The sequence below is a fragment of the uncultured Pseudomonas sp. genome (assembly GCF_913774235.1).
Lineage (GTDB): Bacteria > Pseudomonadota > Gammaproteobacteria > Pseudomonadales > Pseudomonadaceae > Chryseomonas.
In genome coordinates, this window is the sequence record NZ_CAJYDW010000005.1 from 509,844 (window position 1) to 566,220 (window position 56,377).

A 56,377-nucleotide genomic window follows, 5' to 3' on the forward strand; every position below is an offset into this window, starting at 1 on the left:
GCGGGCCGGCGACCAGGTACTGTGGCGGATCGATTCGCGACGGGCGGTGCTGTTCGATCCTGCGAGCGGTCGTCGACTTTCTTGAAGGGCGCTCGTGGCTGAAACGTTACAGCAATGGTAAGGTCCGCCCGCCGCCGCGCCTGACGTCGGGTCGCGGCCCTACCATAGGCCAGGAGTGTACCTCCGGCCGCCGTGACAGACAGGAGAACAAGAATGGCACTACCCCGCGTCGTGGTCTTTGGCGAAGCCCTCACCGACATCGTCCAGGGTAATCCTGGCGAATGGCGGGGTTATCCGGGCGGTGCCCCCTGGAACGTGGCCCGTGGCCTGTCCCGGCTGGGCGTGGAAAGCGCCTTCGGCGGCGCCATCAGCCAGGACGGCCTGGGTGACGAGATCGCCTGGCAGTCGGAAACCGCCGGTCTCGATACCCGCTTCCTGCAGCGCGTCGCCGCCGATCCCCTGGTGGCCATCGTGCCGTCGAGTCGTCCGCCGCGCTATTTCTTCGCCGGCGAAGCCGATCTCCAGTTCGATCCGGCGCTGCTCCCGGAAGGCTGGCTGGACGCCGCCGAGGTCTGCCATTTCAGCTGCATCAGCCTGGCCCGCTATCCGCTGGCCGACACCCTGCTGGACCTGGCGCGCAAGGCCAAGGCCGCCGGCAAGCGGCTGAGCTACGATCCCAACTGGCGCAACCTGATGGACGAGCGCTATCGCCAGCAGACCTTCCCCGAGCTGGTGCGCCTGGCCGACGACATCAAGCTGTCCGACGAAGACATCCGCCAGATCTATCCGGGCCTGGACGAGCGCGCTGCGCTGGACGAACTGCGCGCCCTCAATCCCCATGCCCGCATCCTCTTCACCCGCGGCGAACACGGCCTGGTGCTCTATACGCCGGAAGGCGAGTGGCAGCAGGCCGCCATCGCCGTGGACGTGGCCGACACCGTGGGGGCCGGCGACGCCTGCATGGCCGGCTGGTTGGCCTCCGGCCTGCTGGGCCTGACCGATCTGCAGCAGCGCCTGAGATTCGCCGCGGCCAGTGCCTCGGTGTCCTGCCGTCATGCCGGCGCCTATGCGCCGACCCGTGCCGACGTCGAAGCCCTGCTGCAGGTGAGCCCCCACTAGAACGCGTTCCCACAACAACAATAGCCGCCAAGGAAACCCGATGGACTTCCCCGATTTTCGTCGTCGCGACACCCTGCTGGAGCACGTCCGCCAGACCCTGGCGTTCTACCATCCCCGCTGTGTCGATCCGCAAGGCGGCTTCTATCACTTCTTCAAGGACGACGGGACGATCTACGACCGCCAGACCCGCCATCTGGTCTCCAGCACCCGCTTCGTCTTCGATTTCGCCATGGCCTACCGGCACTTTGGCGATCCGGCCTTTCTGGAAGCGACCCGCCACGGCCTGAGATACCTGCGCGAGCGGCATCGCCAGGCCAATGGCGGCTATGCCTGGCTGCTCGACGGCGACAGCGTGGTAGATGGCACCAACCATTGCTACGGCCTGGCCTTCGTGGTGCTGGCCTATGCCCACGGCCTGCAGGCGGGCATCCAGGAAGCCCGCGGCTGGCTGAGCGAAGCCTGGGAATCCCTGGAAACCCATTTCTGGCGCGAAGCCGATGGCCTCTATGTCGACGAGATCAGCGCCGACTGGCAGGCCGTGGCGCCGTACCGTGGCCAGAACGCCAACATGCACGCCTGCGAAGCCCTGCTGGCCGCCTTCGAAGCAAGCGGCGAGGTGCGCTACCTGGATCGCGCCGAGACCCTGGCGCGCAACATGACCCAGCGCCAGGCGGCGCTGACCCTAGGGCAGGGCGGGGTAGCCGACGAGGTCCCTGGTGGTCTGATCTGGGAGCACTACCACAGCGACTGGTCCATCGACTGGGACTACAACCGCGACGATCCGGCCAACCTGTTCCGGCCCTGGGGGTTCCAGCCGGGGCACCAGATCGAATGGGCCAAGCTGCTGCTGATCCTCGAGCGTCATCGTCCCCAGCCCTGGCTGCTGCCGCGGGCCAAGGCGCTGTTCGACATCTCCTGGCGCCTGAGCTGGGATGGCGAGCACGGCGGTCTCTACTACGGCTTCGCCCCGGATGGCTCGCCCTGTGATCCGGACAAGTATTTCTGGGTGCAGGCCGAGGCCCTGGCCGCCGCGGCACTGCTCGCGGAGCGCAGTGGCGAGGCACGCTACTGGGAACACTATGAGGCGCTCTGGCGCTATAGCTGGACGCATTTCATCGATCACGAGCACGGCGCGTGGTGGCGCCTGCTCGACCGTCGGAACCTCAAGTACTCCGACGATAAGAGTCCGGCCGGCAAGGTCGACTACCACACCATGGGTGCCTGTTACGAAGTCCTCAACGTCCTGCCGTAAGTATTAGAGACGCGGGTTTCGGGCCCTGGGTGTCATCACTTCAATAAAAAGGGATCTCAGTAATGAACAAGCAAAACCACAAGAATCGTCCGGGGCGTGCGCTGCCCCTGGTGTCGCTGCTGGCGCTGGCGGTCGCCGCGGGTGCCCAGGCGGCGCCCCAGGCCAACCCCGGTGGCAACTTCAGCGGCGTCAACAACACCGAGGCTGCCTTCCAGCCGCTGGGCAACACCATGACCGGCGACTGGGGCGGTGTGCGCAAGGACCTGCGCGACAAGGGCTGGGACATCAAGCTCGAATACGTCGGTGAGGGCGCCACCAACCTGCGCGGCGGCTATGACGACGACCGCACCGGCCGTTGGAGCTCCCAGTACATGTTCGGCCTGTGGGGCGACATGAACAAGATCGCCGGTTGGGAGAACTCGGTGTTCAAGGTCGCCATCACCTCCCGTGACGGCCGCAACCTCACCGACGACCGCATCACCGATCCGCGCGTCGGTGGCTACTCCTCGGTGCAGGAAGTCTACGGCCGTGGCCAGACCTGGCGTCTGACCCAGCTGTGGCTGTCCAAGGGCTTCTTCGACGGCCGCCTGGACATCAAGGCCGGTCGCTTCGGCGAGGGCGAGGACTTCAACTCCTTCGAGTGCGACTTCCAGAACCTGGCGTTCTGCGGCTCCCAGGTCGGCAACTGGGAAGGCGTCTGGTACAACTGGCCGGTCAGCCAGTGGGCCCTGCGCGTCAAGTACGCCCTGACCCCCGAGTTGTTCGTCCAGGTCGGTGCCTACGAACAGAACCCCTCGCTGCTGGAGACCGGCAACGGCTTCAAGCTCAATGGCAGCGGCACCAAGGGTGCGGTCCTGCCGGTGGAGATGGTCTGGTCGCCCAAGGTCAATGGCCTGCCGGGCGAATACCGCGTCGGCTACTACTACAGCACCGCCAAGGCCGACGACGTCTACGAAGACGTCAACGGCAACTCCGCCGCCCTTACCGGGCTGGACTACAAGGAGCACTCCAGCAAGCACGGCTACTGGGTCGTGGCGCGCCAGCAGATCACCGCGCACAACGATGACCCGAGCCGCGGCCTGTCGGTCTTCGCCAACTTCACCGCCCATGCCAAGGACGTCAACAAGGTCAGCAACTACGTCCAGGCCGGCCTGGTGTACAAGGGCCCCTTCGACGGTCGTCCCAAGGATGACATCGGCTTCGGCGTCGCCCGCATCAGCACCAACAGCGACTTCCGCGACAACCAGCGCGCCCTCAACCAGGCCGCCGGTGCCACGGATTACGACGATCCGGCCTACACCCCGTTGCAGCACAATGAGTACGACGCCGAGATCTACTATGGCGTCCACGTGACCAACTGGCTGACCCTGCGGCCCAACCTGCAGTACATCAAGAATCCGGGTGGTGTGCGTGAGGTCGACAATGCCGTGGTAGGTGGCCTGAAGGTTCAAGCGGTTTTCTAAATCGCCCCCATAGCCCTCCCTCCAGCCGGATGGCGCTGGCCAAGGCCCTGCAGTGGTTATACTGCAGGGCCTTTTTCATTTCCGAGGTTGCCGTGGGTAAGGTCGAAAGTCCCTGCATCAGCCAGTGCAAGATCAAAGACGAAGTCTGCCAGGGATGTGGCCGCAAACGCTCAGAGATCAAGGGATGGAAAGAACTGAAGGACCGCGAGCGCAAGGAAGTCATCGACAAGTCGAAGAAGCGCTTGAAGAAGCTCAAGAAAGGATAGTTTCCCTAATCGCGGCCCTGGGCCGCTCCTACAGGTACAGAGCTAACCCGTAGGAGCGTCCCACGGCCGCGACCACAGATGCCTGAGACGCTTGGCCAAACAACAGGCATCCCCCGAACCCGCTACTCCTGCTCCACCTCATCCAACAGCCCCATGAACGCCTGCGCCGCATTCGAATGGGTGCGCTCGGTATGCAGGATGTACCCCAGCCGTCGTTCCAGCTGAATCCCCGGCAACGGCAGGCGGTGCACCTGATCGTCCAGCAGCGTGCGCGGCAGCACGCTCCAGGCCAGGCCGATGGATACCAGCATCTTGATGGTCTCCAGGTAGTTGGTGCTCATGGCGATATTGGGCGTTAGCCCCTGGGCATCGAACAGCCCATGGACGATCAGCCGGGTAAAGGTATTGCCGCCGGGAAATACCGCCGGATGCCGCGCCACGTCGGCCAGGGTGACCTGTTCCTGATTGGCCAGCGCATGCTCCGGGGCCGCCACGAAATCCAGCGGATCGCTCCACACCGGCACCGCCTTGATCGGCGCCGCGGTCTGGGGCGCCAGGGTGATGATGGCCAGCTCCACCCGCCCATGCAGGATCTCGTCGTAGGCGGCTTCCGAATCCAGGAAGCGGATATCCAGTGCCACCTCCGGATACTCCCGAGTGAAACGCCTCAGGATCGGCGGTAGCCGATGCAGACCGATATGATGACTGGTCGCCAGTGTCAGGCGGCCGCCGATGGCACCATTGAGATTGGTCAGGGCACGGCGAGTGTCATCGATCACGCCTAGAATCTGATAGGCGCGGGGGAGCAGGGCGCGTCCGGCTTCCGTCAGGCTGACCTCGCGGCCGATGCGATCGAACAGGCGCAGGTCCAGTTGCTGCTCCAGGGCGGCGATGCGCTTGCTCACCGCTGGCTGAGTCAGGTGCAGGCGCTCGCCGGCGTCGGAGAAGCCGCCCGTTTCGGCCACGGCGACGAAAGCATTCAGATTGGCGAGGTCCACGACTTCGAATTCCTGTTGGTTATGCGCTTCATGAAAAAGATGAATTTGTTTCATGCGAGCCTAGCGCGGTATCTTTGACCCCACAAGCACCAAGGGCATGCCAAAGGCCCGTGCCGCTCCACGCCTGATGAGGAATCGATCCATGGCTGGCAAGACGCTCTACGACAAACTCTGGGATATGCACCTGGTCAAGCAGCGCGACGATGGTTCCGCACTGCTCTACATCGACCGCCACATCATCCACGAAGTGACCTCGCCCCAGGCCTTCGAAGGCCTGCGTCTGGCCGGCCGCAAGCCCTGGCGCCTGGACGCCAACCTCGCGACCCTCGACCACAACGTGCCCACCACCCCGGATCGCAAGGAAGGCCTCGACTCCATCAAGGACGAGACCTCGCGCATCCAGGTCAAGACCCTGGACGAGAACTGCGACGACTTCGGCATCACCCAGTTCAAGATGAACGACGTGCGCCAGGGCATCGTCCATGTGATCGGCCCGGAGCAGGGCGCTGTCCTGCCCGGCATGACCGTGGTCTGCGGTGACTCCCACACCTCCACCAACGGCGCCTTCGCCGCCCTGGCCCATGGCATCGGCACCTCCGAGGTCGAGCACGTGCTCGCTACCCAGTGCCTGGTGGCCAAGAAGATGAAGAACATGCTGGTGAAGGTGGAGGGCGAGCTGCCCTTCGGCGTCACCGCCAAGGACATCGTCCTCGCCATCATCGGCAAGATCGGCACCGCCGGCGGCAATGGCCATGCCATCGAATTCGCCGGCAGCGCCATCCGTGCCCTGTCGATGGAAGGCCGCATGACCATCTGCAACATGTCCATCGAGGCCGGTGCCCGGGTTGGCATGGTCGCCGTGGACCAAACCACCATCGATTACGTCGAAGGTCGTCCCTTCGCCCCTACTGGTGCCGTCTGGGAAGCCGCCGTGGCGCAATGGCGTGGCCTGGTGTCCGACGCCGATGCCCACTTCGATACCGTGGTCGAACTCGACGCTACCCAGATCAAGCCGCAGGTCAGCTGGGGCACCTCGCCCGAGATGGTCCTGGCCGTCGACCAGCAGGTGCCGGACCCGACCCGCGAAGCCGATCCGGTCAAGCGCGGTTCCATCGAGCGCGCCCTGAAATACATGGGCCTCAAGGCCAACCAGCCGATCACCGACATCGTCCTGGATCGTGTCTTCATCGGCTCCTGCACCAACTCCCGTATCGAAGACCTGCGTGCCGCTGCCGCCGTGGCCAAGGGCCGCAAGGTTGCCGCGACCCTCAAGCAGGCGCTGGTGGTGCCGGGCTCCGGCCTGGTCAAGGCCCAAGCCGAGCGGGAAGGGCTGGACAAGGTATTCATCGAAGCCGGTTTCGAGTGGCGTGAACCGGGCTGCTCCATGTGCCTGGCGATGAACGCCGACCGCCTGGAGAGTGGCGAGCATTGCGCCTCCACCTCCAACCGCAACTTCGAAGGCCGTCAGGGCGCCGGTGGCCGTACCCACCTGGTGAGCCCGGCCATGGCCGCCGCTGCCGCCATCGCCGGTCGTTTCGTCGACGTCCGTGACTTCGCCAACGCCTGAGGAGCCTGACCATGCAAGCCTTCACCCAGCACACCGGTTTGGTCGCGCCCCTGGATCGCGCCAACGTCGACACCGACCAGATCATTCCCAAGCAATTCCTCAAGTCGATCAAGCGCACCGGCTTCGGCCCCAACCTGTTCGACGAGTGGCGCTACCTGGATGTCGGTCAGCCCGGCCAGGACAACAGCAAGCGGCCGCTCAACCCCGAGTTCGTGCTCAACCAGCCGCGCTATGCCGGCGCCAGCATCCTGCTGGCCCGCGAGAACTTCGGCTGCGGCTCCAGCCGCGAGCACGCGCCCTGGGCCCTGGATGGCTACGGCTTCCGCTCGGTGATCGCGCCCAGCTTCGCCGACATCTTCTTCAACAACAGCTTCAAGAACGGCCTGCTGCCCATCATCCTCAGCGATGACGATGTGGATGAGCTGTTCCGCCAGGTCGAGGCCAATGAGGGCTACCAACTGGTGGTCGACCTCGAGAGCCAGACCGTGCGCCGTCCCGACGGCGTGGCGCTGCCCTTCGAGATCGATGCCTTCCGCAAGCACTGCCTGCTCAATGGCCTGGACGACATCGGCCTGACCCTGCAGGATGCCGACGCCATCGCCAGCTTCGAGGCCCGCTATCGCCAGAGCAGTCCCTGGATGTTTCCCAGCGCCTGAACCCAACCGTCGATCCCTGCGGATCGGCGCTCTCCCGGAGGCTCCATGAGCGGTGAACACGAGCAACACGTACAGCAGCAATTCGGCGCCACCGCCGAGGCCTATCTGACCAGTGCCGTCCACGCCCAGGGCGCTGAGCTCCTCGAACTGCGCGACGCGGTCGCCCGGCGCGAGAACGCCAAGGTCCTCGACCTCGGCTGCGGTGGCGGTCACGTCAGCTACAATGTGGCACCCGTGGCCGGGCAGGTGGTCGCCCTGGACCTGGCCGAAGAGATGCTCTCGGTGGTCAAACGCAGCGCCGCCGAGCAGGGGCTGGACAACATCAGCGTCCAGCCCGGCATGGCCGAGCACCTGCCGTTCGGCGATGCCAGCTTCGACTTCGTCTTCAGCCGTTACTCCGCCCACCACTGGCGCGACATCGGCGCGGCCCTGCGCGAAGTGCGCCGGGTGCTGCGACACGGGGGCGAAATGGCCATCATCGACGTGGTTTCGCCGGCCAACCCGCGCCTGGACACCTACCTGCAGACCGTGGAGATCCTGCGTGACATCAGTCACGTCCGGGATTACTCCCTGGCCGAATGGCACCGCCTGCTGGATACCGCCCGCCTCGGCGTGACCCGCTGCGTACGCCAGCGGCTGCATCTGAACTTCGCCAGCTGGACCGAGCGCATGCGCACGCCCGAGCCGCAGTGCCAGGCCATCCGTAGCCTGCAGAAGAAGATCGGCCAGGAAGTGCGCCAGTATTTCGAAATCGACCACGACGGCTCCTTCACCGTCGACGTCATGGTTCTCTGGGCCCAGCCCATCTGATTTGGAACAGGAAAAGACAATGAGCAAGCAGATCCTCATCCTGCCGGGCGATGGCATCGGTCCGGAGATCATGGCCGAAGCGGTCAAGGTGCTGGAGAAGGTCAATTACGACTACGACCTGGGCTTCGAGCTGGTCCATGACGACCTGGGCGGCGCCGCCATCGACCGTTATGGCGTGCCCCTGGCCGACGAGACCCTGGAACGTGCCCGTGCGGCCGATGCCGTGCTGCTGGGTGCCGTGGGCGGTCCCAAATGGGACAAGCTCGAGCGCGACATACGTCCCGAGCGCGGCCTGCTGAAGATTCGCTCCGCCCTGGGCCTGTTCGGCAACCTGCGCCCGGCCATCCTCTATCCGCAACTGGCCGAGGCCTCCACCCTCAAGCCCGAGGTGGTGTCCGGGCTGGACATCCTCATCGTCCGCGAACTGACCGGCGGCATCTACTTCGGCTCGCCGCGCGAGACCCGGGTACTGGAGAATGGCGAGCGCCAGGCCTTCGATACCCTGCCGTACAGCGAAGGCGAGATCCGCCGCATCGCCCGTGTCGGTTTCGACATGGCCCGCCTGCGTGGCAAGAAGCTGTGCTCGGTGGACAAGGCCAACGTGCTCGAATCCAGCCGCCTGTGGCGCGAAGTGGTGGAGGAGGTGGCCAAGGACTATCCGGACGTCGAACTCAGCCACATGTACGTCGACAACGCCGCCATGCAACTGGTCCGCGCGCCCAAGCAATTCGATGTCATCGTCACCGACAACATGTTCGGCGACATCCTTTCCGACGAAGCCTCCATGCTCACCGGCTCCATCGGCATGCTGCCCTCGGCCTCCCTGGATGCCCACAACAAGGGCATGTACGAACCCTGCCACGGCTCGGCGCCGGACATCGCCGGCCAGGGCGTGGCCAATCCGCTGGCGACCATCCTCTCGGTAGCCATGATGCTCAGATACACCTTCGGCGCCGCCGAAGCTGCAGAAGCCATCGAGACCGCCGTGGGCAAGGTGCTCGACCAGGGGCTGCGGACCGGCGACATCTGGTCGGAAGGTAAGCAGCGGGTGGGTACCCGCGAAATGGGCGAGGCAGTGGTCGCCGCCCTCGTAAGGCGTTAATCTGATCGGCCGCCAGGGGCGGCGGCCGTCCTCAAGACAATAAAGGTGCAGTAGCGATGAAGCGTGTAGGTCTGATCGGTTGGCGTGGCATGGTGGGCTCCGTGCTCATGCAGCGCATGCTCGAAGAACGGGATTTCGACTTGATCGAGCCCGTGTTCTTCACCACCTCCAACGTCGGCGGTGAAGGTCCCGCCATCGGCAAGGGCGTGGCGCCGCTCAAGGATGCCTACAGCATCGACGAGCTCAAGACCCTCGACGTCATCCTCACCTGCCAGGGCGGCGACTACACCAGCGAGGTGTTCCCCAAGCTGCGCCAGGCCGGCTGGAAAGGCTACTGGATCGACGCGGCGTCCAGCCTGCGCATGCAGGATGACGCCGTCATCGTGCTGGACCCGGTCAACCGTCGCGTCATCGACCAGGCCCTGGCCGATGGCCGCAAGGACTTCATCGGCGGCAACTGCACCGTCAGCCTGATGCTGATGGCCCTGGGCGGGCTGTTCGAAGCCGGTCTGGTGGACTGGATGAGCGCCATGACCTACCAGGCCGCCTCCGGCGCTGGTGCCCAGAACATGCGCGAGCTGATCCGCCAGATGGGCGCGACCCACGCCGCCGTGGCCGACAGCCTGGCCGATCCGGCCAGCGCCATCCTCGACATCGACCGCCAGGTCGCCGAGACCCTGCGCAGCGAGGCCTTCCCCACCGAACAGTTCGGCGTCCCCCTGGCCGGCAGCCTGATCCCCTGGATCGACAAGGAATTGCCTAACGGCCAGAGCCGCGAAGAGTGGAAGGCCCAGGCCGAGACCAACAAGATCCTCGGTCGCTTCAAGAATCCCATCCCGGTGGATGGCATCTGCGTGCGTATCGGTGCCATGCGCTGCCACAGTCAGGCGCTGACCATCAAACTGAACAAGGACGTGCCGCTGTCCGACCTCCACGGCCTGATCAGTCAGCACAATCCCTGGGTCAAGCTGGTGCCGAACAACCGCGACGTCAGCATGCGCGAACTCACGCCGGCGGCCGTCACCGGCACCCTGAGCGTGCCGGTCGGGCGGCTGCGTAAGCTCAACATGGGCTCCCAGTACCTGGGCGCCTTCACCGTCGGCGACCAGCTGCTGTGGGGCGCCGCCGAGCCGCTGCGGCGCATGCTGCGGATCCTGCTCGAGCAGTGAACCGTCGGCATAACGTTTGCCAGTAGAGGAGGGCCGCCAGTAAAGTGCGGCCCTCTTTCGTTTTGGACCGCCTATCATGACTGCCAGAGATATCGCCCTCGTGGGCGCGACCAGCGCCTACGGCGAAGCCATTCGCGAGCTGCTGGACGAGCGTGACGTGCCCCTCGGGCGCCTGCACCTGCTCGCCAGTGGTGAATCGGCGGGGCAGAATCTGCCCTTCCGAGGCAGCAACCTGAGAGTCACGGGGCTCGAAGGTTTCGACTTCGCTCAGGTCGGCATCGTCATTCTCGCCGCACCGGCCGCCGTGGTGGAAAGCCTGCGGCCGCAATTGGCCGCCGCCGGTTGCGCCGCACTGGATCTCAGCGGCGCCTCCGCCGCGCTTTCCGTACTGCCGCGCATCAACGGCGAGCGCCTCGATAACCTGCCCGCCGCGCCCTGGCTCGGGGTGCCGCTGGCCGCTGCCCAGGCCGCGGCCAGCGTGGCGGCGGTGCTGGCGCGGCTCAATACCCTGGCCGATGCCTCCCTGACCGCCTGCCTCGCCGCCTCCGGTGCCGGGCGCGGTGGGGTCGAGGAGCTGGCGCGCCAGGCGACCGAGTTGCTCAACGGGCGCCCGGTCGAGTCCCGGCTGTTCGAAGGCCAGCTGGCGTTCAATCTGCTCGGTCGTACCGGTGCTCCTGCAGCGGATGGCTATACTGCCCAGGAACATCGTCTGCTGGACGAATGTCAGCAGGTACTGGGCGGCAGCTTGCCGGTACTGGACGTCACGGCGCTGCAGGCACCGGTGTTCTTCGGCGACAGCCTGGCGCTGAGCCTGAGGGGCAAGGAGCCCTGGTCGCTGGAACAGGTGCTGGAGGCCCTGGGTGACGAGCCCGGGCTGGCGCTCGATGAAGAGGTCGATTGTCCTTCCGCGGTGGGCGATGCCCTGGGCCGGGAAGAGGTACTGGTGGGGCGGGTACGGCTGCATCCGCGGGATGCGCGGAGGCTGGAATGCTGGTTGGTGGCGGACAACGTCAGATTGTCGGCGCTGACCGCCGTTCAGCTGGCCGAATTGTTGCTTAAACAGTCGGCCTAAAAGATACTCCGTGAAACGTTTCGCCCTGGTCGCCCGAGCGACGGGGCGTTGACGCAGCACGCAGCGATGGACACAGGCGCCGCTGTCAGGGCGCGGTCGATAGCTTCTAAAAAGGGACGGTCATGGTTCGAGTTCAGAAACTGGTGCGGGCAATTGCAGCGGCGAGCGCCTTGATGTCCGGCGCGGCCCAGGCACTCAGCCTGGGGGAGATCCACCTCAATTCCGCTCTCAACCAGCCTTTCGATGCCACCATCGATCTGTCGGACCTGCGTGATCTCGGCACCGCCGAGTTGCGGCCCAGCCTTGCCTCGCCCGAAGAGTTCGGCAAGGCCGGCGTGGATCGCGCCTTCTTCCTGAACGATCTGAAGTTCGCGCCGGAAACGCGTAATGGCCGCACGGTCATCCGCGTCACCTCGGCACGTCCGGTGCGCGAGCCCTATCTGAATTTCCTGCTCGAGGTGAATTGGCCCAGCGGCCGTATCCTCCGCGAGTACACCGTGCTGCTCGATCCGCCGCTCTATACCCCGCAGGCGGCCGCGGCACCCTTCGCCCCCCAGGTCCAGGCGACCCCGCGGCCCCGAGCGACCGCACCGGATGCCCCGCGCCCGGCGGCACCGGCGGCGCCGGTGCCCAGTGCCTCCCAGGCGCCCGGTACCTACACCACCGAAGCCCGCGATACTCTGTGGGAAGTCGCTGCGCGCAATCGGCCCTCGGGCAGCGTCAGCGTCGACCAGACCATGCTGGCGATCCAGGACCTCAACCCGGACGCCTTCATCGACCGCAACATCAACCTGATGAAGAGCGGCCAGGTGTTGCGGCTGCCGGATCAGACCCAGGTCAAGACGCGCTCCCAGCGTGAAGCCGTAGCCGAGATCGCCCGCCAGACCCGTGCCTGGAAGCAGGGTGGCGACAGCGCCGCGTCCGGTACGCCGCGCCGCCAGGTGGACGCCTCCAGCCAACCGGGTGCCACCGAGGCACCCGCTGCCGCGGCTCCCAGGGACAACCTCAAGCTGCTTTCCGGCCAGCCGGCGAACAAGCCGGGCGATGCCGCCAGCGGCAAGGGTGGCAAGGGCAGCGATCAGGCCCTGGCCGATCGCCTCGCCGTGACCCAGGAAAGCCTGGACACCACGCGCCGCGAGAACGACGAACTCAAGAGCCGTCTGGGTGATCTGCAGTCTCAGCTCGACAAGCTGCAGAAGATCATGCAGCTCAAGGATGCCCAACTCGCCCGCATGCAGGCCAGCATGGCCAATCCCCAAGCTGCGGGCCAGCCCGCGCCGAGCACGCCCGAAACTCCAGCTGCGGCGACGCCGCCGGTGAGCGCCACGCCGCCAGCGGCCCAGGCGCCCAGCGCGGCCGCGCCGTCCGCGGAGACGTCGCCCGCCCAGCCCGCCACACCGCCCGCCAGCGAGGCCGGCACCGGCACCGCGCCGCCGGCCGCCAGCGAGCCCAAGGTCATCCCCGTCACGCCGAGCACGCCGGCCACCCAGCCCACCGAGGCGACCAACAGCTTCCTCGACGACATCCTCAGCAATCCGCTGTGGCTCGGCATCATCGGTGGCAGTGCCCTGCTGGCCCTGCTGGTGCTGCTGATGGTCAATTCGCGGCGCAATGCCGTGAAGGAAGCCGAGCGCGCCCGTGAGGCCGAGGCGGCACGTACCGATACCGCCTTCGATCCGGACCCGGAACTCGGCGATCACCACGGCCTGGCCGGTCTGGAGCTGAGCCAGAGTCCTCAGGACGCCAGTCGTGACGCCGATGCCCAGGACGATGCCCTGGGCCAGGCGGACATCTACATGGCCTACGGGCGCTTCAGCCAGGCGGCCGAGGTGCTCAAGAAAGCCAGCGACCAGGAACCCCACCGCGCCGACCTGCGCCTCAAGCTCATGGAAGTCTATGCCGAGATGGGCGACAAGGACGGCTTCCAGCGCGAGGAGAGCGAACTCAAGGAAATCGGTGGCGCCCAATCGGCGGTCGATCACCTGAAGTCGCGCTATCCGGCCATGGCTACCGTGGCCGTGGGCGCTGCCGCCGTGGGCGCTGCCGCCGTGGGGGCCGCGGCCCTGGCCGCCGCCCACGAATTGAGCGAGGAATCCGCGCGCAACCAGGGGTTCTCGGCCACCGAGGACAGCCAGGACTTCGACCTATCCCTGGACGACTTCGGCAAGGACGAAGCTCGTCCGACCGAAGAGCCGCTGTTCGGCGAAGCCTTCGCCGAGGCCCAGGCCAATGGTCGGGATGCCCGCGACGATTTCGACTTCGACCTCAACTTCGATCCGGCACCCGCCGGTTCGCCTGCCAGTCCGGCGGCCAAGGATGATGACTTCGCCTTGGATTTCAGCGAATTCGAACGCCAGGGCGACCTGGCGCGGGACGAAACCAGTGAGCCATCCGCGGCGGATTCGGCCTTCGATGAGCCGCTGAGTCCCCGCGAGCCGGCCGCGGACACCGAGTTGCCGGCCAACTTCGACCTGTCCGACTTCGACGAGCAGCCGGCACCCAAGCGCGAGAGCGACGAGGAGTTCGCCGCGCGTCTGCAGGAAGCTTCCCGCCAGTTCGACGCCGAGACCACCAAGGGTGCCGCCGCCAGTGACGGCCTGGACGATTTCGACTTCCTTTCCGGTGAGGACGAGACCGCCACCAAGCTGGACCTGGCGCGCGCCTACATCGACATGGGCGATCCCGAAGGAGCCCGCGACATCCTCGACGAGGTGCTGGCCGAGGGTAATTCCGGGCAACAGCAGGAAGCCCGGGAGATCCTCGCCCAGCTCAGCTGAGGCCCACCAGGCTTGGCAGAGGAGGGGAGGCGGCTATAAGCTGCCTCCCCTTTTTTTCGTCTGGCCGCCGCTGTGGATTTTCTCGACCCCACCCTGACCGCTCCCCCACAACGCATCGCCCTGGGCGTCGAATACAAGGGCGCCCGTTATCGCGGCTGGCAACGCCAGCAGCCGGGGGTGCGCTCGGTGCAGGAAACCCTGGAGGCGGCGCTGTCCAAGGTTGCGGCGGCGCCCATCAGCGTCAGCTGCGCCGGGCGCACCGATGCCGGCGTCCACGCCAGCGGCCAGGTGGTGCACTTCGATTCTCCGGTCGAGCGGCCGCTCAAGGCTTGGGTGCTGGGCACCAACGCCAATCTGCCACCGGACATCAGCGTGACCTGGGTACAGCCGGTCAGCGATGCCTTCCACGCGCGTTTCAGCGCCATGGCCCGGCGCTATCGCTACGTCATCTACAACGACCCCATCCGACCCGCACACCTGGCGGAAGAAGTGACCTGGAACCATCGGCCCCTGGATATCCAGCGGATGCGCGCGGCGGCCCAGGTGCTGATCGGCACCCACGACTTCACCTCCTTTCGCGCCAAGGAATGCCAGGCCAAGTCGCCGATCAAGACGGTGCATCACCTGCGGCTGTGGCAGAACGACCGCTTGCTGGTGCTGGATATTCGCGCCAATGCCTTCCTCCATCACATGGTGCGTAACATCGTCGGGGTGCTGATGGCGGTCGGCTGTGGTGATCGGCCAGTGGAATGGGTCGCCGAGGTGCTGGCGGCGCGGGAGCGGCGCCAGGGTGGGGTCACGGCCCATCCCTTCGGTCTCTACCTGGTGCGGGTGGAGTACCCCGACGACCTGCAGGTGCCGGAGCGCCCCCTGGGCCCGCTGTTCCTAGGTCGGGTGCCCGAGCTGGAAGGCCCCTAAGGCTGACGCTGGGCGGGCGGTCTGCTAACATCCATCGATTTGGGACGAGGTCATTCCAGTTTGGCTAACGTTCGAGTGAAGATCTGCGGGATCACCCGGGTCGAGGATGCCCTGGCCGCCGCGGCGGCCGGTGCCGACGCCATCGGTCTGGTGTTCTACGCCCGCAGTCCGCGGGCGGTCAGCGCGGCCCATGCCCGGCAGATCGTGGCGGCCTTGCCGCCCTTCGTGACCAGCGTGGGGCTCTTCGTCGATGCTTCGCCCTGCGAGATCGAGGAAACGCTGGATGCCGTGCCCCTCGATCTCCTGCAGTTCCACGGTGACGAGACGCCAGCCCAATGTGCCCGCTATCGTCGCCCTTACATCAAGGCACTGCGCATGCGCGAGGACATCGACCTCGCCGCCATCGCCCAGGATTACGCTGGCGCCCGCGGGCTGCTGCTCGACACCTATGTGGCGGGCGTGCCCGGTGGTACCGGCCAGGCCTTCGACTGGACGCGGGTGCCGCGGGACCTGGCGTTGCCGTTGATCGTGGCGGGCGGCCTGGAGACCGACAACGTCGCCACGGCCATCGCGGCGAGCCGGCCCTACGGGGTGGATGTGAGTGGCGGAGTTGAACAGGCCAAGGGCATCAAGGACGCGGCCGAGATCGCGCGATTCATCGCCGCCGTGCGGAGTGCCCCGACCCCCTGATGTGACCCTCGCGGGACGGTGGCCGTCCACACCTGCGACATATTCGACAGGTCCGCCCCGGCAGGCCTGAAGTCCGACTCCGGCGGAGTCGGCAGTGAGACGTGGCAATGGCTCGCACCAAAGCGGGCATTGCCGAACCCTATATACGGATGCTCAAGGAAGGCGTGGCCTAGGTCGCGCTGGGAGCCCATGCAAGTGGAGAGAGATGCATGAGCAATTGGCTGGTCGACAAACTGATTCCTTCCATCATGCGGTCCGAGGTGAAGCGCAGTTCGGTACCGGAAGGTCTTTGGCACAAGTGTCCGGCCTGCGAAGCGGTCCTCTATCGTCCGGAGCTGGAAAAGAACCTGGACGTGTGCCTGAAGTGCGGTCACCACATGCGCATCAACGCGCGTCGCCGGCTGGACATCTTCCTCGATGCCGAAGGGCGTGAAGAGCTGGGTGCCGAGCTGGAGCCGGTGGATCGCCTGAAATTCCGCGACAGCAAGAAGTACAAGGACCGCTTTACCGCAGCACAGAAGGAGACCGGCGAGAAAGATGCGCTGATCTCCATGCGTGGCACCCTCAAGGGCATGCCGGTGGCGGTCTGCGCCTTCGAGTTCTCCTTCATGGGCGGCTCCATGGGCGCCGTGGTGGGGGAGCGTTTCGTCCGGGCCGCCAACGTGGCCCTGGAAGAGCGCTGCCCGTTGATCTGCTTCTCCGCCTCCGGCGGGGCGCGGATGCAGGAAGCCCTGATCTCCCTGATGCAGATGGCCAAGACCTCCGCGGTGCTGGCGCGTCTGCGCGAAGAAGGCATCCCCTTCATCTCCGTGCTGACCGATCCGGTCTATGGTGGCGTCTCCGCGAGTCTCGCCATGCTGGGTGACGTCATCGTCGCCGAGCCCAAGGCGCTGATCGGCTTCGCTGGCCCGCGCGTGATCGAGCAGACCGTGCGCGAGAAGCTGCCGGAAGGCTTCCAGCGCAGTGAATTCCTGCTGGACCACGGCGCCGTCGACATCATCGTGCCGCGCAAGGAGCTGCGCGATCGCCTGGCCCGCCTGCTGGCGACCTTCCAGCACCAGCCGGCGCCGGCGGCCTGATGCCTTCGCGCAGCCTCGCGCAGTGGCTGGCCTATCTCGAGCAGCTGCATCCGTCGGCGATCGACATGGGCCTGGACCGGGTGCGCGAGGTCGCGCAGCGGCTGGGCCTGACCCGGCCGGCGCCTCGGGTGGTGACCGTGACCGGCACCAACGGCAAGGGCTCCACCTGCGCCTTTCTCGCCAGCCTGCTGCGCGCCAGCGGACAGCGGGTCGGCGTCTACGCCTCGCCGCACCTGGTGCGTTACAACGAGCGGGTGGACATCGAGGGCGCCCTGGCCAGCGATGATGACCTCTGTACTGCCTTCGCGGCGGTAGAAGCCGCACGTGGTGAGATCAGTCTGACCTACTTCGAGATGGGCACCCTGGCCGCCTTCTGGTTGTTCGAGCGGGCCCAGCTGGACGTGGCCGTTCTCGAAGTCGGCCTCGGCGGTCGCCTGGATGCGGTGAATCTGATCGACGCCGATCTGGCGCTGGTCACCAGTATCGGCCTGGATCACGCCGAATGGCTGGGTAATACCCGCGAAAGCGTGGCGGTGGAAAAGGCCGGCATCTTCCGCGCCGGCAAGCCCGCCCTCTGTGGCGATCTGGAGCCACCCGCGCCGCTGACCGAAGCCGCCGAGCGCCTGGGTGCTCCCTTGCTGCTGCGCGGTGAAGACTTCGATCTGCAGATCGAGAGTGCCGGCTGGTTCTGGCGCGGGCGCGATGCCGAGGGCAACGCCCTGGCGCTGCCCGGTCTGCCATTGCTCGACCTGCCCATGGAAAACGCCGCCCTGGCCTTGCAGGCCTACGCCTTGCTCGGGCTGCCCTGGCTGCCCGAGCAGATCGCGGCGGCCCTCCAGGCGACCCGCATGACCGGACGGCTCGATCGCCGCCTGGTCGAACGGGCAGGGGAGACCCGCAGCATTCTGCTGGACGTGGCACACAATCCCCACGCTGCCGAGTACCTGGCCCGGCGCCTGGCGATGAAGCCGGTCGCCGGCGTGCGTCGCGCGGTGTTCGGTGTCCTGGCTGACAAGGATCTGGACGGCATCCTGGCGCCCCTGGAGGGCCTGTTCGCCAACTGGGCGGTGGCGACCTTGCCGACTTCTCGCAGTCGCGACGGTGCCGAGGTGGCCGCCCTCCTGGTCGCGCGTGGTGCCCAGGCCGAGGCCCATGCCTCGCTGCTGGACGCCTTCGAGGCGCAACTGGCCGCCAGTGCGGCTGACGACGAGGTGGTCGTGTTCGGCTCCTTCTACAGCGTCGCCGAGGTGCTCGCGCAGCTCACCCCACTATCCGAATCCGCGGAGGCCTAACCCATGCTCAAGCAACGAGTCATCGGAGCGCTGGTGCTGCTGGCGCTGATCATCATCTTCGTGCCCATGCTCTTCAGCCGCCAGGATGATGCTCGCAAGGTGGTGGTCGAGACCCCGCCGCAACCCGCCGCGCCGACCGTGCCCAGCACCGCCGTGCAACCGGTGCAGACGCCCGAGGCGCCGCCGGTGGAAGTGGTGCCCGACGATCCGAGCAAGCCGCTCGGCAAGCCGCAGACGCCCATCGCGGGCAGCGCCGGTCAGGCGCCGGTGCAGAACGCTCCGGCTAGTCCGCCGCCAGCCCAGCCTCAGGCTGCGCCCTCGGCCCCGGTTGCCAAGGCACCGCCGACCACGGCGCCCACAGCGCCGGCCGCTACCCCGGCACCGGCACCGGCAGCCAAGCCCGATACGCGCCTCGGCGCGGCCAATCTACCAGTCAGCTGGTCGGTCCAGCTCGCCAGCCTGTCGTCGCGTCCCAGCGCCGATGCGCTGCAGGCCAAGCTGCGTAGTCAGGGTTACAACGCCTATGTGCGTACCGCCGATGGCATGAACCGGGTCTTCGTCGGGCCGGTGATAGAGCGGAGCGAGGCCGATCGGCTGCGCGACCAGCTCAACAAGCAGAATGGCGTCAAGGGCTTCGTCGTACGCTTTCAGCCGGAGCGCGGTTAACCCCGTCACAAGGCTCTGCTAGAATGCAGGGCCTTTTTGTAAGTGGACCTTGCCGTGGGCTTCACCTGGGTGGACTGGGCGATCGTCGCCGTCGTCATCGTTTCCAGCCTGATCAGTCTCAGGCGCGGCTTCGTCAAGGAAGCGCTGTCGCTGGCCACCTGGATCGTCGCTGGCGGCGTCGCCTGGGTCTTCGGTGGGGCCCTGTCGACCTACCTGGTGGACTACATCCAGGTACCGTCGGGGCGGGTGATCGCCGCCTGCGTCATTCTCTTCGTACTGACGCTGCTGGTGGGTGCCCTGGTGAGCTTCTTGCTTGGTGAATTGATCCGTGTCACGGGCTTGTCGGGTACCGACCGTTTCCTGGGCATGGCCTTCGGTGCCGCTCGCGGCGCCCTGTTGATCACCGTGGCCGTGGGCCTGTTGAGCCTGGGGCCGGTGCAGCAGGACGGCTGGTGGCAGCAGTCGGTGCTGGTACCGCATTTCCTGTTGGTGGCCGATTGGTCGAAGAATCTTCTGCTGGGCTTTGCCGGCCAATGGCTGGGCGCTACGCCCATGCCGAGTCTGCAGTTGTTGCCGCAGTTGGGGCCCAAGGCTCCTTGAACCGTTTTTCAGGCTCCGCTCCGCCGGGGTCATCCGGCGATGGTTCGCCATCGCATCACTTGAAACAGTGGGGTCGCGTCACATGTGTGGCATCGTAGGTATCGTGGGCAAGACGAACGTCAACCAGTCGTTGTACGACGCGCTCACCGTCCTTCAACATCGCGGTCAGGATGCCGCCGGTATCGTGACCAGTCGGGACGGCAAACTCTACCTGCGCAAAGACAACGGCCTGGTCCGTGACGTCTTCCAGCAGCGACACATGCAGCACCTGATCGGCCATATGGGCATCGGCCACGTGCGCTATCCCACCGCCGGCAGCTCCAGCTCCGCCGAGGCGCAGCCGTTCTACGTGAACTCGCCCTATGGCATCACCCTGGCGCACAACGGCAACCTGACCAACGTCGAGCAGCTGTCGCGGGAGATCTACGAGTCCGACCTGCGCCATGTGAACACCACCTCCGATTCCGAGGTGCTGCTTAACGTCTTCGCCCACGAGCTGGCGGTACGCAACAAGCTGCAGCCCACCGAGGACGACGTCTTCGCCGCGGTCTCCGAGGTGCACGAGCGTTGCCGCGGTGGCTATGCCGTGGTGGCCATGATCACCGGCTACGGCATCGTCGGCTTCCGCGACCCCAACGCCATTCGCCCTATTGTCTTCGGCCAGCGCCATACCGAATACGGCGTGGAGTACATGATCGCCTCCGAGAGCGTCGCCCTCGACGTGCTCGGCTTCACCCTGATCCGTGACCTGGAGCCGGGCGAAGCGGTCTACATCACCGAAGACGGCCGTCTCTACACTCGCCAGTGCGCGCAGAATCCCCAGTACGCGCCCTGCATCTTCGAGCACGTCTACCTGGCCCGCCCGGATTCCATCATCGATGGCATCTCGGTGTACAAGGCGCGCCTGCGCATGGGCGAGAAGCTGGCTGAGAAGATCCAGCGCGAGCGCCCGGACCACGACATCGACGTGGTCATCCCGATCCCGGACACCAGCCGCACGGCGGCCCTGGAGCTGGCCAACCATCTGGGCGTGAAATTCCGCGAGGGCTTCGTCAAGAATCGCTACATCGGCCGGACCTTCATCATGCCCGGCCAGGCCGCGCGCAAGAAGTCGGTGCGCCAGAAACTCAATGCCATCGAGCTGGAGTTCCGCGGCAAGAACGTGATGCTGGTGGACGACTCCATCGTCCGCGGCACCACCTGCAAGCAGATCATCCAGATGGCCCGCGAAGCCGGCGCCAAGAAGGTCTACTTCTGCTCAGCGGCGCCTGCGGTGCGCTTCCCCAACGTCTATGGCATCGACATGCCCAGCGTGCACGAGTTGATCGCCCATGGTCGCACCACCGAGGAAGTCGGCGAGTTGATCGGCGCCGACTGGCTGCTCTATCAGGATATACAGGACCTCAAGGAAGCCGTGCGTACCCGCAAGGCGCCCAAGGTCGAGCAATTCGACTGCGCGGTGTTCGATGGCGAGTACATCACCGGCGATGTTGATGCCGCCTATTTGAATCGGATCGAGCAGGCGCGTAACGACGCGGCCAAGGTCAAACACCAGGCGGTCAGTGCCATCATCGATCTCTACAACGACTAAGGAGCTGCACATGAGCCAAGACTGGGATGCCGGACGCCTGGACAGTGATCTCGAGGGCGCGGCCTTCGAGACCTTGGCAGTGCGGGCCGGGCAGCAGCGTTCGCCGGAGGGCGAGCACGGCGAGGCGCTGTTCCTGACCAGCAGCTACGTGTTCCGTACTGCCGCGGACGCGGCGGCGCGGTTCGCCGGCGAGGTGCCGGGCAACGTCTATTCACGCTACACCAATCCCACGGTGCGTACCTTCGAAACCCGCATCGCGGCCCTGGAAGGCGCGGAGCAGGCGGTGGCCACCGCCTCGGGCATGTCGGCCATCCTGGCCATGGTGATGAGCCTGTGCAGCGCCGGCGACCATGTGCTGGTCTCGCGCAGCGTGTTCGGCTCCACCATCAGCCTGTTCGAGAAGTACTTCAAACGCTTCGGCATCGAGGTGGACTATCCGCCGTTGGCCGATCTGGATGCCTGGCAGGCAGCCTGCAAACCCAATACCCGGCTGTTCTTCGTCGAGTCGCCGTCCAATCCCTTGGCCGAGCTGGTGGACATCGCCGCCCTGGCCGAGATCGCCCATGCCCAGGGTGCGCTGCTGGCGGTCGACAACTGCTTCTGCACCCCGGCGCTGCAGAAGCCGCTGGCACTGGGTGCCGATATCGTCATCCATTCGGCGACCAAGTACATCGATGGCCAGGGCCGCGGCATGGGTGGCGTGGTTGCCGGCCGTGCCGAGCAGATGAAGGAAGTGGTGGGATTCCTGCGTACCGCGGGGCCGACCCTCAGCCCCTTCAACGCCTGGCTGTTCCTCAAGGGGCTGGAGACACTGAAGATCCGCATGCAGGCCCACAGCCAGACCGCGCTGGAGTTGGCGCGCTGGCTGGAGCAGCAGCCGGGTATCGAGCGCGTCTACTACGCTGGCCTGGAAAGCCATCCGCAGCATGAGCTGGCCCGCCGCCAGCAGTCGGCCTTCGGTGCCGTGGTGAGTTTCGAGGTCGCCGGTGGACGTGACGCCGCCTGGCGCTTCATCGATGCCACCCGGATGATCTCCATCACCACCAACCTGGGTGACACCAAGACCACCATCGCCCACCCGGCGACCACCTCCCACGGGCGCTTGTCGCCGGCTGAGCGGGCCAATGCCGGGATCCGCGACAGCCTGATCCGCGTGGCTGTGGGGCTGGAAGACCTCGGTGACCTGCAGCAGGACCTGGCCCGCGGACTCGCGGCGCTATGAGTCTGACGTTCGCACCGACGGAACCGCGGGTCGCCCTGGTCACGGGCGCGGCCCGTGGCATCGGCCTCGGCATCGCCGCCTGGCTGATCACCGAGGGCTGGCGTGTGGTGGTGGCCGACATCGAGCAGGCGCGTGGCGCCAAGGTGGCGGATACCCTCGGCGAGCGGGCCTGGTTCGTGGCCCTCGACGTGGCGGACGAGACCCAGGTAGAGGCCGCCGTCGCCCAGGTGATCGGCCAGTTCGGTCGCCTGGACGCCCTGGTCAACAATGCCGGCCTTGCCGCCGCGCAGGGACAACCGTTGGAAAGCCTGCCGCTCAACGAATGGCGCCGGGTGCTTGGCGTCAATCTGGATGGCCCCATGCTGCTGGCCAAGCATTGCGCGCCCTACCTGCGTGAGCAGCAGGGTGCCATCGTCAACATCGCCTCGACTCGCGCCCAGCAATCCGAGCCGCATAGCGAAGCCTATGCCGCGAGCAAGGGCGGGCTGCTGGCCCTGACCCATGCGCTGGCCATCAGCCTGGGGCCGGAGGTGCGGGTGAATGCGCTCTGTCCGGGCTGGATCGACGCGCGTGATCCCCATGAGCGTGAAGCCGAGCCGCTGTCGGCTGCCGATCACGGGCAGCATCCGGTCGGGCGGGTAGGGACGGTCGAGGACGTGGCGGCCTGCGTGGCCTGGTTGCTCGGCGGCAATGCCGGCTTCATCAGCGGCGAAGCCATCACCCTGGACGGCGGCATGACCCGCAAGATGATCTACTTGGAATAGCGCCCGTAGAAAATAAAATTGGAAAAATCCTTGACGGATCAAAGGGCTACGAGGAGAATGCGCGTCACCCGAAGGGGATGGCTGATTAGCTCAGCTGGGAGAGCACCTGCATCACACGCAGGGGGTCGGCGGTTCGATCCCGTCATCAGCCACCAATCTCCTCGGGAAGTGTTCCGCAAGGTACACGCACTGCGCGGCGGTAGTTCAGTCGGTTAGAATACCGGCCTGTCACGCCGGGGGTCGCGGGTTCGAGTCCCGTCCGCCGCGCCATCTAGCTCACCTCAGGTCCACTGAACGGCCTGAACGAAACGAAGCAAGCTGCCCAAGGGCAGCTTTTTTTGTGCCTGGAGAAAAGGCCTGCCGACAGCGTTGCCGGCAGGCTCGGGATCAGCCGCGCTTGGTGACCAGGGTGAGGATGTCGTAACTGGCCACCAGGACATCGTCCTGGTTGGTGACTTCGACATCCCAGGCGACCACGCCCTGGGGTTCGCCAAGGGGGCTGGCCTTGCCCTGGTCGATCTTGCGCTTGCAGGTGAGGCGGGCACGGATGGTGTCGCCGATACCGACCGGGCTGACGAAGCGCAGCGAGTCCAGCCCATAGTTGGCCAGCACCGGTCCGACCCCCGGCGAGACGAACAGCCCGGCTGCGGCCGAGAGCACGAAGTAGCCATGGGCGATGCGCTTGCCGAACTGGGACTGCTTGGCGGCCAGTTCGTCGAAATGCATGTAGAAGTGATCGCCCGACAGGCAGCCGAAGTTGACCAGATCGGCCTCGGTGACCGTGCGTCTATGGGTGAGCAGGGATTCACCGATACGCAGGTCCTCGAAGTGCCGCCGGAAGGGATGCACCTCGGTTTCGATCACCGTCGCGCCGCGCACGTATTCGCCGGTGACGCCCATCAGCATAGTGGGCGAGCCCTGTACCGCGGCGCGTTGCAGATAATGCTTCACCGCCCGCAGACCGCCCAGTTCTTCGCCACCGCCCGCGCGCCCCGGGCCGCCGTGCTTGAGCAGGGGCAGCGGCGAGCCATGGCCGGTGGATTCAGCGGCCGCTTCGCGGTCGAGGATGTGCAGGCGGCCATGCAGCGCGGCCATGCCCGGCACCAGTCGCGCGGCAACCTGGGGATCACGGGTCACCAGGCTGGCCACCAGGCTGCCCTGGCCGCGGGCGGCCAGGGCCAGGGCCTCGTCTAGGTCGTCGTAGCTCATCAGGGTGCTGACCGGGCCGAAGGCCTCGATGTCATGGGCGCCGCCCGGGGCATGCGGATCGCGGCTGCGCAGCAGGGTCGGGGCGAAGAAGGCGCCTTCCTGTACGCTCTCGCCGCGGGGCGTGAAACCGTCACGGGCACCGAAGAGCAGATCGCTAGTGGCGAGCAGTGCCTGCAGCCGTTCGGCGACGTCGGCTTGCTGGGCATGGGAGGCCAGGGCGCCCATCTTCACGCCCTCCAGCGCGGGATCGCCGACCACGAGACGGGCCAGGCGATCGCGCAGCCGCTCGGCCACGGCATCCAGGTGGCGGGCAGGGACGATGACGCGGCGGATGGCGGTGCACTTCTGGCCAGCCTTGACGGTCATCTCCCGAGCGACTTCCCTGACGAAAAGCTCGAACTCCTCGTCGTCGGGGGTCACGTCGGTGGCCAGGATGGCGCAGTTGAGGGAGTCCGCCTCGGCATTGAAGGGGACCGAGCGGCGGATGAGATTGGGATTGACCCGCAGCTTGGCCGCGGTGTCCGCCGAGCCGGTGAAGGTGACCATGTCCTGGCCCTGCAACTGATCCAGCAGGTCGCCGGTGCCGCCGATGATGAGTTGCAGGCTACCCGCCGGCAGCAGGCCGGATTCGTGCAGCAGGCGCACCGCGGCTTCGGTCACGTAGCTGGTGGCGGTGGCCGGCTTGATGATGCAGGGCATGGCCGCGAGGAAGCTTGGCGCGAATTTCTCCAGCATGCCCCAGATGGGGAAATTGAAGGCGTTGATGTGCACGGCGAGGCCGCCGCGCGGCACCAGGATGTGGGTGCCGGCGAAGTGGCCGGCCTTGCCCAGTGGCGTGGCAGGGCCTTCGTGGATCAGGTTGCCCGAGGGCAGCTCGCGCCCGCCGAGGCCCGCATAGGCGAACAGGGTACCCGCGCCGCCCTCGATGTCGATCCAGCTGTCCGCGCGGGTCGCGCCGGTGTGGCGGGATATCTCGTAGAGCCGTTCCTTGTGCTCCAGCAGATAGAGGGCCAGCGCCTTCAGACAGCGGGCGCGTTGCTGGAAGTCCAGGGCCATGAGGCTTTGCTGGCCCTGGCGACGGGCATGCTGGATGGCTTCGGCGAAGTCCAGCGCCTCTTCGTGGGTATGGGCCACCGCCTGGCCGTTCACGGCGCTGCGCAGTGCCTGGGCTGCCTGCTGGCCGATCCACCGGTCGCCTATGAAGCTTTGCAGGATGGGGGCGTTGCTCATCGGATCTTCTCCTGAGGGTTTCCGGCGCCTGGGCGTCGGCTTGGTAGGGCGATTCGGGCGTTGGGGTCAGTGACGCTGCGCGGCGGCAGCGCCGACGCCGGTCATGGCGCTGCTCTCGCTCTTGTTGTCGTCGAGTCCCGCGTGGCGCAGCGGCTGGATGCTCAGAGCTGGTCGAAGTCCAGGACCACCTTGTCGCTCAGGGGATAGGCCTGGCAGGACAGCACGTAGCCGGCCTTCACCTCGTAGTCTTCCAGGGCGAAGTTGCTGTCCATCTCCACTTCGCCTTCTATCACCCGGCACTTGCAGGTGGAGCACACTCCGGCCTTGCAGGAGTAGGGCAGTTCGGCGCCCTGGGCATTGCCGGCGTCCAGCACGCTGACGCTGTTGCGTGCCAACTCGAAGGACAGGGCGCGGCCGTCGCTGATCACGGTGATCTGGCTGGTCGCGGCACTGCCGGTCTGCGCGGCGGCCTGGCGGGCCTCGCGTTTCTCGCCACTGCCGGCGGCGGCGAAGAGTTCGAAATGGATGCGCTCGGCGGACAGGCCCTTGGCCTGGAGTTGGTCGCGCACCGTCTCGGTCATCGTCTGGGGACCGCAGATGAAAGCTGCGGTGAGGGAGGAGACGTCCAGCCAGCGGCTAAACAGTTGGGCGCATTTGTCGGCGTCGATGCGGCCGTTGTAGAGGTCCACGTCCTGCTGCTCGCGGCTGAAGACGAAGATCAGGTTCAGGCGCTGCAGATAACGATTCTTCAGGTCTTCCAGTTGCTCGCGGAACATGGCGGCATTGCTGGATCGGTTGCCATAGAGCAGGGTGACGCGGCTGTGGGGTTCGGTTTCCAGGGTGGTCTTGACGATCGACAGGATCGGAGTGATGCCGCTACCGGCGGCCACCGCCAGGTAGTGCCCGTGCCGAGCGGGGTCCAGGGGCACCTGGAAGTGTCCCGCAGGCGGCATCACCTCGAGTTGGCCGCCGACCGCAAGCTGTTCATTGGCGTAGGTGGAGAAACGGCCGCCGTTGACCCTCTTGATGGCCACCCGCAGCTCGCCGTCGTTCACGCCGCTGCAGATCGAATAGGAGCGGCGCACCTCCTCGCCGTCGATTCGGGAGCGGATCACCAGGTGCTGCCCCTGGGTGAAGCGGAAACTTTCCTGCAGCTCGGCGGGGATCTCGAAGGCGATGGACACGGCTTCGCGGGTTTCGGGGCGGAGGTCGCGGATGGTCAGGCGATGGAATCGGCTCATTGTTATTCTCGCGCGGCAGCGCCGCTCAGATGCACTTGAAGTAGTCGAAGGGCTCGCGGCAATCGAGACAGCGATACAAGGCCTTGCAGGCCGTCGAACCGAATTCGCTGAGCCGCTCGGTGTGCTGGCTGCCGCACTGCGGACAGTGCACGTCCGGCGCCTCGCCCAGCAGGCTGCGCTTGCTGCTGCTGTGGACCGGCGGCGCTATGCCGTACGCGCTCAACGCCTGGCGGCCTTCGTGGGTGATCCAGTCGGTGGTCCAGGCCGGGTCCAGGCGGCGTTCCAGACGCGGAGCGCAGAAGCCGGCCTGCTCCAGAGCGCGCTGGATGTCCTGCTCGATGACCTCGGTGGCGGGACAGCCCGAGTAGGTCGGGGTGACCACCACGTGCAGATGGCCTTCCTGCCAGTCCAGGTCGCGGACGATGCCCAGGTCGACCACGCTGATCACCGGCACCTCGGGGTCCATCACCGCGCCCAGCACCTGCCAGGCGTGACCGACATCGGCAGCGCCGCCGGCGCGGGCGCCACCATCGCTGGCGATCAGCTCACCAGGTCGCATCGGGATAGGCCCTTTGCAGGAATTGCATTTCCGCCAGCAGCGTCCCCAGGTGTTCGGTGTGCAGGCCGCGACGGCCACTCAGGTAGAAATGAACAGCCGGGGCGGGGACCGGCAGGGTCGCCCGGGCGAAGGTCTCCTCGACCTGGCTTTGCCAGGCGTGGGCGAGGTCGGTGGAGTCCGGCGCTATCCCGGCTTCGTGCAGGCGTTGTTCGAGGTCCTCGGCCTGGGTGATTTCGACGGTGAAACGCCAGAGCAGGGGCAGGGCGGCCAGCATGCGTGCGTGGCTTTCCTCGGTGCCGTCGCCCAGACGTTCCACCCATTCGCCCGAGCGGCGCAGGTGATAGGTGACTTCCTTGACCGCCTTGGCGGCGATGGCTGCGATGCGCTGATCGCTGGAGCCGCTCAGGGCGCGCAGGGTCGGCAGGTGCCAGGCGTCGTAGAGGAACTGCTTGGTCGTGGTCACGGCGTAGTCGCCGTTGGGTTGTTCGACCAGCAGCAGGTTGCGGAAGGCGCGCTCGTCACGGCGATAGGCCAGGTGGTCGGCATCGCGTCCATCGGCGAGCAACTCGGCCGCGTACTCGTACCAGTTGCGCGCCTGGCCGACCAGGTCGAGGCCGACGTTCATCAGGGCCAGCTCTTCTTCCAGGGCGGGCGCCCGGCCGCACCATTCGCACAGGCGCTGACCCTGGATCAGGGCGCTGTCGGCCAGCAGCAGCAGGTATTCGACCTTGTCTTCATGAAGGGTCATGGCGGGGCGCTCACATGTGACCGACTTCGGGGGGCAGCTCGTAGAAGCTGGCGTGCCGATAGACCTTGTCCTCGGCGGGATCGAAGAGCGGTTCCTTCTCGTCCGGCGAGGAGGCAGTGATCAGTGCCGAGGGCACCACCCAGAGGCTGACGCCTTCGTTGCGCCGGGTGTAGAGCTCGCGGGCGTTCTCGATGGCCATGGCGGCGTCGACCGCATGGACGCTGCCCACGTGCTTGTGATTAAGACCGTGCTTACTGCGCACGAAGACTTCGAACAGGGTCCATTCGGCCATGGGGGGGGCTCTCCTAGGATCAGGCGGCGGTGCGTCGTTGTTGTTTGCGGGCGTGAGCGACCGCGGCTGCGCGGACCCAGGCTCCGCCTTCGATGGCGTTGCGGCGGGTGGCCAGGCGCTCGGCGTTGCATGGGCCGTTGCCCTTGAGCACCTCGTAGAACTCCTCCCACTGGATGGCGCCGAAGTCGTAGTGACCGCGCTCGGGGTTCCACTTCAATTCCGGATCCGGCGCGGTGCAGCCGAGCAATTCCAGCTGCGGCACGGTCTGGTCGATAAAGCGCTGACGGAGGTCATCGTTGCTCTGCCGCTTGATCTTCCAGGCCAGCGACTGGGCGCTGTTGGGCGAGTGTTCGTCGCTCGGCCCGAACATCATCAGTGCCGGCCACCAGAGGCGGTTGATGGCGTCCTGCACCATGGCCTTCTGGGCCTGGTTGCCGTGGCGCATCAGGGTCAGCAGCAGCTCGTAGCCCTGGCGCTGGTGGAAGCTCTCTTCCTTGCAGATGCGGATCATGGCGCGCGAGTAGGGGCCATAGGAGGTCCGTTGCAGCACCACCTGGTTGACGATGGCGGCACCGTCCACCAGCCAGCCCACGGCGCCCATGTCGGCCCAGTTCAGCGTCGGGTAATTGAAGATGCTGGAGTACTTGGCCATGCCGGCATGCAGCTTGGCGATCTCTTCGTCGCGATCGGCGCCCAGGGTCTCCATGGCGCTGTACAGGTACAGGCCGTGGCCGGCTTCGTCCTGGATCTTGGCCATCAACTGCAGCTTGCGCTTGAGCGTCGGTGCCCGGGTCACCCAGTTGCCTTCGGGCAGCATGCCGACGATCTCCGAATGGGCGTGCTGGGAGATCTGCCGGATCAGCGTCTGGCGATAGGCGGCGGGCATCCAGTTCTTGGCTTCGATCTTGATCTCGTCGTCGATCTTCTGCTGGAAGGCACGTTCTTCGGGGGACATGTCGTCGAGCGACTTGATGCCAGAAGTGCCGGTTTCGACCAGTTGCGCGTACATGGGGTGTCTCCCGTCCGAGTAGTGGGAAAGGCGTTCTGTAGTGGTAGTTCTAAATGATACATAAAATAGCGTCAAGATAAGTTTTAATGTGTCGTAAATTTTTGGTAGGGCCTGCTGCTGGCTATCCGCCGGATGGGCGTGGCTCTACTTAAACGGATTTTTTGCCGATTTTTGCGGGGATACGCACGAGCGGCAGGATCGCGAGTTCCCTCGGCCTGTTTCGATAAGGATACTAAGATGGCTTTAAGACTGTTTATACCTGTAGCGCTTTTCGGCGAACGCGGGCGCGCGGAGGTCGGGCGTATCTCGGGCTTTCAGGCCTGCTTGCGGCGGTCGTAGACGTGGCAGGCCTTGCCTTCCGAGCGCTTGAGGCTTTGGCAGGGTAGCAACTGGATCTTGGCGCTGATGCCGATATGAGTCTTGATCCGGCGTCCCAGCTCCTGGGCGATCTGCTGCTGTTGCTCGGGTGCCAGGTGCTGGAGTTCCGGCTTGAGCTCCACGTGTACGTCGAGGCTGTCCAGGTTGCCCTGGCGTGACAGATGGATCTCGTAGACCTCGGCCAGGGAGCCCAACTTCACTACCTGTTCCTCGATCTGCGTCGGGAAGACGTTCACGCCGCGGATGATCAGCATGTCGTCGCTGCGCCCGGTGATCTTGTCGATGCGGCGCATGGGACGCGCGGTGCCCGGCAGCAGTCGGGTCAGGTCGCGGGTGCGGTAGCGGATCATCGGTAGCGCTTCCTTGGACAGGGAAGTGAACACCAGCTCGCCGTATTCGCCGTCTGGCAGCACCGCCCCGGTGAGTGGATCGATGATTTCCGGATAGAAATGATCTTCCCACACCGTCGGGCCATCCTTGGTCTCGGCGCACTCCATGGCCACGCCGGGTCCCATGATCTCGGACAGGCCATAGATGTCGAGGGCCTCGATGCCCAGCCGGGTTTCCACGGCGCGGCGCAGTTCGGCGGTCCAGGGTTCGGCGCCGAAGATGCCCAGGCGCAGCCGCAGGTCGTACGGATTGATGCCCTGGCGCTCGATCTCGTCGGCCAGGTTGAGCATGTAGGAGGGGGTGACCATGATGATGTCGGGCTGGAAGTCGCGGATCAGCTGGACCTGTTTCTCGGTCTGGCCGCCGGACATGGGGATGACCGTGCAGCCCAGCCGCTCGGCCCCATAATGGGCACCCAGGCCACCGGTGAACAGGCCATAGCCGTAGGCGATATGTACCTTGTCCCCCTTGCGTCCGCCGGCGGCGCGGATCGAGCGGGCCACGACGCCGGCCCAGGTGTCTATGTCGTTCTGGGTGTAGCCGACCACTGTGGGTTTGCCGGTGGTGCCGCTGGAGGCGTGCAGCCGGACGATCTCGCTCTGGGGGACGGCGAACATGCCATAGGGGTAGTTGTCGCGCAGATCGCTCTTGCCGGTGAAGGGAAAGCGGCCCAGGTCATCGAGGGAGCGCAGATCGTCCGGGTGAACTTGGGCGGCGTCGAAGCGCTGGCGGTAGAGCGAGACGTTGTCGTAGGCGTGTTTCAGGCTCCAGCGCAGACGCTCCAGTTGGTGCTGGCGCAGGGCGTCGATGCTGGCGGTCTCGAGGGGGTCGAGCAGGGCACGGTCCGCGTCGAAATGCATGTTCATGGCGTCACTCGATTGTTGTTGTGAGTCGTCTACCAGAGCGTGACCGGGTGGGGCGCCACCCGGCGTTTCCTAGGCTCTGTACGAAAAATGCCTGCGCTTGGTGATGCTTCGTTGAAAAAGGCCTGGATCGCCAGCCCGGTCGCAATGCTCATTTACCGCTCGTAAACTCCGCTTCCTCAGCCTTTTTCGCCTCGCCTGACCTTCGCTCGGCGATTTTTCGTACAGAACCTAGGTGTACCGATACGGCGCTGTCACCGCGGCTAAGGCAAGCGTTCGATGACCAGCGCTATGCCCTGGCCGACGCCGATGCACATAGTGCACAGGGCGTAGCGGCCATTGATCTCCTCCAGCTCGTGCAGGGCGGTGGTGACCAGGCGCGCGCCACTCATGCCCAGCGGGTGGCCGAGGGCGATGGCACCACCGTTGGGATTGACCCGGGGATCGTCGTCCGCCAGGCCCAGCTCTCGGAGTACCGCCAGGCCCTGGGCTGCGAAGGCCTCGTTGAGTTCGATCACGTCCAGGTCGGCCAGGCGCAGGCCGGTGAGTTCCAACACCTTGAGCGTGGCCGGCAGCGGACCCATGCCCATGATGCGCGGTTCGACCCCGGCGGTGGCCATGCCCAGGACCCGGGCCCGTGGTCGCAGGCCGTGGCGGGCGGCGGCGACGCGATTGGCCAGCAGCAGCGCGCAGGCGCCGTCATTGACCCCCGAGGCATTGCCGGCGGTGACGCTGCCGCCCTGGCGGAATGGGGTCCCCAGGCGAGCTAGCTGTTCAGGGGTGGTGTCGGGGCGCAGATGCTCGTCCTGGGTGACCAGCCGCGGCTCACCCTTGCGCTGCGGCAGGCTCACCGGCACGATCTCCCGTGCCAGGCGCCCGCGGGCCTGGGCGGCGGCGGCCTTCTGCTGGCTGCGCAGGGCGAAGGCATCCTGGTCCGCGCGGGAGATGCCGAACTGGGCGGCCACGTTCTCCGCCGTCTCCGGCATGGAGTCGGTACCGAAGTCGGCGGCCAGCGCCGGATTGATGAAGCGCCAGCCGATGGTGGTATCGAACATCTCGGCGCGGCGGTCGAAGGCGCTCTCGGCCTTGCCCATCACGAAGGGCGCTCGCGACATGGATTCCACGCCGCCGGCCAGCATCAACTCGGCTTCGCCGCAGCGCAGAGCACGTGCCGCAGTGCCGACGGCATCCAGGCCCGAACCGCAGAGCCGGTTGAGGGTGGTGCCTGGCACCGTGACCGGCAGTCCGGCCAGCAGGGCCGCCATCCGCGCCACGTTGCGGTTGTCTTCACCGGCCTGGTTGGCGCAGCCGAGGATGACATCGTCGATGGCGTTCCAGTCCAGTCCGGGATGACGCTCGCGCAGCGCCCGCAGGGGGATGGCGGCGAGGTCGTCGGCACGCACGCTGGAAAGGGCGCCGGCATAGCGTCCCACCGGGGTACGCAGGGCGTCGATGATCAAGGCGTCAGTCATCTAGGGTCTCCTGTGCCAGCACCGGGCCGTGCACCTTGTAGGATCTACCGCGGAACAGGGCGATCAGTTGGCCCTGCTGGTTTTCGATACGCACGTCGTACAGGCCGGTCCGACCGCGACGACTCTGTTCGCTGGCGCTGGCCACCAGCTCATCGCCCGGAAAGGCCGGCGCGATGAAATCGATGCTGCAACCGCTGGCCACTGTCGCTTCGTCATAGCTGTTGCAGGCGACGGCGAAGGCCGAGTCGGCGAGGGCGAAGAGCAGGCCGCCGTGGCAGGTGTTGTAGCCCTGCAGATGGTCCACCGTGACCAGCATGGCCAGGCTCGCGCTGCCGGGGGCGGCGTCGAGCAGCCGCATGCCCAGCTTGCGCGACGCGCGATCCCGGCTGAGCAGGGTCTGGGCGCAGGCTTCGGCCAGCGCGGCGGGTGTCGAGTCAGGCATGCAGGCATCTCCCTTCGGCCTGGGCGCGGCGCAGCAGCAGGGAGGGGCGATAACGCTCCTCGCCGTAACTGCGCTGCAGGTTTTCCAGGGTGGCGAGAACGTGGCCCACGCCGATGGCATCGGCCCAGGCCAGGGGGCCCTGGGGATAATTGACGCCGGCGCAGAGGGCCAGGTCCACGTCCGCCGCCGAGGCGACCTGGTGCAGCACGGCATCGGCCGCCTCGTTGGCCAGCATGACCACGGTGCGCAGCACCGGCAGGCCCGGCAGGTCGGCGATGGGCGTTACCTGGAAGCCAGCGCCCTGCAGCAGGGCGATCGCCTGGTCCAGGGCGGCAGGGGGGGTGTCCGCCGCCCAACTTATGGCTAGGCGGGTAGCCGAGCCGTAGTCCAGTGCAAGATCGAAGAGCACCAGGTTGCGCAGGCCGGTCTGGCGGGCGCGCTCGCTGGCCAGGCGTCCGTCGCTCAGGGCCAGGATCGCATCGCCGACGCGCAACAGACCGCTGCCTGCACGGGCGGTGACGGGGATGCCGGCTGCCAGCAGGCGCGGGACCAATGCCTGGGCGACGCCGAGTTCGCCTTCCACCACCACGGCTTCGCAGCGGGCGGCGCTGGTCAGCTCGACCGGCGTAGGGCGGTCAGCGCCCTCGGCATAGTCGTAGAAGCCGCGGCCACTCTTGCGCCCCAGGCGTCCGGCGTCGACCAGTTCTTTCTGGATCAGCGACGGCTGAAAGCGCGGATCGCCATGGTAGGCCTCGAAAACGGAGCAGGTGACCGCGTAGTTGACGTCATGGCCGATCAGGTCGGTCAGTTCGAAGGCGCCCATGCGGAAGCCACCGGCGTCGCGCAGCACGGCGTCCAGCGAGGCGCAGTCGGCGGCACCTTCCTGCAGCATTCGCAGGCTTTCGGCGTAGAAGGGGCGGGCGACGCGGTTGACGATGAAGCCGGGGGTGGAGCGGGTCCGTACCGGACGCTTGCCCCATTGCCGGGCCGTCGCCAGCAGCGTCTCGATCAGGGCGGGGGGCGTAGCCAGGCCACTGACCACCTCGACCAGCGCCATCAGCGGCGCAGGGTTGAAGAAATGCAGGCCGATCACCCGCTCCGGTCGTACAAGACCGGCGGCCAGGGCGGTGATGGACAGCGAGGAGGTGTTGCTGGCCAGGATGCAGTCAGGACTGCAGACGGCCTCCAGCTGGGCGAACAGCTCGCGTTTGATCGCCAGGCTCTCGACGATGGCCTCGATGACCAGCTGCGCATCGGCGAGGGCCGCCAGGGCGTCGGCCGGCTGCAGGCGGGCGACGATGGCCTGGCGCTGGGTAGCGTCCAGTTTGCCCTTTGCTACCAGGCGGTCGAGTTGCTGCGTGATGCCGGCGACGGCCTGGGCGGCGGCGCCCGGGCGGTTATCGTAGAGCTGCACGGGATGGCCGGCCTGGGCGGCGACCTGGGCGATACCGGCACCCATGGCGCCGGCGCCGATCACGGCGACCGCGGCGGTGTGGGGGAGCGCGGTCATCTCAGCGGCCCTTGAAGGTAGGGGTGCGTTTGGCCATGAAGGCGCTGACACCTTCCCGATAGTCGTCGCTGCGCCCGGCCAGGCGCTGCAGGTCTCGCTCCAGCTCCAGCTGCTCGTCGAAGCTGTGATCGAAGCTGGCGTTCAGGCTGCGCTTGATCAATGCGAGCCCGTAGGTGGGCTGGGTCGCCAAGTGACGTGCCAGTTTGAGCGCTTCTTCCCGCAGTTCGGCATCCTCCACCACGCGATAGATCAGTCCCCAGTCGGCGGCCTGTTCGGCGGAAAGCCGCTCCCCCAGCAGTGCCAGGGCCTTGGCCCGCGCCATGCCGACCAGGCGCGGCAGTGTCCAGGTACCGCCCGAATCGGGAATCAGCCCGATCTTGCAGAAGGCCTGGATGAAGCTCGCCGAGCGTGCCGCCAGTACCAGGTCGCAGGCCAGCGGGATGTTCGCCCCGGCGCCCGCGGCGACACCGTTCACTGCGCAGATCACCGGCATCGGCAGGTCACGCAAGGTGCGGATCAGGGGGTTGTAGTAGGTCTCGATGGAGGCGCCAAGGTCGGGCATCGCCGCATCGGGGGCGACGTTGCGATCGGACAGGTCCTGGCCGGCGCAGAAGCCGCGCCCTTCGCCGGTCAGCAGCAGCACCCGCACCTCGGGGGTCTGGCGTACCTGCTTGAGGGCCTCGCGCAGCTCCAGATGCATCTGCGGATTGAAACTGTTGAGCTGCTCCGGTCGGTTCAGGCTGAGCAGCGCAACGCCGTCTTCGATGGAGAACAGCAGGTGTTCGAAGGTCATGGGGCTCGCTCCAGGGGGAAGGCAGAGGGCTAGGCAGGGCTCACCGGCCGGTGAACCGCGGGGGACGTTTTTCCTGGAAGGCACGAATGCCCTCGTGGCGGTCGGCGGTGCCGGCCAGCACGGTGAAGGCATGGCGCTCGAAGCGCAGTCCACTGGCGAGATCCAGGTCCTGGGCCTTGAGCAGCGCCTCCTTGGCGAGCCGTACCGCGAGCGGCGCCTTGCCGGCGATGGTGCGGGCGATCTGCAGCGCACGCTCGACGGTCAGTTCGGGTTCGGTGACTTCGCTGACCAGGCCGGCGCGCTGGGCATGCCGCGCATCTATGGCTTCGCCGGTGAGCACCATCTGCATGGCCAGCGACTTGCCGACCGCCCGCAGCAGGCGTTGAGTGCCACCCGCGCCGGGAATGATGCCGAGATTGATCTCGGGCTGGCCGAAGCGGGCATCGCGTCCGGCGATGAGGATGTCGGCATGCATGGCCAGTTCGCAGCCGCCGCCGAGGGCGAAGCCGTTGACCGCGGCGACGAGGGGTTTGGAAAAAGCGGCAATGCGCTGCCAGTGGCGAACGCGGGGGTCTTGCAGCACGCCGACCAGGTCTCGTTCGGCCATTTCCATGAGGTCGGCGCCGGCGGCGAAGGCCTTGCGGCTACCGGTGATGACTACCGCGCCGGTGGCGGAATCCCCTTCGGCGAGGTCGAGGGCTTCCGCCAGCTCACCGAGCAGCTCGGTGGAAAGGGCGTTCAGGGCCTCGGGGCGGTGGAGGGTTATCAGGCTTACGCCCTTTTCCGGCGGCTGCACGATCAGGGTGCGCGGCATGGGAACTCCTTGGCGGCAGGCACGGCTCGCGGCCGAGTCTTTCTTGGTGTTGTTCTGGTTCTGCAGCAGCCAGGGCTTGCGTTAACGGCCCTGTCGTTTCGAGTATAGGCTTTATATGATACCGAATGGCAAGTTAAAAATTAATTAATGTGTCCTTTTGTGGGCGTGGCGTTGGCGCGTGACCCTAGCCAGTCTGTGCGCCTCGTTATGATGAAGTGGAGTGGTAGGGGCAACCCAGAGACCGGTTCCCTACGGTCGAGAAAGAGCCATCGTGATACTAATCTATGGTCGATTTCTGTATATATGATACAAATTAAGCGCCGGGTTGGATGGCCGGCAGTGTTTCCCCGGCGGCGAGTGGACCTTGAAACCACGAATCGCACGCCGGGCAAGGGACCTCTGGCCAATTGCCGTGCCTGGTCGGGTCTTCGCTCAAGGTCGGTTGGCGCGCTTTTCGGAGAGGTACCCGCTATGCCCTGCTACAGCCTCGATGGTCTGGTTCCCGTCGTCGATCCCAGCGCCTATGTGCATCCCACCGCCGTCCTGATCGGCGACGTCATCGTCGGCCCCGGCTGCTACGTCGGCCCCCTGGCGGCGCTGCGCGGCGACTTCGGGCGCATCGTGCTGGAGGAGGGAGCCAATCTGCAGGACACCTGCGTGATGCATGGCTTTCCCGCCAGCGATACGGTGGTCGGTCGCAATGGCCACATCGGTCATGGTGCGGTGCTGCATGGCTGTCACATCGGTGCCGACAGCCTGGTGGGTATGAATGCGGTGGTGATGGACAACGCCCGGATCGGCGAACGTTGCCTGGTGGCGGCCACTGCCTTCGTCAAGGCCGGCTTCGAATGCCCGCCCCTGAGCGTGGTGATGGGATCGCCGGCCACGGTCGTTCGCAGCCTGAGCGAAGCGGAGTTGGCCTGGAAGCAACGCGGTACTGCCGAGTATCAGGCGCTGGCGCAGCGCTGCCGGCAGGGCCTGGTGGAGTGCGCACCGCTCGCCGCCGTGGAGGAAAACCGTCCCCGGTCGGCCGATGATGGCTTCCGGCCCAAAGCGCCCGCCACGCCTTGAGCGATCTGCGGGCGTTCCATGGTCAGCTTCGGCGCCGGGCGGGTATAGTCGCGGCTTCTTCCGTCGTGCCAGTGCCCATGAGTAGCCATCCCCAGCTCGATCAACTGATTGCCCGGTTTCAGCAGAACGGACTGGTGCGCGCCAGTTCGCTCATCGTCACCCTCTATGGCGACGTCATCGAGCCGCGGGGTGGGACCGTGTGGCTCGGCAGCCTGTTCAGCCTGCTCGAACCCATGGGCATCAACGAGCGACTGGTACGCACCTCCGTGTTCCGGCTGGCCAAGGAAGAGTGGCTGACCGCGATGAAGGTCGGCCGGCGCAGCTATTACAGTCTCACCGGTTCCGGGCGCCGGCGTTTCGAGAAGGCGTTCAAGCGGGTCTACAGCGGGGCGCCGACCGCCTGGGATGGCACCTGGCTGATCGTGCTGCTGTCGCAGGTCCCGGTGGACGCGCGCAAGCGGGTCCGGGAGGAGCTTGAATGGCAGGGTTTTGGCGCTCTGGCGGCGAATACCCTGGCGTGTCCGCGCAGTGACCGGGCCGATGTCACCACCACCCTGAGCGAGCTGGGTGTACTGGAGGACAGCATCATCTTCGAGACCCGCGGCCAGGAGGTGCTCGCCTCGCGCGCCATGCGGCTGCAGGTGCGCGACAGCTGGCGGCTGGATGAACTCGGCGAGCACTACCGGGATTTCATCGCCCAGTTCCGCCCGCTATGGCAATCCCTGAGCGAAAGGGCGACGCTCGATGCTCAGGAGTGTTTCCTGGTCCGCCTGCTGTTGATCCACGAGTACCGCAAGCTGGTGCTGCGCGATCCGCAGTTGCCGGACGAACTCTTGCCCGCCGACTGGGAGGGACGTGCCGCCCGCCAGCTGTGCCGCAATCTTTACCGCCTGATCGCCCTGCCGGCCGAAACCTACCTGGGCCGGGTACTGGAAACCGCCGACGGTCCGTTGCCGGAGATGAACGAAGGCTTCTACCGGCGTTTCGGCGGCCTTGCCTAGGGCCGCCGCCGGGCGAGTCATCTCCCGAACAACTCCACCAGGACGCCGCGCAGCCAGCGGTTGCCGGCATCCTGGTGATAGCGGGCATGCCAGTGCTGCTTGACCGTGAAACCCTCGATGGGCACCGGGCATTCCAGCACCTGCAGGCCATAGGTGTCGGCCAGCGTCTGGCCGATGTGCCGCGGCAGAGTCACCAGCAGGTCGGTGCTCTGGATCACCGCGCCGACGCCGAGGAAGCCGGGCAGCTCCAGTACGATCCGGCGTTTCGTCTCCGCTCGCACCAGACCGGCCTCCAGCAGCTTCTGGCCGGTACCGGCGCTGACCTGGACATGGCCTTCGCGCTGGTAGTCCGAGACCGTCAGCCGACCGTCGATGCGCGGGTGCGTCGGGCCGGCCAGGCAGACCCACTCCTGGGGAAACAGCACCTGCTGGTAGATGCCGCCCCCCAGCCAGGGAATGAAGCCGATGGCCAGGTCCGCTTCGCCGATCTCCAGTGCCTGCTCGGTGTGGCCGTCGATCCGCGCCAGCTCCAGGCGTACCCCCGGGGCGATCTCGCGCAACCGTTCCAGCAGGCGCGGCAGCAGGGTGATATGGCTGGCGTCGCTCAGGCAGAGGCGAAACAGCCGCTGGGCGGTCGCCGGATCGAAGGCGACTTCCCAGTCCACCAGACGGCGCAGGGATTCCAGCACTTCCCGGCAGGGGGTGATCAGGGCCTCGGCCTGGGGCGTGGGCTTCATGCCGCCGGGGGTGCGCACGAACAGCGGATCGCGCAGCTGCTGGCGCAGCTTGCCCAGCCAGAGGCTGATGGTGGGTTGGCTCTGGCCCAGTTGTTCGGCGGCCCGGGTGACGCTGCCGGTGCTGTAGAGCACCTCGAACAGCAGCAGTAGCTTGGGTTCCGGCAGGCCGTCGCTGGCTGGCATTATCAGAATTCCTGATGGGTGAATTGAGTTCATTGTATAGCTCAAGGTGGCCGCTGGGCCTAGGGTAGGGGCTCAACAAGGAGCCTTGATCCCATGAGAATCTGCATCCTCGGCGCTGGCGCGCTGGGCAGTACCTTCGGTGCCTGGCTGAGCGAAGCGGGGCACGACACCTGGCTGCTCAATCGGCCCAATGCCCATATCGAAGCCATCGGCCGGGACGGCCTGGAGGTCGAGACGCCCGACGGCAGTCGCCGGGTTCAGGTCCGCGCGGCGGTGGCCGCCGAGGCCATCGGCGTGGTCGATCTGGTGGTGGTGCTGGTCAAGTCCTTCGCCACTGCCGAGGCCATGCAGCAGGCGCTGGCGCTGGTCGGTCCCGAGACCCTGGTGCTGTCGCTGCAGAACGGCCTGGGTCATGAGGAATTGCTGACCGGAATCGTCGGCCGCGAGCGGGTGATCGCCGGCAAGACCTATGTCGGTGGCGTGCTGCTCGGACCGGGACGGATCCGCAGCGGGGTGGCGGGCAAGCAGACCCTCATCGGCGAACTCGACGGCCAGCTCACGCCGCGGGTCCACGCGGTCGCCGAGGCCTTCGGCGGCGCGGGCCTCGCCACCACGGTCAGCGGCAACATCCGCGGCATCCTGTGGGACAAGCTGCAGGTGAACGTCGCCACCGGGGCCCTCACCGGTATCACCCAGCTCACCTACGGCCAGCTCTATAGCGAGCCGTTGCTGCGCGACATCGCCCTGCAGGCGGTCGCCGAAGCTATCGCCGTGGCGCGCGCCGCCGGGGTCGAGCTGGGGCTGCAGGAGCCGGAAGCGGCCTGGCAACTGGCCCGCGAGGGGCTGGCGCCGTCGTTCAAGACCTCCATGCTGCAAAGCCTGCAGAAGGGCTCCATCACCGAAATCGACTTCATCAATGGCGCGGTGGTGCGGCTTGGCCAGCAGTACCGCGTACCGACCCCGGTCAATGCCACGCTGGTCGCCTGCATCAAGGGCATCGAGCGGGCCATGGCCGACCGACAACAAGAGGACGCCACATCATGAGCATTCCCAAGGCCTATCTGGAACACGTGGCCATCTGGGTGAAGGACATCCACTGGCACATTCGCTTCTTCCACGAGGTGTTCGGCATGACCCTGCGCGAGGTGCACGGCACCCTGGAGGAGCCCACCCAGTACTGGACGCTGGGCGGCATGCAGTTCATGAGCAAGCCGGATTTCGCCGGCCCCGAGGGGCGCCTGGGCCACCTGGGGTTGATGTGCGAGGACCTCGACGCCGCCCTGGCCGCCGCGCGCCGCTTCGAGGGGGTGGAGGAAATGCCCCAGGGCCACAACTGGCTGCGCCTGCCGGATGGCCTGGCGCTGGAATTCATCCAGGCCGTGCCCGCCAGCGCCGTGCACGAAGCCCTGGCCGTCAATGCCCGGCAAACCGAGTGACAGCGACCATGACCATACAAGAAAAATACTTCGAGGACGCCCGCGAGGGTGATGAGGCGATCACGCCGAGCTACCAGGTCACCAAGGAACGCATCCTGGCCTATGCCGACCTCACCGGCGACCACACCCCGGTCCACGTCGACGAGGAATACGCCAACGCCAGTCACTTCGGCGGCCTGGTCGCCCATGGCCTGATGGGGCTGTCCATCGCCGATGGGCTGAAGACCCAATGCGACTATCGCTTCCTGCCGGGGATGTCGCTGGGCTGGACCTGGGACTTCCTCCTGCCGATCCGCGTCGGCGATGAGTTGCACGTGAAGCTGCGCGTTGGGTCCATGCGACCCAGCAAGAGCAAGCCGGGCTGGGGCATCGTGGTGCTGCCGTCCGAGCTGATCAACCAGAAGGGCGAGGTCGTCCAGCGCGGCGAGCACCGCCTGATGGTGCCGCGGCGGGAGGGTGCGCTATGAGCCAGCCGCTACCGCTGCAGGGCCTGAGGGTCATCGACTACAGCCACTTCCTTGCTGGCCCCTACGTGGGGCGCTGCCTGGCGGCGCTGGGCGCCGAGGTGATCAAGGTGGAGCGCCCTGGCAGCGGCGATGCCGGTCGCCAGCACGCCTTCGTCCTCGATGACCATCAGAGCGGCTATTTCCTGCAACTCAACATGGGCAAGCAGGGTGTCAGCGTCAACATGAAGGACCCGCGCGGCAAGGCCTTCATGCAGCAGCTGTGCGACAGCGCCGACGTCTTCATCGAGAACTACCGGCCCGGCGCCCTGGACAAGCTCGGCCTGGGTTACCAGGAGTTGTCCGCGCGCAATCCGCGGCTGGTCTACTGCTCGATTTCCGCCTATGGCCATACCGGCCCCGACGCCCATCGCGCCGGCTTCGGCCTGATCGCCGAGGCCAAGAGCGGCATCATGCAGATGGTCGGCACGCCCGGCGAGGCGCCGCCGCTGCTGCGGATTTCCCTGGGCGACATGTACACCGGCGCCCATGCGGTGGCCGCCATCAACGCGGCGTTGCTCGGCCGGGTCAGCAGCGGTCGCGGCCAACACATCGACATGGCGCTGTACGACACCCTGGTGTCCATGCACGAATACGCGGTGCAGTGCTACACCCTGTCCGGCGGCGAGATCCTGCCGCAGCAGACCGGCCACGACATGCCCACCTCGACGCTCTATGGCGTGTTCCGCGCCCAGGACGGCGACCTGGTGATCGCCGCCCAGGTGGACGACTCCTGGAAGCGCTTCGCCGCGCTGGTCGAGCGGGACGCGGGTCAGCCGGGCTTCGGCAGCGATGTTCGCTTCCACAGTTCCACCGGCCGCAATGCCCATCGCGAAGCCATCCTGCCCATCGTCAAGGCCTGGGTGGCGGCCAATCCGGTCGCGCGGCTGCTATCGCTGCTCGACGAGATCGACGTGCCCTGCGCCAAGGTGCAGCGCATCGACGAGGTGATCGAGGACCCGCAGATCAAGGCGCGCGGCATGATCCAGGAGCAGCAGCATCCGCGCTTCGGCACCTTGCGGATGCCCAATCTGCCGTTCCGCTTTTCCGAGTGCGACACCACCATCCAGCAGGTGGCGCCGGACCTCGGCGAGCACAATGTCGCCGTGGCCCAAAGCCTGGGCTATAGCGCGGAAGACATCGCCCGGCTGCAGGCCGACGGCGTGCTGTTCAGCCAGGAGCCCTCCGCATGACCGACCAATACGCGGTGATCGGCCGCCCGATCAATCACACCAAGTCGCCCCTCATCCATGGCCTGTTCGCCGCGACCAGCGGCCAGGACCTGGAATACGGCGCCATCGAAGGCTCGCTGGAGGACTTCGCCGGTGACGTGCAGCGCTTTCGCGCCCAGGGCGGGCGTGGCCTGAACGTCACGGCGCCCTTCAAGCTGCAGGCCTTCCAGCTGGCCACCGAGCCCAGCGAGCGGGCGCGCCTGGCCAAGGCGGCCAATGCGCTGAAGTTCGAGGGTGAGCAGGTGCTGGCGGAGAACTTCGATGGCATCGGCCTGCTGCGCGACATCGAGGTCAATCTCGGCCAGCCCCTGGCCGGCAAGAGTGTGCTCTTGCTGGGCGCCGGCGGCGCGGTACGGGGCGCGCTGTTGCCCTTCCTCGCGGCCGGGCCGGCGCAGTTGGTGATGGTCAATCGCGATGGGCAGAAGGCCACAGGGCTCGCCCAGGAGATCGATCATCCGCTGCTCAGCGTGCGCAGCTACGAGGCGCTGGCGGGGGAGAGCTTCGACCTGGTGATCAACGCCACCTCGGCCAGCCTGGTCGGCGAATTGCCGCCGGTGCCGGCGGGTGTCTTCGCCCAGGCGGCGCTGGCCTATGAGCTGGCGTATGGCAAAGGACTGACGCCCTTCCTGCGCCTGGCGCAGGAACAGGGCGTGCCTCAACTGGCGGACGGCGTGGGCATGCTGGTGGAGCAGGCCGCCGAAGCCTTCGCCTGGTGGCGCGGCGTGCGCCCCGAGACCCGGCCGGTCATCGACCAACTGACCATTCCCTTGCAGTGAGCGGACCCATGAAGATCCTGATGTTGCACGGTATCAACCACAACATGTTCGGCAAGCGCGATCCGGTGCAGTACGGCACCGTGACCCTGGCCGAGATCGACGCCAAGCTGGCAGCCCTGGGCGCGGAGCTCGGTGTCGAGGTGGAAAGCTTCCAGACCAATCACGAAGGGGAGATGGTCGAGCGCATCCATCGGGGCTTCGAAGACGGCGTCGATGGCGTGCTGATCAACGCCGGCGCCTGGACCCACTACAGCTACGGCATCCGCGACGCCCTGGCGATCCTCACCGTACCGGTGGTGGAACTGCATATGTCCAACATCCACGCGCGGGAAAGCTTCCGCCATCACTCGGTATTCGCCGAGATCGTGCTGGGGCAGATCGCCGGCTTCGGGGTGGACAGCTACCTGCTCGGGTTGCGCGCGGTGGTCAGCGCGGCGGCCCGCCAGCAGGGCTAGTCGCACCAGCGACAATCAGGGATAGGGCAGCCGCGACGACGAGGTGCGTATCCCTGGCGGCTCGAAGAGCGGCTAACAAAACGTCGCGAGCGGTTGTCAGGCGGGTGCGCGCGGCGCGCAGGAACCGGAGTGTACAAGTGGTACATGAGGATTCCGAGCACTGCACGCGCCCGTCTGGCGGACGCGCAGTAGTTTTGTTAGCTGCTCTTAGCCGGGATAATGGCGGCCAATTCGTCTGCCGTCCGGAACGCTGTACATGGAAATCAAGGTCAATTTTCTCGACAACCTGAGGCTCGAGGCCAAGTTCGACGACTTCTCGGTGATCGCCGACCAGCCCATTCGCTACAAGGGCGATGGCTCAGCCCCGGGGCCCTTCGACTATTTCCTGGCGTCCTCGGCGCTCTGCGCGGCCTATTTCGTCAAGCTCTACTGCCAGACCCGCGATATCCCCACCGACAACATCCGCCTGGCGCAGAGCAACATCGTCGACCCGGAAAATCGCTACAAGCAGACCTTCAAGATCCAGGTGGAGTTGCCGGCGGACCTTTCCGACAAGGATCGCCAGGGCATCCTGAGGTCCATCGACCGCTGCACGGTGAAGAAGGCGGTGCAGGCCGGCCCGGATTTCATCATCGAAGCGGTGGAGAACCTGGACGCCGACGCCCAGGCGCTGTTGCTGCCCAGCGACAACGGCAGCCAGACCTACATCCCGGGCAAGGATCGGCCGCTGGAAGAGACCATCGCCAAGCTCTCGGGCATCCTCGCCGAGCTGGGCATGAAGGTGGAGATCGCCTCCTGGCGCAACATCGTGCCCAATGTCTGGTCGCTGCACCTGCGCGATGTGCAGTCGGCGCTGTGCTTCACCAACGGCAAGGGCGCGACCAAGGAGGCGGCCCTGGCTTCGGCGCTGGGCGAGTTCATCGAGCGCCTCAACTGCAACTTCTTCTACAACGACCAATACTGGGGCGAGGCCATCGGCAACGCCGCCTTCGTCCACCACCCCAGCGAGCGCTGGTTCCAGCCGGGTCCCAAGGATGCGCTGCCCCGGGAGATCCTCGACCGCTACTGCCGCAAGATCTACGATCCGGAAGGCGAACTGCGCGCCTCGCACCTGTACGACACCAACTCCGGCAATGTGGCCCGCGGCATCTGCTCCTTGCCCTTCGTGCGTCAGTCCGACGGCGAGGTGGTGTATTTTCCCTCGAACCTGATCGAGAACCTCTACCTCAGCAACGGCATGAGCGCCGGCAACACCCTGGCCGAAGCCCAGGTGCAGTGCCTGTCGGAAATCTTCGAGCGGGCGGTGAAGCGCGAGATCCTCGAAGGCGAGCTGGCGCTGCCCGACGTTCCCGACGAGGTACTGGCGCGCTATCCCGCCATCGTCGAGGGCATCCGTGGCCTGGAGGCCCAGGGCTTCCCGGTGCTGGTCAAGGATGCCTCCCTGGGCGGTGAATTCCCGGTGATGTGCGTGACCCTGATGAATCCGCGCACCGGTGGGGTGTTCGCCTCCTTCGGCGCCCATCCGCGCCTGGAGATCGCCCTGGAGCGCAGCCTCACCGAGTTGCTGCAGGGCCGCAGCTTCGAGGGCCTCAACGACCTGCCGCAGCCGACCTTCGAGAGCCAGGCGCTGATGGAGCCGAACAACTTCGTCGAGCACTTCATCGATTCCAGCGGCCTGGTCTCCTGGCGCTTCTTCAGTGCCAAGGCCGACCATGAGTTCGTCGACTGGGACTTCTCCAGCGAGGGCGAAGACGCCACCGCCCAGGAGGCCGCCACCCTGTTCGGCATCCTCGCCGAGCGGGACCTGGAAGCCTACATGGCGGTGTACGAGGAACTGGGCGCGCCGGCCTGCCGCATCCTGGTGCCGGGCTATTCGGAGATCTATCCGGTCGAGGACCTGATCTGGGACAACACCAACAAGGCTCTGGCGGTGCGCGAGGACATCCTCAACCTGCACCGGCTGGACGATGCGGCGCTGGAATCCCTGCTGGAACGCCTGGACGATACCCAGGTGGACGACTACACCCGTATCGCCACCCTGATCGGCGTGGAATTCGACGAGAACACCGTCTGGGGCCAGCTCACCGTGCTGGAGCTGAAGCTGTTGATCCACCTGGCACTGGAGCAGTTCGAAGAGGCCAAGGAAGAGGTGGAGACCTTCCTGCAGTTCAACGACAACACCCTGGAGCGTGGCCTGTTCTACCAGGCGCTCAATGCGGTGCTGGAAGTGGAACTGGACGACGAACTGGAGCTGGCCGACTTCGAGGTCAATTTCCGGCGCATGTTCGGCGACGAGCGGCTGGACGCCGCCCTGGGTTCGGTGTCGGGGGAGGTGCGCTTCCACGGTCTGACGCCCACCAGCCTGAAGCTGGAAGGCATCGACAAGCATCTGCGATTGATCGACAGCTATCGCAAGCTGCACGCGGCGCGGGCCAGGGCGGCCGGGATCGCCGGCTAGCCGTTGCCCTGGCTCAGGGCGGTCAGGCGCGAGGACAGTGCCTTGATCTCCCGGCCCAGGTTGCGCAAGGTGCCGGCGGCCTGAGCGCCTTCCTCACTGGAGGTGTGGATACGGATCGCCAGCTCGTTGATCTCCTGGGTCACGTGGCTCTGCTCCTGGGCGGCCACGGCGATCTGCTGGGCGCGCTGCACGATGTCGTCGAAGCTGGCCACGGTACCGTCCAGGGTGCTCGAGACGCTGGTCGCCTCGTGGACCGCCGTCTCGGTGCCGCGCACGCCGTCCTGCATGGTCGCGACGGCGGTGTTGGAGGCCTGGCGGAGCTTGGCGATCATGTCCTGGATCTCGTTGGCCGATGCCTGGGTACGGCCAGCCAGGGTACGCACCTCGTCGGCCACCACGGCGAAGCCGCGACCCTGCTCGCCGGCGCGCGCCGCCTCGATGGCCGCATTGAGCGCCAGGAGGTTGGTTTGCTCGGAAATGGACTTGATCACGGCGAGCACACTGCCGACTCGCTCGATGTCGGCGCCCAGGGCGACGATGGCCGTGGCTGCGCCGCCGATGTCGCTGGCCAGGCCCTGCAGGACCGCGTTGCTGCGCTGCAGTTGATGCTGGCCATTCTGCACGGTGCTCAGTGACTGACGGGCGGTATCCGAGCAGTCGGTGGTGTTATGGGCCACCTCGCCGGCGCTGGCCGACATCTCGGTGATGGCGGTGGCGAGCAGGGTGTTGTCTTCGCGTTGCTGTTCGGCCCGTTCGGCCAGGCCGTCGGAGAGCTTGGCCAATTCCACCGCCTGCCGTTCCAGGGCTACGGCGTCACCGGCGATGCGCTGCAGCATCTGGCGCAGCGAGCCGGCGTAATGGTTGACCGCCAGGCGCAATTGGCCGATTTCATCGGGACGGCGGATGTCCAGCTCGCTGGCGTGCATGCCTTCCTGGCCAAGACGCTCGATCTGGGCGGTGGTCTCGTTGAGCTGGGTGAGCAGTCGGCGACTGGCCAACCAGGCAAGGCCCAGCAACGCCCCCAGCGAGGGCAGCAGGAGCAGCAGCATCAGCTGGGTCAGGCGGGTGGCCATGCCGGTCACAACGCTGTCGGCGTTGGCCAGGCCGATTCGCCAGCCGGTATCGGCCATGGGCAGCAGGGTGACGTAGGACGGGCCGCCCAGTCGCTGGTCTTGCGCCAGGTACAGTGTGGTGGGCTGGTCACCGAGGTTGGCCACGCGATCGGCGACCGGTTTGAACCAGGGATTCTGTCCGACCAGCCCACTCAGATTCGGCAAGCCCTTGTCGCCGCTGGATAGATCGGGGAAGTAGAGCACGTTGCCGGCGCCGTCCAGCGCGAAGACGTAGCTGCCCGCGTCACGGCTCTGTTGCGCGAGGAAGGCCGACAATCCGGCCAACTTCAGATCGAGGGTGGCCACCCCGGCGAATTCTCCCTTGGCGTCCCGATAGCCGATGCTGCAGGTCGTCATGTCCACGCCGGTCACCGGATCGCGATAGGCTTCCGACCAGACGCAGGTGCCCGGCTTGCCGTTGCGCGCAGCGACGAACCAGGGTTCCTGGTAGTAGGGCGGTAGGTCCGGTGCGTTGTAGCCGTCGGAGAACACCATCCGGCCCTGGGCATCGCGGGACCAGAAGAAGGAGCGCCGTTCGACCCCGGGGGTGAAGGCGTTCGGCAAGGGGGCCAGGCCGCCGCTGGCGATCTCGCTGCTGCTCTGCTGGAGGATGTTCTCCAAGACGCCCTTGGTCAGCTCCACGTCGTGGGGCAGGCGCTCCGCCACTCGGGCCATGGCCGCGGTGGTGCCTTGCACCTCCTGCAGGTTGGCCGCGAGGTGGCCGGCGATGGCCGCGGCGCTCTCCTCGGCGGAGCGGGTTCCGGCCTCCACCAGCATGGGCTTGGCGCCCAGCGCCATGACGGTATAGACCGCGATGGCGGTCAACGCCAGCAGGCCGAGGATGCCCACCTTCAGACGATCGGCGAGGCGGACGGGCAGGATGGTCATGGAGCTACCTCTTAGCACAATAAGGGAGATGATTAATATGGCGGCAGCAATCCGCCGATCTTGAGCGTCAAGGTTCGCTAAGCCTTGTGGTAGAGGCCTGGACGGGTAGGGCGCGGTCTAGGCAGACGATTGGTTTGGGCCCGACGGCGCAGCGAAGGTAGGGGCTGACGGCCGATCCGCCGGTATGGACGACCTGGCCGTCCGTCGGCGGACCGCCAGCTTCGGGCCACGTCAGGCCCTTTACTGGGCGAAGGTGACTGAGGATGGCGGGGGCGCCCGTTCGCGGAGGAGCGCGGATGGCACTCGCGACTGGGCGCTCCCTGACGGCTTGGCATGAAGCCTGCTTCGTATGAGCCGGCGGCGTGACACCCGAACCAGGTTATCTTGAGTGTTCCATCAGGATGGACAGGGGCCGGTGTGCGTCGACAAGAAAAAGACAGAGGCGAGACGTCATGAGCAGTGCAATCCAGGCACAGGACGAAGGTTTCCAATACTGGCTGGCGCAGATCAATCAGGTCTGTGGCGACTTCGGCGCCAAGACGCTGGGGTCCAGCTTCATCGGCAGCATCCAGGAATTCCAGCAGGGTGCGATTCGGCTCAGCGAGGTCGCGGCTCGGCAGGTCCATCTCTATCGCAGCGCGCGCGAACTCAACGCCGGCAGCAATGCCCATTGCTATGCGGTATTCCAACTCGAGGGGCAGTGTCTGCTGGAGCAGGATGGGCAGCGCGTGGCCCTGACCCAGGGTGACATCACCCTGCTCGATGCCAGCCGCCCCAGTGCCCTGAGCTTTCCGGAGCATTCGCGCCAGTTCTCGTTGATCCTGCCGCACCAGGTGCTGGCCAGAAGCATGCGCTTCACCCAGCTCGCCTGTGCCCGGCGGATCGCCGCCCAGACGCCTCTGGCGATGCTGGCCAATTCGCTGCTGCATGAGATCCGGCGCCAGCAGCATTGGGATCTGTACGACAGCGAAGCCACCCTGGATGCCCTGGTGGCCTTGCTCAAGCCGGCGCTGGGCGGTACCCAGGAAGAGAGCGATAGCCATACGCGGCTGTTCGAGAAAGCCCTGGCCTACATCGATACCCACCTCGTCGAGGAAGACCTCTGCCCCGAGCGCGTGGCGCGAGCCGTCGGCGCCTCCACGCGCGGGCTGTATCGGCTGTTCGCCAAGAAGGGCGTGGGGGTGTCGCAGTACATCCGCAATCGCCGGCTGGACCTGTGCGCCGAGGCGCTGCGCAATCCCCGGGGCGAGACCAAGCTGTCGAGCCTGGGCCTGGAATACGGATTTTCCGATTCGAGCCATTTCTTCACCGCCTTCAAGACGCGTTTTGGCGCGTCGCCCGGAGAGTATCGCAAGCGCTATGCCTAGGCTGCGGACTGCCTGACCGCGGATGTCGTAGACGCCTGGGATGTCCCCAGGCGTCCATCACCGCTTACAGCGACTGGGCCTTGCCGTCTTGCCGGGCCGCCGCTGCCTTGGGGGCGTCCGGTGCAAAGCCCAGCGAAGGCGTCTGGTCGAAGAAGTTCCACGGCTTGAGCAGCACGTGCACCCATTCGGTCGGCATGATCGGCCATTCTTCCGCCCGGGCCACATGGGTGGTGCCGGTGGTCAACCAGACCACGTCGTCGGTGTCCTTGATCGACTCGTTGTCCTTGGTGAAGGCGCCCAGGCCGGTGTCGCTGTTGGAGCGGTTCGGGTAGGTACCTTCCGGGTAGAACTCGTCGGGTTTGTAACGGGTGACCCAGATCTGCTTGTCCATGAAGCTCAGGCGGTGGTAGAGCCATTCGTCCTTGGCGAAATTGGCGCCCTTGGCGATGGGATGGGTGCCACCGGCATAGGGAATCAGCTGGTAACCCACTGGATAGCCCATGCGGTTTTCCTTGTTGGGGTTGATCAGCAACCGCACCGTGGCCGGATCGAATTTCTGCGCGGCCTGTTGCTCGGTGTCCACCAGCCGGGTCTCGGTCTGCATGGTGCTGGTGCGCGGACCGCCAGCGGTGTTGGGGGCGACGATGGGGTCGACCTCGGTCAGGGTGTTCTTCTCGCCATCCACGTCCAGGTCGAGACGGAAGTTGTAGATGTGCTGGTGGGTGGTGCCGACGATGTTGTGGTCGATCAGGGTACCGTAGCGGGTGTCGTTCTTCGCGGTGGCATCATGCACCGTTTTAGAGCGTACGCCTTTCACTGCTTCGATACCGGTGGCGCCGGCGTCGATGCCGAAGGTGCCGTTGGGCTGGAAGACCCAGTCGAAGATGTAGTCGTAGTTGCCCACCGTGCTCACCCAGCGCACCACCAGTTCGCGCCGCTCGGTGCTGACGTTGGGCTTGCCCATCTCCTGGTGCTTGTACTCGGGGCCGGCGTAGCGCTCGAACACGGCGATGGAGTTGGGGATCTTGACCGGCGTGCCGGTAAAGTCCGGCAGGGTGTTCTCCAGCATCACGGCGTTGTCCGGTGCATCCTTGCCGCGGGCCAGCGGCGAGGTCAGGGTGCCCATGCCGTATTCGCCGGAGTCGAGGTAGGCCTTGAAGTACCAGCCGACGTCCGGATCGCCGTAGGGCACGATCATGCCGCCCAGGGAGCCTTCGTACAGTATCTGGCGCTTCTTGCCGTGATCGTTGTAGGTGACGGTGGAGAAGATCGGGCCGACCCGCTGGTCCAGGCGGACGTGGAAGTCCCAGTTGCCCCAGCGGATGCTGTTGCCGGTGATGGTGTAGTTCTTGCCCTCGGGCTCGATGATGTGCATCGGCTTGAGCGGCTTGCCGGTACCGGCGACGTCGTAGGAGTTGGGCTTCATGGGGACGGGGATGACGCCCTGGTCCTCGATCTTGACGATCTTCTTCTGTTCCAGATCGACGACCGCCACCAGGTTCTCGATCGGGTGAGCCCAATAGTTGTTGTCGCCGGTATTCAGGTAGCTGACCACCTTGAGCAGGCGCTTGTCCTGGGTGAGGCCGTCCTTGTTGTCGAAGTAGCCCACCGTGAGCGGGGTCGCCACCACGTTCTTGATGTCGGTGATGCCGCGCTTGGCCAGGGCCTGGGCGTACTCGGGGCTGTTCTCGATGACCTGTTGCACGGTAGCGAAATCATCCAGCAGCACCATGCCGTGGGCGCCTTCGATGGGCGTCCAGCTGGTCACCTGCTGGGTCTTGAGGTCGACCACCGCTTCGATGACGTGCTTGCCTTCGAGCATGGAGACGTTGGCCTGGCGATCGACGCTGACCGGCTGGCCATGCAGCACGAAATTCCATACCTGGTCCTTGGGCGGCTCGCGCAGGGCGATGCGGGCGAAGCGCAGGTCGTCCTGGTAGTGCGGCGAGGCCTTGATGGCCTTGACCACGCTGTCGATCTCGTTGGCGGTCAGCGGATTCAGCGGGTGAGGGGTGCGTTCGATCTGGAAGGTCTGATCCAGTCGCGACTGGAAGACGTCGTTGATGAATTCCTTGGAGACATAGGCCTCGCCATGGCGAAACACCACGGGCGCGTGCAGTTCCAGGCGCTTGCCGTTGACCAGGGCGACCTTGCTGTTCGGCTTGACCTCGACGTAGGCGCCGTCCTTGACCAGGGTGAAAACCTGGGTGTAGTCGTTCCAGCGCACCGTGGCGCCGAAGTCTTCGAGGGTGCTGCGCAGCGGGACCATCTCGGCGGCCGCGCCGTGGGCCTGGGCGGTGCTGGTCCAACCCAGCAGGCTGCCGCCCAGCAGACAGGCGGCCAGCGAATAGGGCGCCAGGGTGCGCAACGCGGGTAGTGCTCGTTCCTTGCTCATGCGATAGGTCTCCAGGTTTGCAGGGGAGCGGTGACCCAATGTGCTACAAGTTCTAGCGCCGCTAGTTAGAACGGCTGCCAACCCGCTGTATTTGCCTGCCGCTCGGCCCGTCGAGCCAGCGTCGATAGACCGGGTGGGCGGGTTGGCAGCCGGACGGAGCGTTCTGGCACGCCGGGCAAGCCGGCCGGGCAGCCTGCTCGCCTAACCTCGTGGGGAACTTCGTACGTTGTCGCGCCACGGCGGCGACGTCTCTCCACAAGAGGATCCCCCCATGTCGACTCAACTCGTTGCCCTGCTGGATGAGGTCAAGGCCTTCGTCGCACGCGACCATGGCTCCTTCATCGACGGCCGCCCGGTCATCGAAGGCGGTGCTCCCCTGCCGGTCTACGACCCGGCTACCGGCATGATCATCGCCCAGGTCGCCGACGCCGATGCGGCGCTGGTCGACCGCGCGGTGCATTCGGCCCAAGCGGCCTTCGAGAGTGGCAGCTGGTCGCGTCGGCTACCCGCCGAGCGGGAACGGATACTGCTGCGCTACGCCGACCTGCTGGAGGTCAATGCGGAAGAGCTGGCCCAGTTGGAGACGCTGGAGCAGGGCAAGTCGATCAACATCTCGCGGGGCTTCGAAGTGGCCTGCGCGCTGAACTGGATGCGCTACGCCGCCGGCCTGGCCACCAAGATCACCGGCCAGACCCTGGATGTGTCCATTCCCTTGCCGGCCGGCGCCCGCTACCTCGCCTATACCCGCCGCGAGCCGCTGGGCGTGGTGGCGGGCATTCTGCCCTGGAACTTCCCGCTGCTGATCGGCATGTGGAAGGTGATGCCGGCCCTGGCCGCCGGCTGCAGCATCGTCATCAAGCCCTCGGAGACCACCCCCCTGACCCTGCTGCGCATGGCCGAACTGGCGGTCGAGGCGGGGGTGCCGCCGGGCGTGTTCAACGTGGTCTGTGGCCGAGGCGCCAGTTGCGGCCTGGCACTCACCAGCCATCCGGCGGTGCGCAAGATCAGCTTCACCGGCTCCACCGCCACCGGCAAGGCCATCGCCCGGGTGGCGGTGGATCGTCTGACTCACACCACCCTGGAATTGGGCGGCAAGAATCCGGCGATCGTGCTGGCCGATGCGGACCTGCAGCAGACCGTGGAAGGCCTGATGCTGGGCAGCTTCCTGAACCAGGGTCAGGTATGCGCGGCCAGTTCGCGGCTCTATGTCGAGGCGCCGATCTTCGAGACCCTGGCCGAACGGTTGGCCGGGGCGGTCAAGTCGATGACGCTCGGGCCCGGCCTGGACATGGGCGCGCAGATCAATCCGCTGGTGTCCCGCGAGCACCAGCTCAAGGTGCAGGGCTACCTGGACGAGGCGCGCCAGCATGCCGAGCTGGTCTCCGGCCAGGCGGTGCCCTCTGGCGATGGCTACTATGTGTCGCCGACCCTGGTGATCAATCCGGATGCGGCGGCGCGCCTGGTCCGCGAGGAGGTGTTCGGGCCGGTGGTGAACCTGATCCGCGTGGCGGATCGCGAGGAGGCGCTACGCCTGGCCAATGGCAGCGACTTCGGTCTGACCGCGAGTCTCTGGACCCGCGACCTCAATGCCGCCCTGGACCTGGTGCCGCGGCTGGAGGCCGGCACCGTCTGGGTCAACAGCCATACCCTGATCGACGCCAACCTGCCGTTCGGCGGCTACAAGCAGTCCGGCGTGGGTCGGGACTTCGGCACCCAGTGGCTGGATGCCTATACCGAGCAGAAGTCGGTCTGCATCCGCCACTGACCGAAGGCTGGCCGGCCGCCCCAGGGGCTGTCGGCCTTCACTTCAGCACACGGCGATATGGGAATCCGCGCGCGGTTCGGTGCCGCCGCAGAGTACGCCGGTTTCCGGATCGCGGACGATGATCTGGCCGCGGCCGAAGTCGGTGGAGTCGTGGGCGATCTCGATCTGGTGGCCGCGGCGCGCCAGGCCGCTGGCCAGGGCGCGGGAAGCCGCCTGTTCGATGCCGACCTTCATCTCCCCCAGCCACTGCCAGCGCGGGGCGTCCAGCGCCGCCTGGGGATTCAGGCCGAAGTCCACCAGGTTCATCACCATCTGCACATGGCCCTGGGGCTGCATGTAGCCGCCCATGACGCCGAAGGGACCGATGGGCACGTCACCCTTGGTCAGGAAGCCCGGGATGATGGTGTGGAAGGTCTTTTTGCCCGGGGCCAGGGCGTTGGAGTGGGCCGGGTCCAGGCTGAATTCCGAGCCGCGATTCTGCAGGCCGATGCCGCTGTCGGGCAGCACCACCCCGGAGCCGAAGCCGTGGTAGGCGCTCTGGATGAAGGACACCATGTTGCCCTCGCCATCGGCGGTGGCGATGTAGACGGTGCCGCTGGCCTGGGGATCGCCATGCAGCGGCGCCTGGGCCTGGTCGGTGATCTCGGCGCGACGGCGCTCGGCGTAGGCATCGTCCAGCAACAGGCTGGCGGCGACTCTCATGTGCTCCGGGTCGGTAATGTAGTGCAGGCCGTCGGCGTAGGCCTTCTTCATGGCCTCCAGCTGGCGGTGCCAGGTGAGCTGGCTGTCGCGCTGGTCGAAGTCGTAACCCTTGAGGATGTTCAGGGTCATGAGGGCGATCAGGCCCTGGCCGCTCGGCGGGATCTCCCAGACCTGATAGCCGCGGTAGTCGACCTTGATCGGTTCCACCCAGCGCGGCTGGTAGCCGGCGAGATCGGCGGCGGTCAGGTGGCCACCGCTGCCGGCGGCGTGATCGGCCAGGCGCTGGGCGATGGCGCCGCGGTAGAAGCTCTCGCACTGGGTCTGCGCCAGTTCTTCCAGGGTGCGCGCCTGGGCCGGGTTGCGGAACAGCTGGCCGGCGACCGGGGCCTTACCGTCGATGAGGAAGGTGTCGAACCAGGCTTCCAGTTCGGGCGACTTATCCCAGCTGGCCTGGTACTCGGCCTGGGCGATGCGCCACTGGTGGGCGACCACCGGCGAGACCGGGAAACCGTCGCGGGCCAGAGCGATGGCGGGCTCGAACAGGGTGGCGAAGGGCAGCTTGCCGAAGCGCCGCGATAGCTCGGCCCAGGCCGCCGGGCAGCCAGGTACCGTGACTGGCAGCCAGCCGTGCACCGGCATGCGTTCGTGGCCGGCGGCCTTGACCGTGGCGATGTCGAGGCTGGCCGGGGCATGACCGCTGGCGTCCAGGCCGTGCAGCTTGTCCTTGACCCAGACCAGGGCGAAGGCATCGCCGCCGATGGCATTGCCGGTGGGCTCCACCACGGTCAGGGCCGCGGCGGTGGCGATGGCCGCGTCGATGGCGTTACCGCCCTGGCGCAGCATGGCGATGCCGGCCTCGGCGGCCAGCGGCTGGGAGGTGGCGACCATGCCATTGCGGGCAAAGACGCTCTGGCGTTGCGAGGCATAGGGGTAGTCGTGGGCGGAGAAATTCAGCATGGCAGGCTCTTTGGGTTCAAGACCTAGGGATCAGAGCACGCGGCTCAGGAATTCGCGGGTGCGCGGATGGGTGGGATTGCCGAACACCTGGGCCGGTGGCCCTTCTTCGATCAGCTCGCCCTGGTGCAGCACCACCACGCGATCGGCCATCTCGCGGGCGAAGCCCATCTCGTGGGTCACCACCACCATGGTCATGCCGTCTTCGGCCAGCTCCTTCATCACCTGCAGCACCTCGCCCACGGTTTCCGGGTCGAGGGCGCTGGTGGGTTCGTCGAACAGCATGGCCTGGGGCTTCATGGCCAGGGCGCGGGCGATGGCGACGCGTTGCTGCTGGCCGCCGGAGAGTTGTACCGGATAGTGGTCGGCCTTGTCGGACAGCCGCACCCGGGCGAGCAGGGCGCGGGCCTGTTCCACGGCGGCGGCGCGCGCCACGCCGAGCACCTGGATGGGCGCCTCAATGATGTTTTCCAGCACCGTCATGTGCGGGAACAGATTGAACCTCTGGAACACCATGCCGATGTCGCGGCGGCGACGGGCGATGTTGCGCTCGGAGTCCCTGACTCTCGATCCATCGGCACGCTCGCGAAAGCCCATCAGCTCGCCGTTGACGCGGATGGTGCCGCCCTGGATGTCTTCCAGGTGGTTGAGGCAGCGGATGAAGGTGGTCTTGCCGGAGCCGGAGGCGCCGATCAGCACCACCACCTCGCCGCGGCGCACTTCCAGGGTCACGCCCTTGAGGATATCCAGCTCGCCGAAGGCCTTGTGCACCTCCAGCGCCTGGATCACGGGTTCTTGCGTGGTCGTCATGGCTAGCGTCCCCGTAGCTTGAAGCCCTGCAGGCTGAACAGCCGGCCGGTGGCGGTGGGTCGCTGACCGTCGGCCTTGCCGAAGCGCCGCTCCAGCCAGGCCTGGAAGAAGCCCCAGAGGGTGGTCAGGACCAGGAAATAGATGGCCACCACCAGGTACAGCTCGAAGACGCGGAAGGTCGCCGAGGTGATCATCTGGGTGCTGAGCAGCAGCTCCTGCACCCCGATGACGCTGACCAGGGTGGTGTTCTTGAGCATCACGTTGAACTCGTTGCCGAGCGGCGGAATGATCACCCGCAGCGCCTGGGGCAGCACGATACGGCGCATCAGCTTGGCCGGCGTCATGCCCAGGGAGCGCGCCGCCTCGTACTGGCCGCGATCCACCGCCCCGATGCCGGCGCGGATGATCTCGGCCATGTAGGCGCCTTCGTTGAGACCCAGGGCGATGATGGCCGCCTGGATGTTGCCCGGGATCACCAGGAAACCCAGGTCCAGGTCCTCGAAGCGGAA

Annotated in this window: 51 protein-coding genes, 2 tRNA genes and 1 other RNA gene (2 of these 54 only partly in view); 34 read left to right on the forward strand and 20 right to left on the reverse strand. The window is 66.4% G+C overall.

Annotation, left to right across the window (positions count from 1 at the left end):
• The 5 genes from ugpC to QZ471_RS04760 all read left to right on the forward strand — a co-directional run.
• A protein-coding gene (gene ugpC, locus QZ471_RS04740; protein ID WP_295461305.1) for a sn-glycerol-3-phosphate ABC transporter ATP-binding protein UgpC crosses the window boundary here: on the forward strand, positions 1–85 show its final stretch. The gene continues 1,016 nt to the left of window position 1, outside the view; only the last 85 of its 1,101 coding nucleotides appear in the window; the start codon falls outside the window, past its left edge; its stop codon occupies positions 83–85.
• A gap of 128 nt (positions 86–213) precedes the next feature.
• Positions 214–1,119 carry a carbohydrate kinase gene (locus QZ471_RS04745; protein WP_295461307.1) on the forward strand — a complete coding sequence of 302 codons (906 nt, stop codon included), beginning with the start codon at positions 214–216 and terminating at the stop codon, positions 1,117–1,119.
• Positions 1,120–1,159: 40 nt separating this feature from the next.
• On the forward strand, positions 1,160–2,371 hold the full coding sequence (locus QZ471_RS04750; RefSeq protein WP_295461309.1) for an AGE family epimerase/isomerase: 1,212 nt from the start codon (positions 1,160–1,162) through the stop codon (positions 2,369–2,371).
• Between the two features lie 62 nt (positions 2,372–2,433).
• Complete coding sequence (locus QZ471_RS04755; RefSeq protein ID WP_295461311.1) at positions 2,434–3,834, forward strand: carbohydrate porin; 1,401 nt, start codon at positions 2,434–2,436, stop codon at positions 3,832–3,834.
• 92 nt (positions 3,835–3,926) lie between these two features.
• Positions 3,927–4,100 carry a DUF1289 domain-containing protein gene (locus QZ471_RS04760; RefSeq protein ID WP_183629732.1) on the forward strand — a complete coding sequence of 58 codons (174 nt, stop codon included), beginning with the start codon at positions 3,927–3,929 and terminating at the stop codon, positions 4,098–4,100.
• 122 nt (positions 4,101–4,222) lie between these two features.
• Here the strand turns inward: QZ471_RS04760 and QZ471_RS04765 are convergent, their stop codons facing one another.
• The gene (locus tag QZ471_RS04765) at positions 4,223–5,098 is read right to left on the reverse strand and encodes a LysR family transcriptional regulator (RefSeq protein ID WP_295461314.1); all 876 of its coding nucleotides are present in this window, start codon (positions 5,096–5,098) and stop codon (positions 4,223–4,225) included.
• Positions 5,099–5,240: 142 nt separating this feature from the next.
• Here QZ471_RS04765 and leuC point away from each other — a divergent pair, with 142 nt between their 5' ends.
• The 18 genes from leuC to QZ471_RS04855 all read left to right on the forward strand — a co-directional run bounded on the left by leuC (position 5,241) and on the right by QZ471_RS04855 (position 23,343).
• Entirely contained in the window at positions 5,241–6,665 is a 1,425-nt protein-coding gene (leuC, locus tag QZ471_RS04770; RefSeq protein ID WP_295461316.1) for a 3-isopropylmalate dehydratase large subunit, read from the forward strand.
• 11 nt (positions 6,666–6,676) lie between these two features.
• Positions 6,677–7,321 (forward strand): 3-isopropylmalate dehydratase small subunit, encoded by a 645-nt coding sequence (leuD, locus tag QZ471_RS04775; protein ID WP_295461318.1) that lies wholly within the window; start codon positions 6,677–6,679, stop codon positions 7,319–7,321.
• A 45-nt stretch (positions 7,322–7,366) separates the two neighbouring features.
• Positions 7,367–8,131 (forward strand): class I SAM-dependent methyltransferase, encoded by a 765-nt coding sequence (locus QZ471_RS04780; RefSeq protein ID WP_295461320.1) that lies wholly within the window; start codon positions 7,367–7,369, stop codon positions 8,129–8,131.
• Between the two features lie 19 nt (positions 8,132–8,150).
• Positions 8,151–9,233 carry a 3-isopropylmalate dehydrogenase gene (leuB, locus tag QZ471_RS04785; RefSeq protein ID WP_295461321.1) on the forward strand — a complete coding sequence of 361 codons (1,083 nt, stop codon included), beginning with the start codon at positions 8,151–8,153 and terminating at the stop codon, positions 9,231–9,233.
• 56 nt (positions 9,234–9,289) lie between these two features.
• A complete protein-coding gene (gene asd, locus QZ471_RS04790; RefSeq protein WP_059232176.1) occupies positions 9,290–10,402 on the forward strand; it encodes an aspartate-semialdehyde dehydrogenase in 1,113 nt (370 codons plus the stop codon).
• Positions 10,403–10,478: 76 nt separating this feature from the next.
• Positions 10,479–11,474 carry an aspartate-semialdehyde dehydrogenase gene (locus QZ471_RS04795; RefSeq protein WP_295461323.1) on the forward strand — a complete coding sequence of 332 codons (996 nt, stop codon included), beginning with the start codon at positions 10,479–10,481 and terminating at the stop codon, positions 11,472–11,474.
• 122 nt (positions 11,475–11,596) lie between these two features.
• On the forward strand, positions 11,597–14,251 hold the full coding sequence (locus QZ471_RS04800; RefSeq protein WP_295461325.1) for a FimV/HubP family polar landmark protein: 2,655 nt from the start codon (positions 11,597–11,599) through the stop codon (positions 14,249–14,251).
• 72 nt (positions 14,252–14,323) lie between these two features.
• Positions 14,324–15,169 (forward strand): tRNA pseudouridine(38-40) synthase TruA, encoded by an 846-nt coding sequence (truA, locus tag QZ471_RS04805; RefSeq protein WP_295461327.1) that lies wholly within the window; start codon positions 14,324–14,326, stop codon positions 15,167–15,169.
• 60 nt (positions 15,170–15,229) lie between these two features.
• On the forward strand, positions 15,230–15,859 hold the full coding sequence (locus QZ471_RS04810) for a phosphoribosylanthranilate isomerase (protein ID WP_295461328.1): 630 nt from the start codon (positions 15,230–15,232) through the stop codon (positions 15,857–15,859).
• Positions 15,860–16,068: 209 nt separating this feature from the next.
• A complete protein-coding gene (gene accD / locus QZ471_RS04815) occupies positions 16,069–16,938 on the forward strand; it encodes an acetyl-CoA carboxylase, carboxyltransferase subunit beta (RefSeq protein ID WP_295461330.1) in 870 nt (289 codons plus the stop codon).
• Positions 16,938–18,230 carry a bifunctional tetrahydrofolate synthase/dihydrofolate synthase gene (gene folC / locus QZ471_RS04820; protein WP_295461332.1) on the forward strand — a complete coding sequence of 431 codons (1,293 nt, stop codon included), beginning with the start codon at positions 16,938–16,940 and terminating at the stop codon, positions 18,228–18,230. Before accD ends, folC begins: the two co-directional genes overlap by 1 nt.
• Positions 18,231–18,233: 3 nt before the next feature.
• Positions 18,234–18,896 (forward strand): SPOR domain-containing protein, encoded by a 663-nt coding sequence (locus QZ471_RS04825; RefSeq protein WP_295461334.1) that lies wholly within the window; start codon positions 18,234–18,236, stop codon positions 18,894–18,896.
• Between the two features lie 54 nt (positions 18,897–18,950).
• Positions 18,951–19,496: a CvpA family protein gene (locus QZ471_RS04830; RefSeq protein WP_007158655.1), complete on the forward strand. Its 546-nt coding sequence runs from the start codon at positions 18,951–18,953 to the stop codon at positions 19,494–19,496.
• Positions 19,497–19,578: 82 nt separating this feature from the next.
• The gene (gene purF, locus QZ471_RS04835; RefSeq protein ID WP_059232185.1) at positions 19,579–21,087 is read left to right on the forward strand and encodes an amidophosphoribosyltransferase; all 1,509 of its coding nucleotides are present in this window, start codon (positions 19,579–19,581) and stop codon (positions 21,085–21,087) included.
• A gap of 10 nt (positions 21,088–21,097) precedes the next feature.
• The gene (locus tag QZ471_RS04840; protein WP_295461337.1) at positions 21,098–22,309 is read left to right on the forward strand and encodes an O-succinylhomoserine sulfhydrylase; all 1,212 of its coding nucleotides are present in this window, start codon (positions 21,098–21,100) and stop codon (positions 22,307–22,309) included.
• On the forward strand, positions 22,306–23,073 hold the full coding sequence (locus QZ471_RS04845) for an SDR family oxidoreductase (protein ID WP_295461338.1): 768 nt from the start codon (positions 22,306–22,308) through the stop codon (positions 23,071–23,073). Before QZ471_RS04840 ends, QZ471_RS04845 begins: the two co-directional genes overlap by 4 nt.
• Positions 23,074–23,152: 79 nt before the next feature.
• Positions 23,153–23,228: transfer RNA gene (locus QZ471_RS04850), tRNA-Val, on the forward strand.
• Positions 23,229–23,266: 38 nt separating this feature from the next.
• A tRNA-Asp gene (locus QZ471_RS04855) sits at positions 23,267–23,343 on the forward strand.
• 117 nt (positions 23,344–23,460) lie between these two features.
• On the opposite strand, the gene paaZ is transcribed toward QZ471_RS04855, so the two are convergent.
• From paaZ to paaF, 12 genes are all read right to left on the reverse strand, one after another.
• Positions 23,461–25,512 carry a phenylacetic acid degradation bifunctional protein PaaZ gene (gene paaZ, locus QZ471_RS04860; protein WP_295461339.1) on the reverse strand — a complete coding sequence of 684 codons (2,052 nt, stop codon included), beginning with the start codon at positions 25,510–25,512 and terminating at the stop codon, positions 23,461–23,463.
• 161 nt (positions 25,513–25,673) lie between these two features.
• Entirely contained in the window at positions 25,674–26,753 is a 1,080-nt protein-coding gene (gene paaE, locus QZ471_RS04865) for a 1,2-phenylacetyl-CoA epoxidase subunit PaaE (protein WP_295461341.1), read from the reverse strand.
• 25 nt (positions 26,754–26,778) lie between these two features.
• Positions 26,779–27,312, reverse strand: coding sequence for a 1,2-phenylacetyl-CoA epoxidase subunit PaaD (gene paaD / locus QZ471_RS04870; RefSeq protein WP_295461342.1), 534 nt, complete (start codon positions 27,310–27,312; stop codon positions 26,779–26,781).
• Positions 27,299–28,060 carry a 1,2-phenylacetyl-CoA epoxidase subunit PaaC gene (gene paaC, locus QZ471_RS04875; protein WP_295461344.1) on the reverse strand — a complete coding sequence of 254 codons (762 nt, stop codon included), beginning with the start codon at positions 28,058–28,060 and terminating at the stop codon, positions 27,299–27,301. The genes paaD and paaC overlap by 14 nt, the downstream gene beginning before the upstream one ends.
• 10 nt (positions 28,061–28,070) lie before the next feature.
• Positions 28,071–28,352: a 1,2-phenylacetyl-CoA epoxidase subunit PaaB gene (gene paaB, locus QZ471_RS04880; RefSeq protein ID WP_295461346.1), complete on the reverse strand. Its 282-nt coding sequence runs from the start codon at positions 28,350–28,352 to the stop codon at positions 28,071–28,073.
• Between the two features lie 19 nt (positions 28,353–28,371).
• Positions 28,372–29,361, reverse strand: a complete 990-nt coding sequence (gene paaA, locus QZ471_RS04885) for a 1,2-phenylacetyl-CoA epoxidase subunit PaaA (RefSeq protein ID WP_295461347.1) — start codon at positions 29,359–29,361, stop codon at positions 28,372–28,374.
• A 314-nt stretch (positions 29,362–29,675) separates the two neighbouring features.
• The gene (gene paaK, locus QZ471_RS04890) at positions 29,676–30,995 is read right to left on the reverse strand and encodes a phenylacetate--CoA ligase PaaK (RefSeq protein WP_295461349.1); all 1,320 of its coding nucleotides are present in this window, start codon (positions 30,993–30,995) and stop codon (positions 29,676–29,678) included.
• Between the two features lie 260 nt (positions 30,996–31,255).
• Positions 31,256–32,464, reverse strand: a complete 1,209-nt coding sequence (gene pcaF, locus QZ471_RS04895) for a 3-oxoadipyl-CoA thiolase (protein ID WP_295461351.1) — start codon at positions 32,462–32,464, stop codon at positions 31,256–31,258.
• Positions 32,457–32,906 carry a hydroxyphenylacetyl-CoA thioesterase PaaI gene (gene paaI / locus QZ471_RS04900; protein ID WP_295461353.1) on the reverse strand — a complete coding sequence of 150 codons (450 nt, stop codon included), beginning with the start codon at positions 32,904–32,906 and terminating at the stop codon, positions 32,457–32,459. The genes pcaF and paaI overlap by 8 nt, the downstream gene beginning before the upstream one ends.
• Entirely contained in the window at positions 32,899–34,416 is a 1,518-nt protein-coding gene (gene paaH, locus QZ471_RS04905) for a 3-hydroxyacyl-CoA dehydrogenase PaaH (RefSeq protein ID WP_295461355.1), read from the reverse strand. Before paaH ends, paaI begins: the two co-directional genes overlap by 8 nt.
• Position 34,417: 1 nt before the next feature.
• Complete coding sequence (gene paaG, locus QZ471_RS04910) at positions 34,418–35,209, reverse strand: 2-(1,2-epoxy-1,2-dihydrophenyl)acetyl-CoA isomerase PaaG (protein WP_295461357.1); 792 nt, start codon at positions 35,207–35,209, stop codon at positions 34,418–34,420.
• A 40-nt stretch (positions 35,210–35,249) separates the two neighbouring features.
• Positions 35,250–36,023 (reverse strand): 2,3-dehydroadipyl-CoA hydratase PaaF, encoded by a 774-nt coding sequence (gene paaF, locus QZ471_RS04915; RefSeq protein ID WP_295461358.1) that lies wholly within the window; start codon positions 36,021–36,023, stop codon positions 35,250–35,252.
• Positions 36,024–36,494: 471 nt separating this feature from the next.
• Here paaF and paaY point away from each other — a divergent pair, with 471 nt between their 5' ends.
• Both paaY and paaX read left to right on the forward strand, forming a co-directional pair.
• Complete coding sequence (gene paaY / locus QZ471_RS04920; RefSeq protein ID WP_295461360.1) at positions 36,495–37,094, forward strand: phenylacetic acid degradation protein PaaY; 600 nt, start codon at positions 36,495–36,497, stop codon at positions 37,092–37,094.
• Between the two features lie 77 nt (positions 37,095–37,171).
• The gene (paaX, locus tag QZ471_RS04925) at positions 37,172–38,095 is read left to right on the forward strand and encodes a phenylacetic acid degradation operon negative regulatory protein PaaX (protein ID WP_295461361.1); all 924 of its coding nucleotides are present in this window, start codon (positions 37,172–37,174) and stop codon (positions 38,093–38,095) included.
• A 17-nt stretch (positions 38,096–38,112) separates the two neighbouring features.
• Here paaX and QZ471_RS04930 read toward each other — a convergent pair whose 3' ends face one another.
• A complete protein-coding gene (locus tag QZ471_RS04930; RefSeq protein ID WP_295461363.1) occupies positions 38,113–39,015 on the reverse strand; it encodes a LysR family transcriptional regulator in 903 nt (300 codons plus the stop codon).
• Between the two features lie 93 nt (positions 39,016–39,108).
• On the opposite strand from QZ471_RS04930, the gene QZ471_RS04935 reads away from it, so the two are divergent.
• Genes QZ471_RS04935 through aroQ form a run of 6 tightly spaced genes read left to right on the forward strand, consistent with a single transcriptional unit; the run spans position 39,109 to position 43,417 of the window.
• Entirely contained in the window at positions 39,109–40,059 is a 951-nt protein-coding gene (locus tag QZ471_RS04935; protein ID WP_295461366.1) for a 2-dehydropantoate 2-reductase, read from the forward strand.
• Positions 40,056–40,451 (forward strand): VOC family protein, encoded by a 396-nt coding sequence (locus QZ471_RS04940; protein WP_295461367.1) that lies wholly within the window; start codon positions 40,056–40,058, stop codon positions 40,449–40,451. The genes QZ471_RS04935 and QZ471_RS04940 overlap by 4 nt, the downstream gene beginning before the upstream one ends.
• A gap of 8 nt (positions 40,452–40,459) precedes the next feature.
• Entirely contained in the window at positions 40,460–40,918 is a 459-nt protein-coding gene (locus QZ471_RS04945) for a MaoC family dehydratase (RefSeq protein WP_295461369.1), read from the forward strand.
• A complete protein-coding gene (locus QZ471_RS04950; protein ID WP_295461370.1) occupies positions 40,915–42,147 on the forward strand; it encodes a CaiB/BaiF CoA-transferase family protein in 1,233 nt (410 codons plus the stop codon). Before QZ471_RS04945 ends, QZ471_RS04950 begins: the two co-directional genes overlap by 4 nt.
• Positions 42,144–42,962, forward strand: coding sequence for a shikimate dehydrogenase (gene aroE / locus QZ471_RS04955; RefSeq protein WP_295461371.1), 819 nt, complete (start codon positions 42,144–42,146; stop codon positions 42,960–42,962). The genes QZ471_RS04950 and aroE overlap by 4 nt, the downstream gene beginning before the upstream one ends.
• 8 nt (positions 42,963–42,970) lie before the next feature.
• On the forward strand, positions 42,971–43,417 hold the full coding sequence (gene aroQ, locus QZ471_RS04960) for a type II 3-dehydroquinate dehydratase (RefSeq protein ID WP_295461372.1): 447 nt from the start codon (positions 42,971–42,973) through the stop codon (positions 43,415–43,417).
• Between the two features lie 70 nt (positions 43,418–43,487).
• On the opposite strand, the gene QZ471_RS04965 is transcribed toward aroQ, so the two are convergent.
• Positions 43,488–43,563: non-coding RNA, sX9 sRNA (locus QZ471_RS04965), on the reverse strand.
• A gap of 110 nt (positions 43,564–43,673) precedes the next feature.
• On the opposite strand from QZ471_RS04965, the gene QZ471_RS04970 reads away from it, so the two are divergent.
• Complete coding sequence (locus tag QZ471_RS04970; RefSeq protein ID WP_295461374.1) at positions 43,674–45,875, forward strand: OsmC domain/YcaO domain-containing protein; 2,202 nt, start codon at positions 43,674–43,676, stop codon at positions 45,873–45,875.
• On the opposite strand, the gene QZ471_RS04975 is transcribed toward QZ471_RS04970, so the two are convergent.
• On the reverse strand, positions 45,872–47,875 hold the full coding sequence (locus tag QZ471_RS04975; protein WP_295461376.1) for a methyl-accepting chemotaxis protein: 2,004 nt from the start codon (positions 47,873–47,875) through the stop codon (positions 45,872–45,874). The genes QZ471_RS04970 and QZ471_RS04975 overlap by 4 nt on opposite strands.
• Before the next feature lie 452 nt (positions 47,876–48,327).
• On the opposite strand from QZ471_RS04975, the gene feaR reads away from it, so the two are divergent.
• The gene (feaR, locus tag QZ471_RS04980) at positions 48,328–49,242 is read left to right on the forward strand and encodes a transcriptional regulator FeaR (protein WP_295461378.1); all 915 of its coding nucleotides are present in this window, start codon (positions 48,328–48,330) and stop codon (positions 49,240–49,242) included.
• 64 nt (positions 49,243–49,306) lie between these two features.
• On the opposite strand, the gene tynA is transcribed toward feaR, so the two are convergent.
• Positions 49,307–51,637: a primary-amine oxidase gene (gene tynA, locus QZ471_RS04985; protein ID WP_295461379.1), complete on the reverse strand. Its 2,331-nt coding sequence runs from the start codon at positions 51,635–51,637 to the stop codon at positions 49,307–49,309.
• A gap of 271 nt (positions 51,638–51,908) precedes the next feature.
• Between tynA and QZ471_RS04990 the strand changes: the two genes are divergently transcribed.
• A complete protein-coding gene (locus QZ471_RS04990) occupies positions 51,909–53,402 on the forward strand; it encodes an aldehyde dehydrogenase family protein (protein ID WP_295461380.1) in 1,494 nt (497 codons plus the stop codon).
• Positions 53,403–53,444: 42 nt separating this feature from the next.
• Here the strand turns inward: QZ471_RS04990 and QZ471_RS04995 are convergent, their stop codons facing one another.
• The 3 genes in view from QZ471_RS04995 to QZ471_RS05005 are tightly spaced (at most 30 nt apart) and all read right to left on the reverse strand, a layout consistent with a single transcriptional unit that may run on beyond the window.
• Complete coding sequence (locus QZ471_RS04995; protein WP_295461381.1) at positions 53,445–55,061, reverse strand: gamma-glutamyltransferase family protein; 1,617 nt, start codon at positions 55,059–55,061, stop codon at positions 53,445–53,447.
• Positions 55,062–55,091: 30 nt separating this feature from the next.
• Positions 55,092–55,868: an amino acid ABC transporter ATP-binding protein gene (locus QZ471_RS05000; protein WP_295461383.1), complete on the reverse strand. Its 777-nt coding sequence runs from the start codon at positions 55,866–55,868 to the stop codon at positions 55,092–55,094.
• A gap of 2 nt (positions 55,869–55,870) precedes the next feature.
• Positions 55,871–56,377, reverse strand: the 3' portion of a protein-coding gene (locus QZ471_RS05005; protein ID WP_288437287.1) for an amino acid ABC transporter permease. Its footprint extends 261 nt past the window's final position; the window shows 507 of its 768 coding nt (coding positions 262–768); its start codon lies beyond the right edge, outside the window; it ends in the stop codon at positions 55,871–55,873.

Excerpts from the sequence above, each read along its gene's own strand:
- QZ471_RS04745 (WP_295461307.1), top strand. The coding sequence starts at position 214 with ATGGCACTACCCCGCGTCGTGGTCTTTGGCGAAGCCCTCACCGACATC.
- QZ471_RS04750 (WP_295461309.1), top strand. The coding sequence starts at position 1,160 with ATGGACTTCCCCGATTTTCGTCGTCGCGACACCCTGCTGGAGCACGTC.
- QZ471_RS04755 (WP_295461311.1), top strand. The coding sequence starts at position 2,434 with ATGAACAAGCAAAACCACAAGAATCGTCCGGGGCGTGCGCTGCCCCTG.
- leuC (WP_295461316.1), top strand. The coding sequence starts at position 5,241 with ATGGCTGGCAAGACGCTCTACGACAAACTCTGGGATATGCACCTGGTC.
- leuD (WP_295461318.1), top strand. The coding sequence starts at position 6,677 with ATGCAAGCCTTCACCCAGCACACCGGTTTGGTCGCGCCCCTGGATCGC.
- QZ471_RS04780 (WP_295461320.1), top strand. The coding sequence starts at position 7,367 with ATGAGCGGTGAACACGAGCAACACGTACAGCAGCAATTCGGCGCCACC.
- leuB (WP_295461321.1), top strand. The coding sequence starts at position 8,151 with ATGAGCAAGCAGATCCTCATCCTGCCGGGCGATGGCATCGGTCCGGAG.
- asd (WP_059232176.1), top strand. The coding sequence starts at position 9,290 with ATGAAGCGTGTAGGTCTGATCGGTTGGCGTGGCATGGTGGGCTCCGTG.
- QZ471_RS04795 (WP_295461323.1), top strand. The coding sequence starts at position 10,479 with ATGACTGCCAGAGATATCGCCCTCGTGGGCGCGACCAGCGCCTACGGC.
- QZ471_RS04800 (WP_295461325.1), top strand. The coding sequence starts at position 11,597 with ATGGTTCGAGTTCAGAAACTGGTGCGGGCAATTGCAGCGGCGAGCGCC.
- accD (WP_295461330.1), top strand. The coding sequence starts at position 16,069 with ATGAGCAATTGGCTGGTCGACAAACTGATTCCTTCCATCATGCGGTCC.
- folC (WP_295461332.1), top strand. The coding sequence starts at position 16,938 with ATGCCTTCGCGCAGCCTCGCGCAGTGGCTGGCCTATCTCGAGCAGCTG.
- QZ471_RS04825 (WP_295461334.1), top strand. The coding sequence starts at position 18,234 with ATGCTCAAGCAACGAGTCATCGGAGCGCTGGTGCTGCTGGCGCTGATC.
- purF (WP_059232185.1), top strand. The coding sequence starts at position 19,579 with ATGTGTGGCATCGTAGGTATCGTGGGCAAGACGAACGTCAACCAGTCG.
- QZ471_RS04840 (WP_295461337.1), top strand. The coding sequence starts at position 21,098 with ATGAGCCAAGACTGGGATGCCGGACGCCTGGACAGTGATCTCGAGGGC.
- QZ471_RS04845 (WP_295461338.1), top strand. The coding sequence starts at position 22,306 with ATGAGTCTGACGTTCGCACCGACGGAACCGCGGGTCGCCCTGGTCACG.
- paaZ (WP_295461339.1), bottom strand. The coding sequence starts at position 25,512 with ATGAGCAACGCCCCCATCCTGCAAAGCTTCATAGGCGACCGGTGGATC.
- paaE (WP_295461341.1), bottom strand. The coding sequence starts at position 26,753 with ATGAGCCGATTCCATCGCCTGACCATCCGCGACCTCCGCCCCGAAACC.
- paaD (WP_295461342.1), bottom strand. The coding sequence starts at position 27,312 with ATGCGACCTGGTGAGCTGATCGCCAGCGATGGTGGCGCCCGCGCCGGC.
- paaC (WP_295461344.1), bottom strand. The coding sequence starts at position 28,060 with ATGACCCTTCATGAAGACAAGGTCGAATACCTGCTGCTGCTGGCCGAC.
- paaB (WP_295461346.1), bottom strand. The coding sequence starts at position 28,352 with ATGGCCGAATGGACCCTGTTCGAAGTCTTCGTGCGCAGTAAGCACGGT.
- paaA (WP_295461347.1), bottom strand. The coding sequence starts at position 29,361 with ATGTACGCGCAACTGGTCGAAACCGGCACTTCTGGCATCAAGTCGCTC.
- paaK (WP_295461349.1), bottom strand. The coding sequence starts at position 30,995 with ATGAACATGCATTTCGACGCGGACCGTGCCCTGCTCGACCCCCTCGAG.
- pcaF (WP_295461351.1), bottom strand. The coding sequence starts at position 32,464 with ATGACTGACGCCTTGATCATCGACGCCCTGCGTACCCCGGTGGGACGC.
- paaI (WP_295461353.1), bottom strand. The coding sequence starts at position 32,906 with ATGCCTGACTCGACACCCGCCGCGCTGGCCGAAGCCTGCGCCCAGACC.
- paaH (WP_295461355.1), bottom strand. The coding sequence starts at position 34,416 with ATGACCGCGCTCCCCCACACCGCCGCGGTCGCCGTGATCGGCGCCGGC.
- paaG (WP_295461357.1), bottom strand. The coding sequence starts at position 35,209 with ATGACCTTCGAACACCTGCTGTTCTCCATCGAAGACGGCGTTGCGCTG.
- paaF (WP_295461358.1), bottom strand. The coding sequence starts at position 36,023 with ATGCCGCGCACCCTGATCGTGCAGCCGCCGGAAAAGGGCGTAAGCCTG.
- paaY (WP_295461360.1), top strand. The coding sequence starts at position 36,495 with ATGCCCTGCTACAGCCTCGATGGTCTGGTTCCCGTCGTCGATCCCAGC.
- paaX (WP_295461361.1), top strand. The coding sequence starts at position 37,172 with ATGAGTAGCCATCCCCAGCTCGATCAACTGATTGCCCGGTTTCAGCAG.
- QZ471_RS04930 (WP_295461363.1), bottom strand. The coding sequence starts at position 39,015 with ATGCCAGCCAGCGACGGCCTGCCGGAACCCAAGCTACTGCTGCTGTTC.
- QZ471_RS04935 (WP_295461366.1), top strand. The coding sequence starts at position 39,109 with ATGAGAATCTGCATCCTCGGCGCTGGCGCGCTGGGCAGTACCTTCGGT.
- QZ471_RS04940 (WP_295461367.1), top strand. The coding sequence starts at position 40,056 with ATGAGCATTCCCAAGGCCTATCTGGAACACGTGGCCATCTGGGTGAAG.
- QZ471_RS04945 (WP_295461369.1), top strand. The coding sequence starts at position 40,460 with ATGACCATACAAGAAAAATACTTCGAGGACGCCCGCGAGGGTGATGAG.
- QZ471_RS04950 (WP_295461370.1), top strand. The coding sequence starts at position 40,915 with ATGAGCCAGCCGCTACCGCTGCAGGGCCTGAGGGTCATCGACTACAGC.
- aroE (WP_295461371.1), top strand. The coding sequence starts at position 42,144 with ATGACCGACCAATACGCGGTGATCGGCCGCCCGATCAATCACACCAAG.
- aroQ (WP_295461372.1), top strand. The coding sequence starts at position 42,971 with ATGAAGATCCTGATGTTGCACGGTATCAACCACAACATGTTCGGCAAG.
- QZ471_RS04970 (WP_295461374.1), top strand. The coding sequence starts at position 43,674 with ATGGAAATCAAGGTCAATTTTCTCGACAACCTGAGGCTCGAGGCCAAG.
- QZ471_RS04975 (WP_295461376.1), bottom strand. The coding sequence starts at position 47,875 with ATGACCATCCTGCCCGTCCGCCTCGCCGATCGTCTGAAGGTGGGCATC.
- feaR (WP_295461378.1), top strand. The coding sequence starts at position 48,328 with ATGAGCAGTGCAATCCAGGCACAGGACGAAGGTTTCCAATACTGGCTG.
- tynA (WP_295461379.1), bottom strand. The coding sequence starts at position 51,637 with ATGAGCAAGGAACGAGCACTACCCGCGTTGCGCACCCTGGCGCCCTAT.
- QZ471_RS04990 (WP_295461380.1), top strand. The coding sequence starts at position 51,909 with ATGTCGACTCAACTCGTTGCCCTGCTGGATGAGGTCAAGGCCTTCGTC.
- QZ471_RS04995 (WP_295461381.1), bottom strand. The coding sequence starts at position 55,061 with ATGCTGAATTTCTCCGCCCACGACTACCCCTATGCCTCGCAACGCCAG.
- QZ471_RS05000 (WP_295461383.1), bottom strand. The coding sequence starts at position 55,868 with ATGACGACCACGCAAGAACCCGTGATCCAGGCGCTGGAGGTGCACAAG.